Below are 56924 nucleotides of genomic sequence, written 5' to 3' on the forward strand. Positions count from 1 at the left end.
GTCCCCGGCCCCCGGCGCCGCCCCCGATAACACCACGGGCGTGGACCCGCGCGCGCCCCGCCGCTGACCCGGCCCCCGGGGGGGGGGGGGGGGGGGGGGGGCCCCGCGCCCCCCCACCACCCACCCGCTCGCTCGCTCGGCGGCGGCTCCGGGCTCAGGCCCTGATGCGCGCGAGGAGCGCGACCGGGCGGTCCGCGAACAGCTCCGCCAGCTTCAGCTCGCTCTCCGGACCCCCGGTGAACTCCCGCACACCGTCGAGGACATCGGCCCAGCGCCCCTCCGGCAGCACCAGCTCCGTGTCCCGCCAGCCGCCCGCCTCCGCGAGCCGCAGGGACAGCCGGGTCACGGCCGTGACCACCTCGTCCGAGCGGACGAAGGCGAGGCAGTGGGCGGCGGCCGGGCCCTCGGCGGCGAGCGGCAGATGGCCGGCGCCGGGTCCGAAGGCCGCCGGTCGCTCCCGGCGCAGCCGCAGCGCGGCCCGCACCAGCGCCGTCCGCTCGTCGTCGGGACCCGGTGCGAGCGGGGCCCGGTTGTCCGGGTCGACCAGCGCCCGGTACTCCCGCTCGGTGTTCTGGTACAGCTCCGGCACGCCCGGCATGGTCAGCTGGACCAGCGCCGCGCCGTCCCCGTGCGCCCGGATGTGCGGCTCCAGGGCGAACGCGGCCTCGGACGCGGTCCGCAGCGGTACGCGGCCGGGCCCGGCGGCCGTGAACTCGGCCACCGCCCGCTCGTACGCCGGATCCTGCTCGGTCCAGGAGGTCCGCAGCCCCTCCTCCCTCACTGCCTTGAGCACGGCCGGCCCGATCCGCTCCGGGTCGGGGGTGCCGAAGCCGAAGGCGGTCTGCCAGGCCGTCCAGGCGAGGTGCGGGTCCGGTGCCGGGATGCCGGCGACCTCGGCCAGCAACCCGGCCCACACGTCCGGGCACTGGGTGAGCACCGCGATCGCCGCCCGCACGTCGGCGCTGCGCTTGGTGTCGTGTGTGGTGAGGACCGTGCCGCCGGCCGGCCAGTCGCGGGCCAGCCGGGCGCACGCGGCGTGGAACTCGGCGACCGTGACGGCGGGCCGGCCCGGGTCGCCGCCGACCTCGTTCGCGGAGAGCAGCGGCGCGTACCGGTAGAAGGCCGTGTCCTCGGTGGACTTGGCCCGCAGCGCCGAGGAGGTCTGCGCGAACCGGGCCCGGAACGCGCGGTGTTCGGGGGAGTCGCCGTGCTCGCCGAGGAGGAGGCCGCGTACGGCGTCGACGGAGGTCGCCTCCTCCGGCACCGCGAACGCGGCCCGCGCGCACCGGGCGGCCTCGGGCGTGAGCACCCGCCCGGCGTCGCCGGTCCCGTAGGGCCGGTAGACCGGCACCCGGACGAGGAGTTCCTCGATCGCGGTCCGCAGGGCCCAGGGCGCGTGGTCCTGGAGCGCGGGATCGGCGGCGCAGAGCCGGACCGCCGCCCGGGTCAGGACGGCGGTCTCGGCCGCCAGGTCGTGCCGCACCACCTCGTACCCGGCGCGCCGGGCGGTGGCTTCCCAGTCGCCGCCCCGGTCGGCGGAGCGCCCCGTGAACTCCCGGTAGAGAGCGGTGAGTTCGGAGGCTCCTTCGGGGTCGGTGAGGACCCCGTCGACCAGCCGCAGGGCGTCGTAGCCGGTGGTCCCGGCGACCGGCCAGGCGTCCGGGAGGGTCTCGGGCCCGGTGAGGATCTTCTCCACCACCGTCCAGCACCGGCCGCCGGTCGCCGCCGCGAGGCGCTCCAGGTAGCCCTGGGGGTCGGCGAGTCCGTCCGGGTGGTCGATGCGCAGTCCTTCGACCACCCCGTCGGCCACCAGCTCCAGGACCTTCTCGTGGGTCGCCGCGAACACCTCCGGGTCCTCGACACGCACCCCGATGAGGTCCGAGACGGTGAAGAAGCGCCGGTAGTTCAGCTCGGTGCGGGCCAGCCGCCACCAGCCGAGGCGGTACCACTGGGCGGCGAGCAACTCGTCCAGGGGGAGGTGCGCGGTGCCCTCGCGGAGCGGGAACTCCTGCCCGTCGAGGCGGAGCGCGCCGCCCTCGACCCGCAGCCGGTCCCGCACCTCCGACAGGCGCGCGGGCAGCACCGGCAGCAGCAGCCGGCCGTCCCCGGCCGACCGGTCCAGGTCGAACCAGCGGCCGTACGGCGAGTCCGGGCCGTGCCGCAGCACCTCCCGCAGCGCGTGGTTGTGGCTCGGCGAGGCAGCCATGTGGTTGGGCACCAGGTCCACCACCAGGCCGAGGCCGTGGGCGCGGGCGGTGGCGGCGAGCGACCGCAGCCCCGCCTCGCCACCCAGCTCCGCGCGGACCGCGCGGTGGTCGGTGACGTCGTACCCGTGGAGGGAACCGGGCACCGCCTCCAGGACGGGGGAGAGGTGCAGGTGCGAGACGCCGAGCCCGGCGAGGTGCGGCACGGCACGCTCCGCGGAGGCGAACGGGAACGCGGGCTGGAGCTGGATCCGGTAGGTGGCGGTGGGCACGACGGCGGGCGCGTGGCGGAGTGACGTCATGCGAACGTACGTACCCCGTACGGAAGCTTCCGTGTCATCGCCCGATGCACCCGTTCGGGTGTATCGCGTTACTTTCGGCCGATGCTCCGGACGTACCGCGACACCTTCGCCCTGCTCGGCCCCGTCCTCCCGGTCCTCTCCTTCCTCGGTCGGCTGCCGACGGCGATGTGTCAGCTCGGCAGCGTGCTGCTGGTCGCGGAGACCAGCGGCTCCCTCGCCACGGCGGGGCTCGCCGGAGGCGCGCTGGCCGCCGGGCAGACGGTCGCCGGGCCGCTCCTCGGCCGGCTCGCCGACCGGCGCGGCCAGCGCGGTCCCGTCCTCGCCGCCTCCCTCGCCAATGCCGTCGCGGTCGCCGCACTCGTCCTCGCCGCCGTCGCCGACGCCCCCACCGGCCTGCTCGTCCCGCTGGCCCTGCTCGCCGGCGCGACCGTCCCGCAGATCGGGCCGCTCGCCCGGACCCGCTCGGTGGCACTCGCCCGACGGGCCGGCGCCGACGACCGGACCGTGGGCGCCGTCCTCTCCTTCGAGGGCACCCTCGACGAGGTGTCCTTCGTCCTCGGCCCGGCCCTCGTCGGCCTCGCCGCCGCTCTCGCCCACCCGGCCGCCGCCCTGCTCGGCGCGGCCCTGCTGCTCGCGCTCTGCGGCACCGGCTTCGCCCTCCACCCCACGGCCGGCGCCACCGCCACCGGAGCGGACGCGACCGCCACCCGCACGGGCGCCGCCGAACGGACCCGGCTGCCCGGCTCCGCGTACGCCCTCCGGGTGACGATGGTCCTCCAGGGCGCCATGTTCGGCGCCTCGCAGGCCGGGATCACCGCCCTCACCGCCGGTCTCGGCGCCCCCGCCCAGGCCGGGCTCGTCTACGCGGCGATGGGCGTGATGAGCGCGGCCGTCGGCCTCTCGCTCGCCGCCCTGCCCGCCCGGATCGGACTCACCCTCCGCTGGCGGACCGCGACCACCGCCCTCGTCCTGCTCTCCCTCCCGCTGCTCGCCGTCGACTCGCTCCTGGGGCTGTACGCGGTGGTGACCGTGCTCGGCGCCGCCTACGCCCCGCACCTCATCACGGTCTTCGCGCTGACCGAGCGGGCCGTCCCGGCCGGCCGGCTCGCGGAGTCCATGGCCTTCCTGACCAGCGGGATCGTCGGCGGCCAGGCGCTCGCCCTGGCGCTGTCGGGCCGGCTCGCCGAACAGCACGGCGCCCCCGCCGCCTTCGCGGTGGCGGTGGGGGCGGCCGCGGGCTGCGCGGCGCTCTCCTGGACCGTACGGACCGCACGGACCGGAGCGCCGCAAGGATCGCTCACGCCGGACGACGCAGCACCGTCAGGCTCAGCGGCGCGAGGGTGACGCGCTCGCCCGCCACGATCTCCGGGCCCGACAGCGGCGGCATGCCCTCCGGCTCGGAGGTGTCCACCACCGTCCGCCAGCACCGCCCGTGGCTGTCCGGCACGGCGAACTCCAGCTCCTGCGAAGAGGCGTTGAACATCAGGAGGAAGGAGTCGTCGGCGATCCGCTCGCCCTGCGTCCCGGGCTCGGAGATCGCGTTGCCGTTGAGGAAGACGGTGAGCGCCCGGGCGTGCGCCGCCTGCCAGTCGCGGGCCGTCATCTCCTCGCCCTCCGGCGTGAACCAGGCGATGTCGGTGAGCTCGTCGTGGGTGCCCTCCACCGGCCGGCCGTGGAAGAAGCGGCGCCGCCGGAAGACCGGGTGATCACGGCGGAGCCGCACCATCGCCCGGGTGAAGCGCAGCAGCGTCGCCTCCGCCTCGCTGTTCTCCTTCGGCCACCGCACCCAGGACACCTCGCCGTCCTGGCAGTAGGCGTTGTTGTTGCCGCCCTGGGTGCGCCCGAACTCGTCGCCGTGGCTGAGCATCGGCACGCCCTGCGACAGCATCAGCGTGGCGAGGAAGTTCCGCATCTGGCGGGCCCGCAGCTCGGCGATGCCGACGTCGTCGGTGTCCCCCTCCTCCCCGCAGTTCCACGACCGGTTGTGGCTCTCGCCGTCCCGGTTGCCCTCCCCGTTGGCCTCGTTGTGCTTCTCGTTGTACGAGACGAGGTCGCGGAGGGTGAAGCCGTCGTGGCAGGTCACGAAGTTGACCGAGGCGAGCGGGCGCCGCCCGTCGTCCTGGTAGAGGTCGGAGGAGCCGGTCAGCCGGGAGGCGAACTCGGCGAGCGTGCGCGGCTCGCCCCGCCACAGGTCCCGCACGCAGTCCCGGTACTTGCCGTTCCACTCGGTCCACAGCGGCGGGAAGTTGCCCACCTGGTAGCCGCCCTCGCCGACGTCCCACGGTTCCGCGATCAGCTTCACCTGGCTCACCACCGGGTCCTGCTGCACCAGGTCGAAGAAGGACGACAGCCGGTCCACCTCGTGGAACTGCCGGGCCAGGGTGGCCGCCAGGTCGAAGCGGAAGCCGTCCACGTGCATCTCGGTCACCCAGTACCGCAGGCTGTCCATGATCATCTGGAGCACGTGCGGGGAGCGCATCAGGAGCGAGTTCCCGGTGCCGGTGGTGTCCGTGTAGTAGCGGGGATCGTCCGCGAGCCGGTAGTACGAGGGGTTGTCGAGCCCACGGAAGGAGAGCGTCGGGCCCAGGTGGTTGCCCTCCGCCGTGTGGTTGTAGACCACGTCGAGGATGACCTCGATGCCGGCCTGGTGCAGCGCCCGTACCGCCGACTTGAACTCCAGCACCTGCTGCCCGCGGTCGCCCCAGGAGGCGTACGCGTTGTGCGGGGCGAAGAAGCCGATGGTGTTGTAGCCCCAGTAGTTCGACAGGCCCGCGTCGACCAGCCGGTGGTCGTTCACGAACTGGTGCACCGGCATCAGTTCCAGCGCGGTGACGCCGAGTTCCTTGAGGTGACCGATCACCGCCGGGTGCGCGAGCCCCGCGTAGGTGCCGCGCAGCTCCTCCGGGAGATCCGGGTGGAGCATCGTCAGGCCCTTCACATGGGCCTCGTAGATCACCGTGTGGTGGTACTCGGTGCGCGGCCTGCGGTCGTCGCCCCAGTCGAAGTACGGGTTCACCACCACCGAGGTCATGGTGTGCGGCGCCGAGTCGAGGTCGTTGCGCGCGTCGGGCCGCCCGAAGTGGTACCCGTACACCGCCTCGCCCCAGGCGACCGAGCCCGACATCGCCCGCGCGTACGGGTCGAGGAGGAGCTTCGCCGGGTTGCAGCGCAGTCCGCGCTCCGGCGCGTACGGCCCGTGCACCCGGAAGCCGTACCGCTGCCCCGGCATCACGCCGGGCAGGTACGCGTGGCGGACGAAGGCGTCCGTCTCGCGCAGTTCGACGGAGGTCTCCGCTCCGTCGTCGTCGATGAGACACAGTTCCACGCGGTGCGCCGCCTCCGAGAAGACCGCGAAGTTGGTGCCCGCTCCGTCATAGGTGGCGCCCAAGGGGTACGCCTGTCCCGGCCAGACCTGCATGGATACGAATCTTCCTCTTCTGTCCGGGTTCATGCGTGCTCTTCGGCCAGATCCTGCCCGAAAGACGGGCAACCACCCGGGAACTCGCCCCGTCCTCCTGGGTGTCCGCAGGCCAAGCGGGGGATTGAGGGGGAAACGTGTACGAAATAGTGCGCCGCCACCTGGGGAAGGTGGTAGCGGGAGCGGCCATGGCGGTGACGGGGACCGCCGCCGCGGTCGCGATCAGCCTGCCGGGCAGCGCCGGCGCGGAGGACACTCCCGCCGGCCGCGCCGCCCCCGGGGGTACGCCCGGCGCGGCCGCCGCCACCGGCGGCCCGGACGCCCCACGGGACACCGGAACCGCCCCGGGCACGGAGGGCGCGGAGGGCACGGGCGGCCGGGGGGCCGCCGCGCCCGCCCCCGCCACCGTCGTCCCCGCCGCCGCCGAGGGCCCCAGGGGCACCGGCACCGATCCGCTCACCGACGCCGAACTGGCCCGGGCCCGGGCGCTCGCCCTCGCCCCCGCGGACACCGCCGCCCGGCAGGACGTCGACGGCGACCGGGGCCGCCCCCAGCACCTCGGCACCGAACTCGCCGACCCCGTCCCCGGACGCGAGACCGCCCGCCGCGCCCAGGTCCGCTTCTACGACTACGCCCGCGACGAACTCGTCACCCGGACCGTCGACCTGACCACCGGGAAGATCGTGGCCACCGGCACCCGGCGCGGGGTCCAGCCCTCCGCCCACCCCGAGGAACTGCGCACCGCCCTCGCACTCATCCTCGCGAGCCCCCTCGGCAAGGGCGTCGCGGAGGACTACCGGGACGCCACCGGCAAGGAGCTGAAGAGCGCCGACCAGCTCTGGTTCAACGGCGACGTCTACCGCACCTACCGCGAGAAGGACGTCCCCGCGGCGCTCTCCCGCTGCGGCGAGCACCGCTGCGTCCGCCTCGTCACCAAGGTCCGCAACGGCGCCTGGATCGACACCCGGAACCTGATCGTCGACCTCTCCGCGAGGAACGTCGTCCGCGTCGGCTGACCGCCGCCGCCCGCCGTTCCCCACCCGCCCCCGCCCGGCGGGGGCCCGCGCACGAAGGAGCACGCCCGCATGACCGACCGGCACCACCGGCGCACCAGGGGGATCCTCGCCGCCTTCGCGGCCACCGCCTTCCTCGGCACCGCCACCGCCGCCGCGGCCCCCGCCTCGGGGACGCCCGCCTACCCGAACCCGCCCGGCCCCGGAACCACCGCCGCGCCCCCGACGCCCGCCGTGCCGGCCGTGCCCGGCTGCTCGGCCGCGTACCGCATCACCCAGAAGCTCGACGGCGGCGCCTCCTGGGACATGTGCTGGCGCTACAGCACCGACGCCGGCCTGATCCTCGACGGGATCACCTACCGGCCCCCCGGCGGCGCCGCCGTCCGGGTCCTCTCCACCGCCCGGCTCGCCCAGATCCACGTGCCGTACGACGACGGCGGCGCCGAGTACGACGACCTCACCGGAGCCGGCTTCGGCTGGGGCCTCCAGGACCTCAAGCCCGCCGAATGCCCCGGCGGCACCCTCGCCACCGTGAAGGTGCCCGAGGTCGGCACCGTCAAGGGCCTCTGCACCACCACCCGGGCCCGCGGCCACGCCTACCGCATGGCCAGCGACACCGGCGCGGGCGCCTACCAGGCCCAGGCCAAGGACCTGCTCGTCTACACCGTCAACAAGGTCGGCTGGTACGAGTACATCTCCGAGTGGCGCTTCTCCTCCGACGGCACCATCGGCGCCAACGTGGGCGCCACCGGCAGCCTCTCGCCCGTCGACTACAACGCCACCGACGGACGCGGCTGGCCCATCGGCAAGGGCGCCCGCGGCTACGCCACCAGCCACGCCCACAACGTCTTCTGGAAGCTCGACTTCGGCCTCGACGGCGGCAAGGACCGCGTCGAGCAGTACGACTCCACCGTCACCCCGCCCGCCGGCGACGGCGGCCCCACCGTCAAGACCCGGCGCACCGCCGTCACCAAGGAACTCGCCGGCGACGCCAGGAACATGCGCTGGTGGCGCGTGGTCAGCGGCACCGGCAAGAACGCCGACGGCCACGCCCGCAGCTACGAGATCGTCCCCGGCCGCACCGACACCCACGCCGGCCGGGCCTTCACCAAGCACGACGTCTACTTCACCCAGGCCCGCGCCTGCGAGCAGTACGCCAGCAACAACATCGGCAACTGCGCGCCCGGCGCGGGCGACAGCGTGGACAAATGGGTCAACGGGGAGACTCTGACCAAACCGACCGTGTGGGTCAACATCGGGTTCCACCACATCGCCCGGGACGAGGACCAGCAGCCCATGCCCGTCCACTGGCAGGGCTTCCAGCTCGCACCCAGGGACGTAACCGCTATGAATCCCCTCACTCCGCCCGATCTCGCCTCCGGGAACGGGCAGCCGCCGACCGACAGTTGAGCGGCCGGCCGACCGATCCTGCTGCACCGCCCTCCGCTCGCGGAGTACCCTTCCTTGATCTTGTCGGAAGAATCGGGACGGGCGTCCAGAGCAGAAGGCGGTGCGCGGGTGAGCTCGGGAGGTCTTGAGCTGCCCCCAGGTGACGCGGGTCACGAGGGGGGACCGGCCGACCCCGGGGAGGCACCGCCCACGGTGATCCTCCCCACCGGCCCGGCCGCACCGCCCGGAACGGTCCCCGTGGTCCGCCCGGTGGAGATCGGGGCCGAGCTCGACTGGGGCACCGAGGCGTGGAGCGAGGTCCGCACCCGCGCCCAGCGCGCCGGCCGCGCCTACATCTGGCTGAATCTCGTCGAACAGCGGATGCGGGCCGTCGTCGCCGCCGTCCTCCGGCCCGTCTACGAGCCGGTCCACGGCGACGAATGGGTGGTCGCCGCCGCCGGACCGGCCGGCCAGGAATGGGTCCGCCGCGCCGTCGCCGTCCGCGAGGTCTCCCGCCGCAAGGGCTACCTCCTCGACCCCGCCGACGACAACGTCCTCTCCTTCCTCACCTTGCCGCAGCTCCGCGAGCTGATGGTCCAGCACTGGCCCTGCTTCGAGCCCTACTTCGACGACCGGCGCGAGGTCGAGCTCGCCCTCGACGAGCTGGAGGTGACCCGCAACGTCGTCTCCCGCAACCGCGCCCTCTCGCCCACCGTCCTCGCCCAGGCCGAGCGGGCCTCCGCCCGCATCCTGGAGATCCTCGGCAGCGGCGCCGGCGCCCCCTCCGCCGACCGCCTCCCCGTCGACGCCGTCGAGGACCTCGTCGGCGACCGGTACGCCGACGTCGTCTCCGTCCACCCCGACCGCGTCCGCCTCCAGCGCCAGCTCCCCGCCGAGGACCTCTTCGGCGGCGCCCGCCGCCTCGACGCCACCGGCATAGGTCTCAACCTGCTCGTCCAGAACTTCTCCGGCCGCCGCATGGTCCGCCTCGCCGAGTCCGGCTGCCGTATAAGGCTCCTCTTCCTCAACCCCGCCAGCAGCGCCGTCAAGCGCCGCGAGCGGGAGCTCGGCATCCGCAAGGGCGAGCTCAGCCGGTCCGTCGAGATGAACATCCTGCACATGCGCCGGGTCCGCTCCAAGCTCCGCGACCCCGACGCCTTCCAGATCCACGTCTTCGACGAGACCCCCCGTTTCACCGCCTACCTCGTCGACGGCGACGGACCCGACGGCGTCGGCGTCGTCCAGTCCTACCTCCGCCGCGCCCGCGGCATGGAGGCGCCCGTCCTCGTCCTGCGCGGCGGCGGCAGGACCGTCGTCCGGCACGACACCCCCGGACGTGACGCGGACCACGGCCTCTTCGAGACCTACCGGGAGGAGTTCGAGTCCGTCTGGCTCGACTCCCGGCCCGTTTCCTGACCCCCGCCCCCCACCCCGCGGCGGCGTTGTCAGTGCCGCGTGCGAGGGTGTCAGCACCAACGGGGGAGATCACGTAAGGAGGACCCGATGGCCTGGCATGGGGAACCACTGGTCGGCTTCGACCTGGAGACGACGGGGACGGACCCGCTCGAATCCCGCATCGTCACCGCGTCGATCGTCGGGGTCCACCGCGGAGCGGTGGTCCGGCAGCGCGACTGGCTCGCCGACCCCGGCGTCCGCATCCCCGAGCAGGCCGCGGCCATCCACGGCATCAGCAGCGAGCGCGCCGCGGCCGAGGGCCGCCCGGTCCGCGAGGTCGCCGACGAGGTCGCCGAGACCCTCACCGGCTACTGGTCCCAGGGCGTCCCCGTCGTCGCGTACAACGCCTCCTTCGACCTCACCCTGCTCTCCGCCGAGCTGCGCCGGCACGGGCTGCCCTCGCTCGCCGAGCGGATGGGCGGCACCGGGATCGGACCCGTCCTCGACCCGTACACCATCGACCGGGCCGTCGACCGGTACCGGCGCGGCAAGCGCACCCTGGAAGCGGTCTGCGGCGAGTACGGCGTCGAGCTCACCAGCGCCCACCAGGCATCCGCCGACGCCCTCGCCGCCGTCCGGGTCGCCCTCGCGATAGCCGCCCGGCACCCGCAGGTCGCCGCCCTCGACCCGGCCGAACTGCACGAGCGGCAGATCGGCTGGTACCGCGCCTGGGCCGAGAACTTCCAGGACTTCCTGCGCCGCAAGGGCGACGAGCAGGCCGTCATCGACCCGGTGTGGCCGCTGCGCGGCGAGCCGGCGGCCGTCACCTCCTGACGGCGGGGGCGCCGGTCAGGCGTTCTCCTTGAGGAAGGAGAGCAGCAGGTCGTTCACGGTCTCCGGCCGGTCCAGCTGGAGCCAGTGACCCGCCTCCTCCACCCGCTCGTACCGCCAGGACCCGGCGACGTGGTCGCCCGTCCGCTCCATGGAGCGCTCGGTGAGGAACCGGTCCCCGGTCGACCAGACGCCCATCACCGGGACCCGCTCCGGCAGCGGCGCCACCGGCCCGTCCGGAGCGAACTGGACCTCCGCCGGAAGGCCCGCCCGGTAGATGTTGAGCGCCGCCGTCAGCGCCCCCGGGGCCCGCAGCGGCTCGATCACGGACTCCGCCTCCGGGTGCTCGGCCAGCATCTCGCGCAGCTGCGCGTGGTCGTCCCGGGACAGCCACTCCTCCGCGAGACCGGCCAGCTGGAAGAGCAGCATGTACCAGGAGCGCTGCTTCTGTTCCCAGCCCGCGTCCCGGACCGCCGCGATGTGCCCCACCGAGAGCAGGCTCAGGCTCCTCACCCGGTGCGGCACCACCGAGGCGATCCCCTGGGCGACGCCGGACCCCCAGTCGTGCCCGACCAGATGGAAGCGGCGCACCTCCAGCCGGGTCAGCAGCTCCATCAGGTCGCCGATGTGCCTGGCCGGGTGGTACGCCTCCGCGCCGCCCTCCGGACGGCTCGACCCGCCGAAGCCGCGCAGGGTCGGCGCGACCGTCCGGAAGCCGGCCGCGTTCAGCGCCGGGATCTGGTGGCGCCACAGGGCGTGGCTGTCGGGAAAGCCGTGGAGCAGGAGGACCACCGGCCCCTCCCCGCTCACCTCGACGTCCAGCGTCACCTCGGACAGCTCGACCCGCATCACAACACCCCGTCTCCGTCGGCCGGTTCGACGGGAATCATGATGGCAGCCCGGTCAGAACGGATACCAGCGAACCTCCGGATCACCGTCCCGCAGCGACGCCACCCGCCGCTCGAACTCGGCCAGCGCCTTCGGGTTGTGCGGCGCGTGCTGGGCCACCCAGGCGCAACTCGCGGTCTCCCGCGCCCCGCGCAGCACCGCGCAGCCCTCCCACTCCCGCACGTCCCAGCCGTAGGCCCGGGTGAAGGCGTCGTAGGCCGCCGGGTCCAGGCCGTACCGGTCCCGGGAGAGCGCGAGCACCACCAGATCGTGCTCGCGCAGGTCGGACGAGAAGGTCTCCAGGTCCATCAGGACCGGCCCGTCCGGACCCACCTGCACATTGCGCGGCAGGGCGTCGCCGTGGATCGGGCCGGGGGTCAGGTGCGGGACGAGCGCGGCGGCCGCCGGCGCGAAGGCGTCCCGGCGCTCCCGCAGGAAGGCCGCGTCCGCCGGGTCGATCGCGTCCCCGGCGAGCCGCAGCCAGCGCTCCACCCCGCCCAGCAGCTCGCGCCGGGGCAGGGTGAACCCGGCCGGCTCGGGCAGCGCGTGCACGGCCGCGAGCAGCGGCGCCAGGTCCCGGGGCTCGGCCGGGCGGACGGCCTCCGGCAGCGGATGCCAGAAGGTGAGCGGATGTCCCTCGACCAGCCGCGGCTCCTTCTCCGCCGCCCGTACCGCCGGCACCCCCGCGTCGGCGAGCCAGCCGGCCAGCGCCAGCTCCCGCCCGGCCCGCTCGAACAGCTCGGCGGACCGGCCCACCTTGACGACCGCTCCGGCCACGGCGAAGACCGCGTTCTCACCCAGCGCGAGCAGCCGCGCCCCGTCGGCCGGCAGCCCCGCCGCGGCCAGGATCTCCCGGGCCCTCGCCTCGTCCATCGCTTCTCTCCCTACCCGGTGGTACGTCTGCCGGAGCAGTCTCCCATCCCTGGCCGCACCCCCCGGCATTACGAAACCTTGTTCAATAAGTCACAGATCCGTGACGGCCCTTCCCCTGCCCGCCGTCCATCGGGGAGGGTTCGGACCAGCCACCGCGCCACCCCCCACGAGGCGCGGTGGCCTCCTACCCTGGCCGCATGACGACGACGTACGCGCTCCTCCTCCGCGGCATCAACGTGAGCGGCCACCGCAAGCTCCCCATGGCGGAACTGCGCACCCTCCTCGAAGGGCTCGGCCACACCGGCGTGCGCACCTACCTCCAGAGCGGGAACGCGGTCTTCACCACCGGCGCCGACGCCTCCGAGGACGCCCTCGCCGCCGCGGTCGAGGACGCCGTCGAGGAGCGGTTCGGCTTCCGGGCCGACTGCCTCGTCCGCGACGGCGGCTATCTCGCGGCCGTCGCGGAGGCGTGCCCCTACCCCGCCGACGAGCTGGAGGGGAAGCAGCTGCACGCCGTGTACTACTCCGAGCGGGTCACCCCGGACCGCTTCGCCCCGATCGACGCCGAGGCGTTCCTGCCCGAGTCCTTCGCCCTCGGCGACCGGGTGATGTACCTCCACACGCCGGACGGCCTCGGCCGCTCCAGGCTCGCCGAGGCCGTGCTGCGCCCGTCCCTCAACAAGGGCGTGGTGGCCACCGCCCGCAACTGGAACACGGTCCGGAAGCTGGTCGAGATGACCGCCGCGTAGTCCTCGGGCGGTGTCAGCCCGCCGCGACCGCCATCCGCTCCCGGGCCCGGAGCGCCTCCGCGTACCGCAGCACCAGGAGGCGGGCGAGTTCGGGGGAGGGGCCGAGGACGTCGGCCAGGACGTCCGCCTCGCCGGCGCCGGCCGCGATCCGGTCCGGGAGACGGCCCGGCGCGATCACGTACGGGGCCACGGCCACCCGGCGGACGCCGGGTTCGGCGCGCAGCGCCCGTACCGCGTCCTCGGTCCGGGGAAGAGATGCGGAGGCGAACGCGGGCCGCACGGAGCACCAACCGGTGCGCCGCAGCTCCCGCGCCGTTTCTGCGATCGCCGCGATCGCCTCCGGGTCGGAGGAGCCCGCCGAGGCCAGGACGACCCCGGTGGTGCTCTGGTCGCCGGGCGTGAGCCCGGCCTCGTACAGGCGCCGTTCCACCGCCGCGAGCAGCAGCGGGGACGGGCCGAGGACCTCCGCCTGCCGGATCCGCAGCCCGGCCGGCGCCCCGCGCAGGACGGCGGGGATGTCGGCCTTGGCGTGGAAGGCCCGGGTCAGCAGGAGCGGCAGCGCCACCACGTCCCGTACCCCCTCGGCGGCGAGCCGGTCCAGGACGCCCGCCACCGAGGGCAGGTTGAAGTCCAGGAACGCGGTCTCCACCCGCAGCCCCGGCCGCAGCGCGCCGGCCCGGCGCACCAGCGCCTGGACGGTCGCCGCGTGCCGCGGATCGCGGCTGCCGTGGGCGATGACAAGGAGGACGGGGGAGTTCATGGTCGGGCGCTCACTTCACCAGCAGGCCGCGGCTGCGGAGCACCCAGCGCTCCAGCGGGCTGAAGATCAGCAGGTCGATGGCGATGCCGACGATCAGGATCAGCAGGATCGCCAGGAAGACACCGGGCAGGTCGATGTTGTTGCGGCCGTTCTCCAGGAGCTGGCCCAGGCCGAGGCCCAGGTCGGGGGAGGAGGCGATGATCTCCGCGGCCATCAGCGAGCGCCAGGAGAACGCCCAGCCCTGCTTCAGACCGGCCAGGTAGCCCGGCAGCGCGGCCGGGAGCACCACGTGCCAGGTGCCCTTGAGGCCGGTGGCGCCCAGGGTGCGGCCGGCCCGCAGGAAGAGCGGCGGCACCTGGTCCACGCCGGAGACCAGGCCGTTGGCGATGGACGGCACGGCGCCCAGCAGGATCACCGTGTACATCATGGCGTCGTTGAGGCCGAACCAGAGCACGGCCGGCGGCACCCACGCCACCGACGGCAGTGACTGGAGACCGGAGAGGATCGGGCCGATCGCGGCGCGCACGAACTTCACCCGGGCCACCAGCAGACCCAGCGGGGTGCCGATGGCGAGGGCCAGCAGGAAGCCCGAGAGCCCCCGGGAGACGCTGGTCCAGATGACCTCCAGGAGGGTGCCCTGGAGCCACATGTCGGTCAGGCCGTCCCACACCGCGGACGGCGCGGGCAGCTTGGTCTCCTCGGTGATCTTCGCCGAGACGAGGACCTGCCAGACGATCAGGACGAGGGCGACCGCGAGCGTCGGCGGGAGGACCTTCTTGAGCAGGACCTCGCGGACCGGCGTGCGGCGGACCTCGACCGCGTCCAGCGCGTCGAGCCCGGCCTCCAGACCGGCGAGGTCCTCGCTCTTGGCCTTCGGGGCGGTGTCAGTGCTGGCCATGGCGGCGGATCTCCCCACGCAGGTGTTCAGTGATCTCGACGGACAGCTCGGCCACGTCGGCGTCCTCGATGCGGCGCGGCTGCGGGATGTCCACGGTCCACTCCTTGGCCACCCGGCCGGGCCGGGACGAGAGCAGGACGACGCGCTCGGCGAGGCGGACGGCCTCGCGCACGTTGTGCGTGACGAAGAGGACCGAGAGGTTCGTCTCCTCCCAGATGCGGGTGAGCTCGCCGTGCAGCACGTCGCGGGTGATGGCGTCGAGCGCCGCGAAGGGCTCGTCCATCAGCAGCAGCTGGCTGTCCTGGGCCAGGGCCCGGGCGAGCGCCACGCGCTGGCGCATGCCGCCCGACAGCTCGTGCACCCGCTTGCCGTACGAGCCGCCCAGCCGGACGAGTTCGAGCAGCCGCTCGGCCTCCGGCTTGCGCTCGGCCCGCGGCAGCCCGCGCAGCCGCAGCGCCAGTTCGATGTTCTTGCCCGCGGTCAGCCACGGGAAGAGGGCGTGCTCCTGGAACATCAGGGCCGGCCGGCCGCCCGGGGTCTCGATGGACCCCTGGGTCGGCCGGTCCAGTCCCGCGACCAGGTTGAGGAGCGTGGACTTGCCACACCCCGAGGCCCCCAGGATGGTGACGAACTCACCGGGCGCGACGTCGAGACTGACGTCGTCCAGGACGAGCTGGGTACCGGCCGGGCCGGAGAAGGACTTCGAGACGTGCTCGATCCGGGCGGCGTGCGTCTGCTCCGCTACGGTGCCCTCGGCAGCCTTGGCGAACGTCGTGGCCATGGTCGTCACCTCCTGTGGATTCCGTTGGGTTCCGCTACTTGACGCCGAGACCGGCGTCGGAGACCTCGGGCTCGCCGGCCGCCTTCAGCACCTTGTTGAGGAGCGTCAGGTCGTAGATGCCGGCCAGGTCGGGCTGGTCGATGAGCTTCGCCTTGACCGCCCACTCGGACTGCGTCTTCAGCGTCGAGGCCAGCGGGTCGTTCGTGATCGCGATGCTCGGCCACGCCGGGTCGATGACCTTGGCGTCGAGGGCCTTGCCGCTGAGCTCCTCCAGCGCGGCGTTGGCGGCGTCCTTGGCCTTGTCCGGGTTGGCGCCGATCCACGCGTTGGTCTTCACGGTGCCCCGCAGCACGGCCTCGACCACGTCCGGGTGCTCCGCGAGGAAGGTCTGCGACACGATGACGTTCGTGATCACGAACTTCTTGTCGGGCCACAGCGCGGTCTCGTCGAGGAGGACGGAGCCGCCCTGGGAGACCAGCTTGGAGGCGGTCGGCTCGGGCACCCACGCGCCGTCGATGGAGCCCGACTTGAAGGCGTCCGGGGTGACCTTGTTGTCGGTGCGGACGACGGAGACGTCACCCTTGCCCGACTCCGGGTCGACCTTCCAGCCCTTCTCGGAGATCCAGTTGAGCAGCGCGACGTCCTGCGTGTTCCCCTTCTGCGGGGTGGCGATGCGCTTGCCCTTGATGTCGTCCAGGGTCTTGATCTTGTCCGGGTTCACGACCAGCTTCACGCCGCCGGAGGCGGAGCCGGAGATGATCCGCAGGTTCTTGCCCTTGGACTTGACGTAGGCGTTGATGGACGGCGAGGGGCCGATGAAGCCGATGTCGAGAGAGCCGCCGTTGAGCGCCTCGATCTCGGACGGGCCGGCGTTGAAGGTCTGGGGCTTGAGGACCGTGCCCCCCAGCTCCTTCTGGATGTGGCCGTCCTTGACGCCGATCAGCGCGGTGGCGTGCGTCAGGTTGGGGAAGTAGCCGATCCGGACCTCGGAAGCGGACAGCTTCTTCGCGTCGGCCGCGATCGGGGCCTTCTCCGCGGAAGCGTCCTTCGTCGCCTCGGAGCCGTAGCCGCACGAGGCGAGCGCGCCGATCAGCAGGGGCAGGGTGGCGGTGGCGGCCAGGCTGCGGCGCAGGGTGGAACGGTGATGGGCAGGCACGGAAGGTGTTCCCCTCGGGATGTTAGGGACTTCGAAGTCTGTGTCGGTGGAGCGGGTGGAGCCGGGTCGCACTGCTCACGCGGTGCGTCGAGGTCAGCACGCACATCGCGCGACACCTCCCCGGCCCGCGCCGAGGGCGCCGGAGCCGACCCGGCCGCCTTCCTTCGCGAAGGTCCCGTAGAAGTCCTGAGTCATCGTCAGAAATCCCATCCTTCTTCGTCGTCGGTGCTCTTCACGGCCTTGGTCGTGGCGAAGGACTCGCCCGCCATGCCCGCCGCGAGCGTGGTGCCGTCGGCCGGGTCGATCAGCAGGAACGAACCGGTGCGGCGGGAGTCGGCGTACGCGTCCAGCGCGAGCGGCTCCGCGGTGCGGACCTTCACGCGGCCGATGTCGTTGGCGACCAGCTGCCCGGGCTCCGGGTGCTGGGAGAGGTCGTCCAGGGTGAGCCGGGACGGGATCTCCTTGACGATCGCCTTGACCGTACGGGTGGTGTGCTTGAGCAGCACCCGCTGGCCGACGGTGAGCGGCTGGTCCGCCACGTGGCAGACGGTCGCCTCGACGTCCTGGCTGGTGGCCGGGGCGTCGCCGCTCGGGGCGAGCAGGTCGCCGCGCGAGATGTCGATGTCGTCGGCGAGGCGGATGGTGACCGACTGCGGGGCCCAGGCGATGTCCACCGGCTCGCCCAGCGCGTCGATCGCGGTGATCGTGGAGGTCCGCCCCGACGGCAGGACGGTGACCTGCTCGCCGACCCGGAAGGCGCCGGCCGCGATCTGGCCCGCGTAGCCGCGGTAGTCGGGGTGCTCGGCGGTCTGCGGGCGGATCACGTACTGCACCGGGAAGCGGGCGTGGCAGGCGGTCAGGTCGTGGCTGACCGGGACCGTCTCCAGGTGCTCCAGGACGGTCGGGCCGCCGTACCAGTCCATGTTGGCGGACGGCTCCACGACGTTGTCGCCGGCGAGCGCCGAGATCGGGATCGCGGTGATCTCCGGGACGCCGAGCTCGGAGGCGTACGTGGTGAACTCCTCGGCGATCGAGGCGAAGACGGACTCCCGGTACTCGACCAGGTCCATCTTGTTCACGGCCAGCACCACGTGCGGGACGCGGAGCAGGGCGGCGACGGCGGCGTGCCGGCGGGTCTGCTCGACGACGCCGTTGCGGGCGTCGACGAGGACCACGGCGAGCTCGGCCGTCGAGGCGCCCGTCACCATGTTCCGGGTGTACTGCACGTGCCCCGGGGTGTCGGCGAGGATGAACCGGCGGCGCGGGGTCGCGAAGTAGCGGTACGCCACGTCGATGGTGATGCCCTGCTCCCGCTCGGCCCGCAGGCCGTCGGTGAGCAGCGCCAGGTCGGGGGCCTCCTGGCCGCGCGAGCGCGAGGCGTGCTCCACGGCCTCCAGCTGGTCCGCGAGGACCGACTTGGAGTCGTGCAGGAGCCGGCCCACCAGGGTGGACTTGCCGTCGTCGACGGAGCCGGCGGTGGCGAAGCGCAGCAGGGTGGTGGCGGCCAGCTCGGCGGCCGGCTGCTCGATGGACGTGCTCATGGTTAGAAGTACCCTTCGCGCTTGCGGTCTTCCATCGCGGCCTCGGACAGCTTGTCGTCGGCCCGGGTGGCACCGCGCTCGGTGAGCCGGGAGGCGGCGATCTCGGCGATGACGGCGTCGAGCGTGGTGGCGTCGGAGTCGACGGCACCGGTGCAGGACATGTCGCCGACCGTGCGGTAGCGGATCAGCCGCGTCTCGACCTGCTCGGTCTCCTTCGGGCCGCCCCACTCGCCGGCCGTCAGCCACATGCCGTTGCGGGCGAACACCTCGCGCTCGTGGGCGAAGTAGATCTGCGGGAGCTCGATCTTCTCGCGCTGGATGTACTGCCAGACGTCCAGCTCGGTCCAGTTGGAGAGCGGGAAGACCCGGACGTGCTCGCCGGGGGCGTGCCGGCCGTTGTAGAGCTGCCACAGCTCGGGGCGCTGGCGGCGCGGGTCCCACTGGGAGAACTCGTCGCGCAGGGAGAACACCCGCTCCTTGGCGCGGGCCTTCTCCTCGTCGCGCCGGCCGCCGCCGAAGACCGCGTCGAAGCGGTGCTGCTGGATCGCCTCGGTGAGCGGCACCGTCTGGAGCGGGTTGCGGGTGCCGTCCGGGCGCTCCTTGAGGGCGCCGCGGTCGATGTACTCCTGCACAGAGGCGACGTGCAGCCGCAGTCCGTGCTCGGCGACCACGCGGTCGCGGTACTCGATGACCTCGGGGAAGTTGTGGCCCGTGTCGACGTGCAGCAGCGTGAAGGGGACCGGCGCCGGGGCGAAGGCCTTCAGCGCCAGGTGCAGCATGACGATGGAGTCCTTGCCGCCGGAGAAGAGGATCACCGGCCGCTCGAACTCACCCGCCACCTCACGGAAGATGTGGACGGCCTCGGACTCCAGGGAGTCGAGGTGCGACAGCGCGAACGGGCTGTCGGTGGTGTCGTGGGTGTGCGCGACGGTCGTCATGCGAGACCCCTCTCGGTGAGCAGCGCGTGGAGCTGCGCCGCGGACTCCTGCACGGTCTGGTTCTGGGACTCGATCCGGAGATCGGGCGTCTCGGGGGCCTCGTACGGGTCGTCGACGCCGGTCAGGCCGGAGAGCTCGCCCGCGGCCTGCTTGGCGTAGAGCCCCTTGACGTCACGGACCGAGCAGACCTCGACCGGGGTGGCCACGTGGACCTCGACGAAGGCGGTGCCCTCGGCCCGGTGCCGCGTGCGGACCGCCTCGCGGCTGTCGGCGTACGGGGCGATGACCGGGACCAGCGCGGTCACGCCCTGCGAGGCGAGCAGCTCGGCGACGAAGCCGATCCGCTGCACGTTGGTGAACCGGTCCTCGCGGGAGAAGCCGAGGCCCGCGGAGAGGAACTCGCGGATCTCGTCGCCGTCGAGGATCTCGACGCGGCGGCCCTCCTCGCGCAGCCGGCCGGCCAGCTCGTAGGCGATCGTGGTCTTGCCGGCGCTCGGCAGGCCGGTGAGCCAGACGGTGGCACCGGTCACGTGGGTCTCCAGGGGGGTGTCGGGGGTGGTCATCAGCCGTGCAGTCCGCATTCGGTCTTGGCGCGGCCGGCCCAGCGGCCGGCCCGGGCGTCCTCGCCGGCCTCGACCCGGCGGGTGCAGGGGGCGCAGCCGACGGAGGCGTACCCGTCCATGAGGAGCGGATTGGTCAGGACGCCGTGCTCGGTGACGTAGGCGTCGACGTCGTCCTGGGTCCAGCGGGCGATGGGGGAGATCTTCACCTTGCGCCGCTTCTCGTCCCAGCCGACGACCGGGGTGTTGGCCCGGGTCGGGGACTCGTCGCGGCGCAGTCCGGTCGCCCACGCGGTGTACGCGGTCAGACCGTCCTGGAGCGGCTTGATCTTGCGCAGCGCGCAGCACAGGTCGGGGTCGCGGTCGTGCAGCTTCGGCCCGTGCTCGGCGTCCTGCTCGGCCACGGTCTGCCGCGGGGTCAGGGTGATGACCTTGACGTCCATGACGGCCTCGACGGCGTCACGGGTGCCGATGGTCTCCTCGAAGTGGTAGCCGGTGTCGAGGAAGACCACGTCCACGCCGGGCATGGCGCGGGAGGCGAGGTGGGCGACGACCGCGTCCTCCATGGAGGAGGTGACGCAGAAGCGGGGGCCGAAGACGGCGGCGGCCCACTGGAGGATCTCCAGCGCGGAGGCGTCCTCCAGGTCCCGGCCGGCCCGCTCGGCGAGCGCCTTCAGCTCGGCGTCGGTGGTCGCGTCGGTGACCCGGGTGACATCGGTGGCGCCGGTGACCTGAGTGTCCGTCATATCGAATCCCCTCCAGTGGTGTTGCCGGAAGTCCCGGGGGCGAGGAGCCCCAGGAACTTCAGCTGGAAGGCTCGACTGCACGCTGCGCATTCCCAGGCGCCGTGGCCCTGCTCGCTGGGACGCAGGTCCTCGTCCCCGCAGTAGGGGCAGAAGAACGGTGCGGCGCGCTCGCTCATGAGAGGGCCTCCTCGGAGGCGCGGGCCGCCCAGGTGGCGAAGCGCTCGCCGTCCTCGCGCTCCGCCTGGTAGCGGGTGAGGACGCGCTCGACGTAGTCGGGCAGCTCGGCGGAGGTGACCTTGAGGCCGCGGACCTTGCGGCCGAAGCCGGCCTCCAGGCCGAGGGCGCCGCCCAGGTGGACCTGGTAGCCCTCGACGCGGTTGCCCTCGTCGTCCAGGACCAGCTGGCCCTTGAGGCCGATGTCCGCGACCTGGATGCGGGCGCAGGCGTTCGGGCAGCCGTTGATGTTGATGGTCAGCGGCTCGTCGAACTCCGGCAGGCGGCGCTCCAGTTCGTCGATGAGCGAGGAACCGCGGCCCTTCGTCTCGACGATCGCGAGCTTGCAGAACTCGATGCCGGTGCAGGCCATCGTGCCGCGCCGGAAGGGGGACGGGGTGACCCGCAGGTCCAGCGCCTCCAGGGCGGAGACCAGCGACTCGACCTGGGACTCCACGACGTCGAGGACGAGCATCTTCTGCTCGGCCGTGGTGCGGACCCGGCCGGAGCCGTGCGCCTCGGCGATCTCCGCGATCTTGGTGAGGGTGGGGCCGTCCACGCGGCCGACGCGCGGGGCGAAGCCGACGTAGAAGTTTCCGTCCTTCTGCCGGTGCACGCCGACGTGGTCGCGCCAGCGGCCGGCCGGCTGCTCGGGGGCCGGGCCGTCGGCGAGCTTGCGCTTCAGGTACTCGTCCTCCAGGACCTGGCGGAACTTCTCCGGGCCCCAGTCGGCGACGAGGAACTTCAGGCGGGCGCGGTTGCGCAGCCGGCGGTAGCCGTAGTCGCGGAAGATCGAGATGACGCCCTCGTAGACGTCGGGGACCTCGTCCAGGGAGACCCAGGTGCCCAGGCGGACGCCGAGCTTGGGGTTGGTGGAGAGACCGCCGCCGACCCAGACGTCGAAGCCCGGGCCGTGCTCGGGGTGGACGACGCCGACGAAGGAGATGTCGTTGATCTCGTGCGCCACGTCGAGCAGGGGCGAGCCGGAGACGGCGGACTTGAACTTGCGGGGCAGGTTGGAGAAGTCCTTGTTGCCGACGATCCGGCGGTAGATCTCGTCGATGGCGGGGGTGCCGTCGATGATCTCCTCGGCGGCGATGCCGGCCACCGGCGAGCCGAGGACGACGCGCGGGGTGTCGCCGCACGCCTCGGTGGTGGACAGGCCGACCGCCTCCAGGCGGTTCCAGATCTCCGGGACGTCCTCGATGCGGATCCAGTGGTACTGGACGTTCTGCCGGTCCGTGATGTCGGCGGTGCCGCGGGCGAACTCCTCGGAGATCTCGCCGATCACCCGGAGCTGCTGGGTGGTCAGCCGGCCGCCGTCGATGCGGACGCGGAGCATGAAGTACTCGTCGTCCAGCTCCTCCGGCTCCAGGACGCCGGTCTTGGTGCCGTCCAGGCCCTGCTTGCGCTGGGTGTACAGACCCCACCAGCGCATGCGGCCGCGCAGGTCGTTGGGGTCGATCGAGTCGAAACCGCGCTTCGAGTAGACCGTCTCAATACGTGTCCGCACATTGAGACCGTCGTCGTCCTTCTTGAACTGCTCATTGCCGTTCAGCGGGGTGAAGTGCCCCACGGCCCACTGACCCTCGCCACGGTGGCGCCCGGTCTTGCGGCGGGCGGTGGCGGGAGTGGGGTTTTCCGGGGTGGCGGCCATGGCGTCTTGTCCTTCGGGACTGCGGGAGGGCGGCTCTGACCTGCACACTCGCGCGCAGAACAGAGAGTGGCGCGGCGGTGCGCAGCAGGGTCGGGCAGAGAGGAGGGTGCGGCGGTGCTGGCTTGCTCAGCGCGCCGGACAGATGGCGCTGGACATGCGGCCGAGGTCGACGTGCCGCCGACTCACCAAGGCAGTTCCAGTTCCAGGCATGGCGGAAGCGTGTCACGGGACTTTGGACCCAGTCCAGCATCGTCCGTTATGTGGACTTGAACGTCTCACTTCGCGAGACTGTGTGGCCTGGGTCACGTGAAAGGGGCCCTGAGCAGGGCCCCTTTCACGGCGAACTGGCGGAGGCTCAGGCCTGCGCACCGGGCCACGGGCCGGGCGTCACGGCCTCCTCGGCCTCCTCGGTCCTGGTGTCGAAGAGCCGGAAGCCGCGGCGCTCGTAGTTGGCCATGGCGTGCGGGCCGTCCAGCGAGCAGGTGTGCAGCCACACCCGCTTGGTCGGCTCCCGGTCGGGCCAGCGCTGGGCCAGGTCCCAGGCGCGGCGGATCCCCTCGGTGAGCAGGTGGCCGCCGATGCGGCGGCCCCGGAAGGCCGGGATCAGGCCGAAGTAGACGATCTCGACGACCCCGTCGTCCTGCGGGTCGAACTCCACGTACCCGGCCGGCGTCCCCCGGTCGTACGCCACCCAGATCTCGGCGCCCGGCTTCTCCGCGATCTCCTTCCACTGCGCGTACGTCAGCGGGAGGCGGTCGGCCCAGTGGATGTCGCCGCCGACCGCGGTGTAGAGGTAGCGGCTGAACTCGGGGGACGGGACCTCGGCCCGGCGGACGGTGATGCCGTCCCCCTCCGGGACCCGCGCCGGACGCAGGTCGTCGGGCGAGGTCTGTTCCAGGGACCAGGTGGTGAGAGTGATGCTCATGTTCTTATCGCATCATGCGGAGCCCCGGATTCCCAGGCCGGAGGGGGGTGGGCCCCGTCTCCCCGGCTCCGCCGGACGCGCTGTCCGGCATGTGGACGGATCCGGGTTCCCGTGGTGGCTTTCCGGCCATGGAAGAGGACGGCGGTACGGCCCCGGGCCGGGCGCGGGGCCGGGAGTGCCCGGTTCAGACGTGGGTGGCCGCGCGGATCGCCGGGGACGTCGAGTGGGGCAGCAGGTCCGCCGGGTGCCCGGGGCGCCGCACCTCCACCGCGATCTCCTCGCGGAAGCGGTACGGGCGGTGCGCGAGGACGCCGGCCAGGGTGCGGCGTACCCGGGACATCTCGGCCCGGACCGTCACCGTCCTCGTCCGGTCGCCGAACACGTCCTGAGCCAGATCGGCCGCCGTCCGCCCGTCCGGATGCAGCGCCAGGAGGTAGAGGAGCTCAGCGTGGCGCGGGCTCAGCTCCTGCTGCCAGCTCCCCGCCGCCCCGGAGACCGCCACCGTCCAGCGGCGCGGCCGGCTCAGGTCGAGCACCACCCGGCTCGCCGCGCCCGACTCCGTACCGGCCGGAACGGTGTCCTCCTCGACCCGCAGCAGCCAGCCGCCGGGCAGCGGCTCCACCGTGCACCGGCCCAGCGACGGCAGCCAGACCCGCCCGGCGCCGAAGGACTTCGGCAGCGTGATCCGGTCCACCGGGGCGAGCCCGGTCACCGCGGCCGTCCAGCCGTGCGGATCGACCGCGACGGCCCGGCCGCCCACCCGGCACAGGATCGGCGCGGCCACCGCCCGCAGCCGCTCGACCGTGGACCGGTGCCGCTCGCGCATCTCCGCCTCCGCGAGCCGGGCGACCGACCCCACCAGGGCCAGCATCGAGGGGTGGAAGGTGGAGGCCGGACCACTCACGTCCACGACGCCGAGCAGCCGCTGGTCGCGCGGGTCGTGCACGGGCGCGGCCGCGCAGGTCCAGTTGTGCAGCGCCTGCACGTAGTGCTCGGCGGAGTGGACCTGCACCGCCCGGTCGGTGGCGAGCGCGGTGCCGACCGCGTTGGTGCCGGTGGTGTGCTCCGTCCAGGCCGCCCCTTCCTCCAGACAGATCCCGTTCGCCTGCCGCATCACCGAGGGGTGGCCCTCCCGCCACAGCACCCGGCCGTGCTCGTCGGTGACCACCATGATCTGGAGCGAGGCGTCGGCGATCCCGGCCAGGCCGGAGCTGAGCGTCTGCATCACCTCGGCGAGGAGGGTGCTCCGCCGCCGCTGCTCCAGCTCGTCGCGGCGCAGCAGCACACTGGCGGTGCCATGGTCGGGGTCGAGGCCGAGCCGGGCCATCCGCTGCCAGGAGGCGTCGATCTCCGGCCGGGGGGCGATCGGCGGCGTGCGCCCGGCCAGGGTCTCCTCGCGGACGCGGTGGAGCAGCCGGGCCGCCCGGGCGGCGTCCATGGCGGCCAGCCGCTTCATGTCGAGCCGCGTGTTGTTCATCGGTCCCTCCCCGCCACCCGGTGTGCTGTATCGGTTCTGCAGTGTCCGGGCGGATGACCGGAGTGTCGTGAGCGCTCTGGGGCCCGACCGCGGGGTCGACCCGGGCCGGGCTCGCAGTGTCGCGGTCCATCGTGCCGTCCGGAAGCCCTCCGTGGAGCCCGGTTCGGGTAATCCTGCAACCCTTTGCAACTCTGGCCCCGCCCCGCCCCCCTGCGTGAGGGTGGTGGACGGCGGGCGGTGGTGCCGTGTCGGCGCAGCACCACCCCCGCCTTCCGCGCGTGCCGACCCCGCGCCCCGCCCGACAGGGCCGCGCCGGGTCCACCCCTGGTACGCGCGGCAGACTCCCCCGAGGCACGGCCGGCCCGTGCCGAGGTCCACGGAGCGGCTCCCGGGGTACGCCCGGTGCCTGCCGTCCCTCACCCGGCCGGCCGGGCCCGCTCCACCACCGCGCGCAGGTCCAGGGTGTGCGGCAGGGTGCCGAAGCCCGCGCCCCCGTCGCCGCCGAGGCGCCCCGCGCAGAACGCGTCCGCCACCTCCGGCGGGGCCCAGCGGACGAGGAGCGCACCCTGGAGGACCAGCGCCATCCGCTCCGCCAGCCGGCGGGCCCGCGCCTCGGCGCCCTCCAGATCGGCCAGCTCCGTGAGCAGCCCGCGGATCGCCCGGTCGAGCCGGGGGTCCGCGCCCCGCGCCTCCCCGACCTCCCGCAGATACGCGTCCAGCGCACCCGGCTCCGTCCGCAGCGCCCGCAGCACGTCCAGCGCCTGGATGTTCCCCGCGCCCTCCCACACCGAGTTCAGCGGGGACTCGCGCAGCAGCCGCGGCAGCCCGGACTCCTCCACGTACCCGTTCCCGCCCAGGCACTCCAGCGCCTCGGCCACCACCGGCACGCACCGCTTCGTCACCCAGTACTTGGCCGCCGGCACCGCGATCCGCAGCAGCGCCAGATCCCGCTCCGTACCGGAGTCGTACGCCGCCGCGAGCCGCATCCCGAGGACGGTCGCCGCCTCCGACTCCACGGCCAGGTCCGCCAGCACGTTCCGCATCAGCGGCTTGTCGACGAGAAGGCCGCCGAAGGCCGAGCGGTACGAGGCGTGGTGCACGGCCTGCGCCACCGCCTGCCGCATCAGCGCCGCCGACCCCAGCACGCAGTCCAGCCGGGTCGCCGCCACCATCCCCATCACGGTCCGGAGCCCGCGCCCCTCCTCGCCGACCCGGCGCGCCCACGTCGTCCCGTCGAACTCCACCTCCGCCGAGGCGTTCGAGCGGTTCCCGAGCTTGTCCTTGAGCCGCTGGAGCGCGAACGCGTTCCGCGAGCCGTCGTCGAGGACCCGCGGCACCAGGAAGCAGGTCAGCCCCCCGGGCGCCCGCGCGAGCACCAGGAACGCGTCCGACATCGGTGCCGAACAGAACCACTTGTGCCCGCTCAGGACGTACTCGCCGGACGCCGCCAGCGGCCGCGCGGACGTCGTGTTCGCCCGTACGTCGCTGCCGCCCTGCTTCTCCGTCAGCCCCATCCCCAGCAGCACCCCGGCCTTCGACGCGACCGGTGCGAGCTCCCGCTCGTACACCCGCGAGGCGGCCAGGGGCTCCCACACCGCCGCCAGCTCCGGCTCGGCCCGCAGCGCGGGCACCGCCGCGTGCGTCATCGACAGCGGACAGCCGTGCCCGGCCTCCGCCTGCGTGGCCACCAGGAACGCGGCCGCCCGCCGCACGTGCCCGCCCGGCCGCCCCCACGCGTCCGTCAGCCCCGCCGCCACCCCCTTGCCGAGCAGCCGGTGCCAGGCCGGATGGAACTCCACCTCGTCGATCCGGCGCCCGTACCTGTCGTGCGTCCGCAGCCTCGGCGGGAAGGCGTTCGCCAGCTCCCCCCACTCCCTGACCTGCTCCGAACCGGAAGCCCGGCCGAGCGCGCGCAGCTCCTCCCGGGCCCCGTCCACGAGCTCCGCGGGCAGGTGCCGGTCGACCGCCTCCGCGAGGGCCCGGTCGCACGTGTAGACGTCGTACCCCACCAGGGGCGGAGCCTGGTTGGTCACTGTGTGGGAGGCCGCTTCCATGCCGATACGGTAAGCAGGTGCAGGCAGCAAGCGAAACACCCGAACGGCCGGAGCGGCGCCCCTGGAGCAGGATCCACCGGGCCCGTGTCCTCTACCGCAACGTCTCGAAGCGGAAGATGGTCTGGCTGCTCCTCAAGGACACCGTCAACTCGTGCATCGAGTACCGGATCCTCGGCCTCGCCGCCGAGGCCGCCTTCTTCACCCTGCTGTCCCTGCCACCCCTGCTGCTCGGACTGATCGCCCTCCTCGGCTACGCCGACGACTGGACCAACACCGACACCGTCGCCAGCATCCAGGAGAACATCCTCCGGGCGGCCGGCACGGTCCTCTCCGACCGGGGCGTCGAGGAGATCGCGCAGCCCGTCCTCGACGACATCACCCGGGCCAAACGCCCCGAACTCATCTCCCTGGGCTTCGCCATCGCCCTCTGGTCGGGCTCCCGCGCGGTGAACGTCTTCATCGACACCATCACCGTCATGTACGGCCTGGACGGGCACCGGGGCATCGTGAAGACCCGGCTGCTCGCCTTCCTCCTCTACATCGTGGCGCTGCTCATCGGGGCGGTGGTGCTGCCCCTCGCGGTCGTCGGCCCCGACCGGGTCGTCGAACTCGTCGCCTGGGGCACCAACGTCGTCGCCGTCCTCTACTGGCCGGCCGTCATCCTGCTCTCCATCGCCTTCCTGACCACGCTCTACCACGTCTCCGTCCCCGTCCGCTCGCCGTGGATCGAGGACATCCCGGGCGCGCTCGTCGCCCTCGCGATGTGGGCACTGGGCAGCTTCCTGCTGCGGATCTACCTGACGAGCCAGGTCGAGGGCCCCACCATCTACGGTTCCCTCGCCGCGCCCATCGCCATCCTGCTCTGGATCGGCGTCTCCGCCTTCGCCGTGCTGGTCGGCGCGGCCGTGAACGCGGCCATCGACCGCGTCTGGCCGTCCGTCGCCACCGCCGCCGCCCGCGAGGCCAACGAGCGCGCCCGCGCCGTCCAGGCCGCCGAGCTCGTCGCCCGGATCCGCGCGGAGGCCGACGAGGTCGACGAGGACGACCCGGACATGCCGTCCGAGTTCCCCGAGCGCTGGTCCAAGTTCCTCCCGCCCGACGACGTGAAGTCCCGACTCCACACGGGCTGGGAGAAGGAATGAAGCATGTCCAGGCCCTGCCGCCGGACTCCCGTCGTCGCCCGGCCGGGCGGACGGAGGCCTGACGACAGGGCCTAGCCTGGAAGGGTGTACGAGGAGCGCCCCGCCCGGCTCGACGGCGCCGTCCTGTGGACCCGGACGGCGTCCGGCCCCGTCGGCTCCGGCGCCGCCGTCGTCCCCGACGGGTGCATGGACCTGATCTGGGCCGACGGACGGCTCCTCGTCGCGGGCCCCGACACGCGCGCGTACCGCTCCACCGAGGCGGTCGACCTGTACGCCGGGCTCCGTTTCGCCCCCGGTGACGCCCCGCGCGTCCTCGGCGTCCCGGCCCGCGAGCTCCGCGACCGCCGGGTGGACCTCGCCGACCTGTGGGGCGGCACGGAGCCCCGCCGCCTCGCCGACCTGATCGGCCGGGCGCCCGACCGGGCCGCCGCCCTGGAGGCGTACGCGCTCCGCCGCGCCGCCGGCACCGGGCCGCCGGATCCGCTGCTCCGGGCGATCACCGCCCGGCTCGGCGCGGGCCGCCCGGTCGGCGAGACGGCCGACGCGCTCGGCCTCGGAGCCCGCCGGCTCCACCGGCTCTCCCTGGACGCCTTCGGCTACGGCCCCCAGACCCTGGCCCGCGTCCTCCGCCTCCAGCGCGCCCTCGCCCTCCTCCGGGCCGGCCTCCCGCCCGCGGAGGCGGCCGCGCGCGCGGGGTTCACGGACCAGGCCCATCTGACCCGCGACACCCGCGCCCTGGCGGACACGACACCGGGGGTCTACGCGCGCGTGGCCGCCGATCAGGCGTCGCCCGGGGCCCGGGAGTCGATCGAGGTGTCGGCGAAGAGCGAGATCCCGTAGCCGTCCGGGTCGAGCACGACGGCGTACCGCTGCCCCCAGACCGCGTCCCAGGGCTTCATGTGCCCCGCGTACCCGGCCTCCGTGAGCTCCGCGTACGCCGCGTCCACCTCCTCCGCGGAGTCGCAGCGGAACGCCAGCTCCCCACGGCTCCCCTCGGTCCGCCGGTACGACGGATCGAAGGAGCGGACGGACTCCTCCGTGTCCCACGCGAGCCGCAGCCCCCCGGGCAGCACCGCCTCCACGTGCGGCGCCCCCTCCGAACCCTCCGGGAAGCCGAAGCCCAGCCGGCGGTAGAAGGCGAGCGAGGCGGCCATGTCGGCGACCACCAGTCCGATGAGGTCGAGTCGAGGTGTCTTCATGCCCCCGACGCTAGGCGCTCAGGAGAACCGGGTCTTGTACGGATCGGACACCGGCGGCACCGGGGGAGCGCCGGAGAGGGACGTGCGGGCCGGACGCTGTATCGGGAGGGACTGGAGGTGGAGCAGGAGCAGGGGATGGAAGCGGAACGAGGAGACGGGCGGAGCGGGGTGCGCCTCCAGGAGACAGGAGTCGGCCAGCCGTTCGACCAGGTCCTCGGCCCGGTCGACGGACAGGCCGAGCGCGGCCGCGGCGGAGTCCGGGGTGAAGGGGCGCGGGCCGAGAGCCGTGAGGCGGGTCAGCACCTCACGGCTCTCGGTGTCGGTGCGCCGCAACAGCCGCGTCAGGGTTCCGGCCACGTCCAGGCGGCCGAAGGAGAGTTCGGCGAGCCGGGTCGGCTCGGCCGCGAGCCGCTGCGCGAGGCGCCCCACCGACCAGTGCGGGCGCGCGACGAGCCGGGCCCCGGCGATCCGCAGCGCCAGCGGCAGCCCGGCGCAGCACTCCACGATCCGCTCCGCGGCGGCCGGCTCGGCGGCGGTGCGGGCCCTGCCCGCCGTCGCGGTGAGCAGCGCGAGCGACTCGGCGCGGTTCATGGGGGAGAGGGCCAGGACCGTCGGGCCCGTCTCGGCGGCGACGTGGACGTGGCCGGTGACCAGCACCGCGCAGTGCGGCCCGGCCGGCAGGAGCGGGGCGAGGGCGGCACGCTCGGAGGCGTTGTCCAGCAGGACCAGGAGCCGGCGCTCCGCCGTCCGGGTGCGGTAGATCCGCACCAGCTCGTCCAGATCGCCGGCGACGGAGCGGGGCGGCTCGGCGCCGAGGGCGCGCAGGAACCGTACGAGCACCTCGCGCGGATCCTCGGGGATGCCGTACGGACCGGTCAGGTCGGCGTACAACTGCCCGTCGGGGAAGGCATCCCTGGCCGCGTGCACGGCGTGCACGGCGAGGGCCGTCTTGCCGACGCCCGCCATGCCGGTGATCAGACAGCGGCGCGGTCCTGCGGCCACGCCCGGGCGGGCGGCGAGCAGACGCCCCAGCACGGCGCGCTCGCGAGCGCGCCCGGTGAAGCACGGGGTGTCGGGCGGCGGCATGAACGGCGCGGCGGTCGCCGGCCCCGGAACGGCTGAGGGAGAGGGCGAGGGCGAGGCGGGGCGCGGCCGCGGCGCCCGGGCGGCAGCGCCGCCCGGAGGCGCGGTGGACGGGGACGGGCTCACCGGGGCGCCTTCCGCGGACGGCGGGGCGAGGTCGAGGGTGGCGCACAGCAGGGCCTGGTGCGCGGCCCTCAGCCCGTGGCCGGGGTCGACCCCCAGCTCGTCGGCGAGCACCGCCCGGCCCTCGTCGAAGACCTGGAGCGCCTCGGCCTGCCGCCCGCACCGGTACAGCGCGGTCATCAACTGGGCCCGCATCCGCTCGCGCAGCGGGAAGTCGGCCACCAGCCGGGTCAGTTCGGCGACGATCCGCTGGTGCCGGCCCAGGGCGAGGTCCGCCTCCATCCGGTTCTCCAGGGTCGCGGCGCGCTCCTCCTCCCAGTGCGGGACCTCCTCCTCGGCCAGGAACTCGGTGACGTTCACCAGCACGGGGCCCCGCCACAGGTCCAGCGCTTCACGCAGGAGAGTGGCGGCCTCCGCGTGCCGGTGCTCCTGGAGCGCCTGCCGGCCCAGCCGGTCGAGGCGCTCGTACTCCAGGACGTCGACCCGGCTCTCCCCGGTCCTGATGGCGTAACCCGGCGCCCGGCGCTCCAGGGTGACCTCGGGGTCCAGCAGCTTGCGCAGCCGGGAGACGTACGTGTAGATCTGCGCGCTCATCGTGGCCGGCGGGTCCGCCCCCCAGAGCAGCCGGCTCAGCCGGGCGTCCGGGACGACCTGCCCGCGGGCCAGCAGGAGGGCGGCGAGGAGGGTGTGCGTCTTCGTCCCCGACAGGGCCACGCGCCGGCCGTCCCGGGTGGCCTCGACCGGGCCGAGCAGCTGGAAGTCCATGGTGTCTGCGGGTCCTCTCGACGACCGACGCGCGGGCTGCGCAACCACCTTGGCCGAACACCCGCCGCCGCGCCGCCGATCCGATCGGCATCCTCCCGGCAACCGGACCCCCGACCGGAACGGCACCGGCAACGGGGACCGGCACCGGGCACCCGTACCGGCACCGGCGGCGAGCGGCCCCGCGCCGAGTGGAGATTCCGTACAGCTGCGTCAGGGATCCGCTATATCCCGGCCCTCCACGCTCGGGGCAACGGCGCCGGGAGATCCCCGGTCCGCTCCCCGGGGAGGACCCCTGATGCGCAGTCGACTCGCCGCAGTGACGGCCACCGCAGTAGCCGGAATCATCGCCCTCGCCACCCCCGCCTCGGCGGCGCCCGCCGACAAGCCGCAGGTGCTGAGCGGCTGGACCCAGACGAGCGCCGCCAGCTACAACTCCTGGGTGGCCGCCCGCGCCAACCAGGGCAACTGGTCCGCCTACGGGTTCGACTGGTCGACCGACTACTGCTCGTCCTCCCCGGACAACCCCTTCGGATTCCCCTTCCAGACGTCCTGCGCCCGCCACGACTTCGGCTACCGCAACTACAAGAAGGCCGGCACCTTCAGCGCCAACAAGGCCCGCCTCGACGACGCCTTCTACGCCGACCTCAAGCGCGTCTGCACCCGCTACTCCGGCGCGACCCGCACCGCGTGCGACTCCACCGCCTGGACCTACTACCAGGCCGTGAAGGCCTTCGGCAGCAGCCCGGCCGTCCGTTAATCCGGTGGTGCGCTGACGCAGGACGGGGCTAGAGTGCCGTTCATCCGCTCCCGAGGGGCGGATGTCGGCACGTCGAGAAGAGAAGCAGGAGGTGAGGACAGTGATGACTGTCACGGTGACGGGCTCTGCCCGCATTCAGGAGTTCATCGTTCCCACCCCCGTGGTCTCCGGCTGACACCTTCCACCCTCGCGCGCGGTGCGCGCGCGGCCGGGGCCACCCTGTGAAGGGTCCCCCTTGTCTTCCTCGCTCTCCACCGCTTCCTCCTCCGTCTCCACCCCCTCCGCCCCCTCCGTCCTCGACGCCCACGGCTGGGACGCCGACTGGGCCGAGGACTTCTCCCCGTACGCCGCCCAGGGCCTCGTCCCGGGGCGGGTCGTCCGGGTCGACCGCGGGCAGTGCGACGTGGCGACGCCCGCCGGCGTCGTCCGCGCCGACACCGCGTTCGTGACCCCGCACGACCCGCTGCGGGTCGTCTGCACCGGCGACTGGGTCGCCGTCGACCCCGAGGGCGCGGGCGACCCCCGGTACGTACGGACGCTCCTGCCGCGGCGCACGGTCTTCGCCCGGTCCACCTCCTCCAAGCGGTCCGAGGGCCAGGTCCTCGCGGCCAACGTCGACCACGCCGTGATCACCGTCTCGCTCGCCGTCGAGCTGGACCTCGGCCGGATCGAGCGGTTCCTCGCCCTCGCCTGGGAATCCGGCGCGCGGCCCACCGTCGTCCTGTCCAAGGCCGATCTGGTGCCCGACCCGGTCGTCCTCTCCCACCTCGTGGAGGACGTCGAGGGCGTCGCCCCCGGCGTCGAGGTGCTCCCGATCAGCTCGGCCAGCGGAGACGGCGTCGACGTCCTGCGGGCCGTCGTCTCCGGCGGCACCACCGTCCTGCTCGGCGTCTCCGGCGCCGGGAAGTCCACCCTCGCCAACGCCCTCGTCGGCGACGACGTCATGACCGTGCAGGCGGCCCGTGACGTGGACGGCAAGGGCCGGCACACCACCACCACCCGCAACCTCTTCGTGCTGCCCGGCGGCGGTGTCCTCATCGACACCCCCGGCCTGCGCGGCGTCGGCCTGTGGGACGCGGAGGCCGGCGTCGGCCAGACCTTCGCGGAGATCGAGGACCTGGCCGCCGAGTGCCGCTTCCACGACTGCTCCCACGAGTCCGAGCCGGGATGCGCCGTCCTGGCCGCCCTCGACGACGGCAGCCTCCCGGTGCGGCGGCTGGAGAGCTACCGCAAGCTCGTCCGCGAGAACCAGCGCCTGGTCGCCAAGACCGACGCCCGGCTGCGCAACGAGATCCGCAAGGACTGGAAGCGCAAGGGCGCCGAGGGCCGGGCCGCCATGGCCTTCAAGCGCGAGGGCCGGCTGCGGTAGCGCCACCGGCAGCGCCATGTCCGAATCCCGCGCGTGTGCGGCGGTCCGCCGCCGCACACTGGACCCATGACGCACGACGAGGGCGACACCCTCTACCAGGCGGTGAGCAGCAGGGACGCGCGGTTCGACGGCGAGTTCTTCTTCGCCGTGCGGACCACCGGCATCTACTGCCGGCCCAGCTGCCCCGCCGTCACCCCCAAGCGGCGGAACGTCGCCTTCTTCCCGACGGCCGCCGCGGCCCAGGGGCACGGCTTCCGGGCCTGCCGCCGCTGCCGGCCCGACGCGGTGCCCGGCTCCGCCGAGTGGAACGTCCGGGCCGACGTCGTCGGACGGGCGGTCCGCATGATCGGCGACGGCGTCGTGGACCGCGAGGGCGTGCCGGGACTCGCCGTCCGGCTCGGCTACAGCACCCGCCAGGTCCAGCGCCAGCTCACCGCCGAGCTGGGCGCCGGACCGGTGGCGCTGGCCCGCGCCCAGCGGGCGCACACCGCCCGCGTCCTCCTCCAGACCACCGCGCTGCCGGTCACGGAGATCGCCTTCGCCGCGGGCTTCGCCTCGGTCCGCCAGTTCAACGACACCATCCGGGCCGTCTACGCCCGCACCCCGTCCGAGCTGCGCGCCGAGACCCCGGGCGCGCCCGGGCCCGGGGCCGCCCCGGCCACCGGCGTACCGCTGCGGCTCGCGTACCGGGGGCCGTACGCCGCGGGCGAGGTCTTCGACCTGCTGGCCGCCGAGGCCCTGCCGGGCGTCGAGGAGGTCACCGGGCCGCCCGGCGGCCGCACCTACCGGCGCACCCTGCGGCTGCCGTACGGCCCCGGGACCGTCGCCGTCGACGAGCGGGCGCCCGGCGGCTGGCTGGAGGCCCGGCTGCACCTCGCCGAACTGCGCGACCTGACCACCGCCGTGCACCGGCTGCGCCGCCTCCTCGACCTCGACGCCGACCCGTACGCGGTCGCGGAGCGGCTCGGCGCCGACCCGCGCCTCGCAGGACCGGTCGCGGCCCGGCCGGGCATCCGCTCTCCTGGGGCCGCCGAACCGGAGGAGTACGCCCTGCGGACCGTGCTCGGCCCCGAGGAGTCGGCCCGCGTCCTGGCGGCCACCGGGACCCCGCTGACCGCCCCCGACGGCACGCTCCGCGCGCTCTTCCCGGCCCCGGCCGACCTCACCGGCCACGCCCTCGCCGGGCCGCTGGCCCGTGCCCTCGCCGACGGCGCCCTCCGGCTCGACCCGGGCGCCGACCGCGACGAGGCCGCCCGCGTCCTCGCGGCCGTTCCCGGCGTCTCCCCCCGCGCCGCCGCCCGCATCCGGGTGCGCTCCCTCGGCGACCCGGACGTGCCGGACCCGGCCGGCCCGGACGTCCCGGAGTGGGCGCCCTGGCGGTCGTACGCCGCGCGGTACCTGGAGGTCACCCCGCGATGACGGCGCCCACCCACGCGCCCACGATCAGCAGGCAGGCGAAGAGCTCCACCAGGAGGCTCGTGCCGGCCGCGCGCATCAGGGCGCGGGTGGCGGCGCGGGCCTGGCCGTGGCCGCCCAGACGGAGGCGCTCGGAGACGTAGACGCCGCCGACGAAGCCGGGGACGGCGCCCACCACCGGGAGCAGGACGAAGCCGAGGAGGGCCCCGCCGCCCGCACAGCCGAGGGTGCGGCGGGTCAGGCCCACGCCCCGGAAGCGGCGCGGCGGCAGCTGCCAGACCACCACCTGGGTGAGTAGCATCAGGGCGGTCGAGGAGACGAGCAGGATCCACGCGAGGCCGGTCTGCTCGTTCAGCGACCACCACAGCATGGCGGCCCACACCAGCCAACTGCCCGGCACGCCGGGGGTGAGGACCCCGAACAGGCCGAGGAGCATGACCGCCGCGACCATCAGGAGCTGCCACACACCCACGCGCCCAGCCTCCCCCAGACCGGACGTTCCCGCAGGTCGCGAGGACCGAACGAGCGGGCCTACGGCGCCACCCAGCCCCTACGGCGCCACCCAGCCCCTACGGCGCCACCCAGCCCCTACGGCGCCACCCAGCCCCTACGGCGCCTCCCAGCCTCTACCGCGCCACCCAGCCCTTCTCGTACGCGTGCCAGCCCAGCTGGAGGCGGGTCGTGACGGCGGCCAGCTCCATCAGGCCCTTCACCCGGCGCTGGACCGTGCGCAGCCCCAGGTCCAGCTGCTTGGCCACGCTCGCGTCGGTCATGCCGGCGAGCAGCAGGGAGAGGATCTCCAGATCGGTGGTGTCCGGGCCCGGGGCCTGCTCCTCGGTGACCTGGGCACCCGCGCCCAGGCGCAGCGGCAGCGCCTCCCGCCAGACCGCCTCGAAGAGGCCCATCAGCGACTCCAGGAGGCCGCTCGCGTGCACCACGAGCGCGGCCGGCTCCGCGCCGCGGCCGGTCAGCGGGACCATCGCGAGACTGCGGTCGGCCACCACCAGCTTGGTCGGCACCCGGTCCACCACCCGGATCTGCTCCTCGCGGCCGAGCGCCGCCGACAGCTCCAGGAGGCCGCTGGGGAGGGTCAGCACCTCCCGCTCGACCACCACGCGGTAGCGCACTCCCCGCCCGGCGGCCAGCTCCTCGGCGTCGTTCTCCATGCCCGAGACGGCGATCGGCTTGCCGGTGACGAGGGCGCAGACCTCCTCGGCGGCGCCGAGCTGGAGCTGGAGGAAGCGGTGGGTGACGGCGCTTGCGCCGGTCACCACCTCGACCAGGTCGTGCACGGCCGGCTCGGTCGCCTCGGCGCGGTACTCCTCCGCGAGCAGCGCCGCCGCCAGCTCGGCCTGCTCCAGTTCGTGCCGCTGCTGGGTGAGGAGCGCGCCGAGCGCGACCCCGGGCGGTGCCGCCACCCAGCGGCCGGTGCGCGCCGACGACTGGGCGGCGAGGCCCTGGGCCTCCAGGCGGCGCAGCGCCCGCTCGGTGTCGTGCTCGGGCAGCGAGAGCCGGTGCGCCAGGTCCGTGACCTCGGCCGCGCCGAGCGCGATCAGCGCCCGGTAGGCGGACTCCTGCCGCTCGTCCAGTCCTATCGCTCCCAGCATCGGTTCCCGCCCCTCGCCGTGCTTCCGGAGGGCCGTGCGCGAGGTTCCGCGCACGTTCTCCGGAGGCATTCGTTCCGTTGGTGACCTGGCGGGAATCGGCCACGGCGTATTCCCGCCTCGCCCATCATCCCTGTACCGCCCCCACCTCTGCCAATGTGGCGCCACCGCAGCACCAACCGCCTCCGGATACAGGTGACTTGCGCCTGTTGTCCGGATTCTGATGGGGAGAGCGATGCGCCCGATTTCGCGTACGGCCCTGGGGGCGGCGACCGCCGCCGTCCTGGCCGTCACCGCGGCCCTGCCGTCCGTCGCGGCCCAGCCGCCGGCCGGCGGATCCGCCGAACGCCCGCCGGTCGGCAGCGAGGCCCAGGCCCGCGCCGGGGAGCGGAGCGGGACGGGGGTCTCCCCGGTCGAAGGCCGGGGGAGGCCCGCCACGGTGACCCTCGTCACCGGCGACCGCGTCCTGGTCAGCCGCGACGAGCGGGGCAACCCGGCCGCCACCGTCCTGCCCCGCGAGGACGGCACCGTGCCGCTCGTCCAGACCCGCCGCTCCGGCCAGGACCTCTACGTCTACCCCGAGGGCGCCACCGAGGCGCTCGCCGCCGACCGGGTCGACGAGGAGCTGTTCAACGTCACCGGCCTGGTCCGCCAGGGATACGACGACGCCTCCACCACCACGCTGCCGCTGATCGCCGTCTACGGCTCCGACCTCGGCCGCTCCGCCTTCGCCGCCCCGCGCGGCGCCCGCGGCGGAAAGGTCCTCAAGACCATCGGCGGCGTCGCCCTCACCGCCGAGAAGAAGCAGGCCGCGACCTTCTGGGCCGAGGTCTCCGCCCCCACGGCCCGCGCCTTCACCGCCGGCCTCGACAAGCTGTGGCTGGACCGCAAGGTCGAGGCCACCCTGGAGCGCTCCACCGCGCAGGTGCACGCCCCCGAGGCATGGGCCGCCGGCTACGACGGCACCGGCACCAAGGTCGCCGTCCTCGACACCGGCGCCGACGCCGAACACCCCGACCTCAAGGGCCGGATCGTCGCCTCGGAGAACTTCACCGACTCCGACACCGCCGACGACCGCCAGGGCCACGGCACCCACACCCTCTCCACCGTCGGCGGCTCCGGCGCCGCGAGCGGCGGCAAGAAGAAGGGCGTCGCCCCCGGCGCCCGGCTCCTCAACGGAAAGGTCCTCGACGACTCCGGCTCCGGCGCCACCTCGTGGATCATCGCCGGCATGGAGTGGGCCGTCGCCCAGGGCGCCGACGTCGTCTCGATGAGCCTCGGCAACCCCTCCGAGACCGACTGCGACGACCCGATGTCCGCCGCCGCCGAACAACTCGCCCAGAACAAGGGCACCTTGTTCGTCGTCGCCGCGGGGAACACCGGCCCGACCCTCAACTCCGTCTCCTCGCCCGGCTGCGCGCCCGGCGTCCTCACCGTCGGCGCCACCGACCGCGACGACTCCACCGCCTGGTTCTCCAGCCGCAGCCCGATCGCCAACGAGGCCCACACCCTCAAGCCGGAGATCGCCGCCCCCGGCGTCGGCATCTCCGCCGCCGCGGCCGGCGGCCGGGGCATCTACGCGTACCAGGCGATGTCCGGTACGTCGATGGCCGCCCCGCACGTCGCCGGCGCCGCCGCGATACTGAAGCAGCGTCACCCCGACTGGACCGCACAGCAGTTGAAGGCGGCCCTCGTCTCCTCCGCCGAGACCGACGTCCCCGGAGACGTCCGCGAGACCGGCGGCGGCCGGCTCGACGTCAAGGCCGCGATCGACCAGACGGTGCTCTCCGCCCCGGCCGTCCAGGGCGGCACCTTCCACTGGCCGCAGGACAGGAGCGACCGCACCACCGTCACCGTCCCCTACACCAACACCTCCAAGGCCCCGGTCACCCTCGACCTGGCCGTCGAGAAGGTCACGGGCAACGACGGCTCCGCCGTCCGGACCTCCGTGGCCCGCCTCGGCAAGCGCAAGGTCGAGGTCCCGGCCGGCGCGACCGTCGAGGTCCCGCTGGCCCTCGACCCCACCGCCCGCCTGGAGCGCGCGCAGTACGGCGACGTCACGGGCAGGGTCGTCGCCACCGCCCGCGGCGGCGTCCACGTCTCCACCCCCTTCTCCCTCTACGTCGAGCCCGAGACGGTCACCCTCCGCGTCAAGCTGATCGACCGCCTGGGCAAGCCGGCCGGCGGCCCCTCCTCGCTCGACGTCATCGGCACCGACACCGCCTCCGGCGAGCGCCGCTTCAACGAGGGCGCCGCCGACCAGGTCTTCCGGGTCCGCCCCGGCAGCTACTTCCTCACCTCCTTCGTCGCCACCCCCGACGCCGGCGAGGGCGCCACGCTGACCGACTCGCTCACCCACCTGGCCCGCCCGCAGCTGGAGGTCAGGAAGGACACCACCGTCGTCCTGGACGCCCGCGAGGCCGCCCGCCTCTCGGTCCGCACCGACCGCCCGTCCGAGGTCCGCGGCACCACCCTCGCGTTCGCCCGCTCCTGGGACGACGTCTGGATGCACGCCGGCACCGCCATCGGACCGCGCACCATCCGCTCCTACTTCGCCTCCGTCGAGGGCGAGGCCCGCGACGGCTCCTTCGAGTCCGGCAGCTACTGGCGCGCCGCCGCCCCGCAGCTCTCCTCGCTGCGCACCGGCGACGGCCTGGACCTCCACGCGGTGACCGCCTCCACCGGCTCCGACAACCTCGACGGCACCGGCTCCGCGCGGCTCGTCGACGCCGGCACCGGCACCCCGGACGAGCTGAAGGCCGCCGGGGTCCAGGGCCGCCTCGCCCTGGTCCGCGTCCCCGACGACACCACCGGCGTCGCCACCCTGGCCAGGGACGCCAAGGCCGCCGGCGCGATCGGCGTCGTCGTCCACCGCGCCTCGCCGCACCGCTGGTACCCGGCCGGCGGCTTCACCGGCGCCGGCCTGCCGGTCCTCGCGGTCCCGGCCGCCGAGGCGGGCGCCCTCCTCGGCAAGCTCGCCGCCGGCGAGGTCACCCTGCGCTGGAAGGCCGCCGCCAAGCCCTCGTACGTCTACAGCCTCGCCTTCCCCGAGACCGGCGAGGTCGAGCGCGACCGCGAGTACCGGGTCCGCGACTCCCGGCTCGGCCGCTCGGAGGTGTCCTACGGTTCGGCCGGCGTCGCCGCGGACTTCATGAACTTCCCCGCCGCGTACCGCCCGAACGGCACCTCCGCCGGCTTCGCCGGCCTGGAGACCGTCCCCGCCCCGGGCAGCCGCACCGAGTACTACACGCCCGGCGACACCGCCTGGCGGCAGATGACCGGCAGCAGCTTCCCCTACGGCGAGCTGATGGTCGGCGACCGGCACGCGTACACCGCGGGCGAGCGCCGCACCGAGCGCTGGTACGACGGCGTCGTCGTCCCGACCGCCCCGCGCGACGACTCCGGCGCCCCCGTCCTCGTCTCCGAGCGCCAGGGCGACCTCATCGGCTTCGCCGCCGCGATGTGGGGCGACGGCGTCCACCACGCCGAGCCGGGCTCCTTCGGCGACCTCGGCAACCTGCGGCTGCGCCGCGACGGCGAGCTGATCGGCGAGAACTCCTGGCCCTTCGGAGTCTTCCGGGTGCCCGCCGAGCGCGGCACGTACGAGCTGGAACAGAACACCATGAAGATCGGCAACCGGAACTGGGCCCGCTCCACCTCCGTACAGTCGATCTGGAAATTCACCTCCCAGCTCGACGAGACGGTCTATTCTCAGGGCATCCCGATTCTCTTCCCCCGGTACGACCTGCCGGTGGACGGACTCAAGACCCTCGCCGCCACCGACGGCCAGCGGATCCGCCTCTCCGTGACCGGTCACGCCGGGTACCGGCCGGGCGCTCTCACCTCGGCCTCCCTCTCGTACTCCTACGACGGGGGCACCACCTGGACCGAGGCACCGGTCACCAAGTCGGGCGGTGAGTGGATCGCGACCGTGAACCACACGGGCGCGACGGGCAAGCCGGTCACCCTGAAGACCGAACTGACGGACGCCAAGGGCAACTCCGTCACCCAGACCGTGGTCCGCGCTTACGACGTGCGCTGACCACGACGGTCCGCCGGACGTCCTTCCCGTGGGGGGTGGGGTCGTCCGGCGGACCACCCATTCGCAGCAACGGTTTTTCTCGTGTCCCGTTTTCCCGGGCCGCCCGCGGTGGACAATAAGGGCATGACTCAGCAGGGGGACAACTGGTGGGACGCGCTCTACGACGAAGCGGCGGAGGAGGTCGCCCCGGCACCACCGGGTGACACCCTCGACGCCCGCTTCGCCTCCGCCACCCGGGCCACCGCGTCCGAACCCACCACCCCACCGCCGCCGCCACCCCCTCCCGCGCCCCAGGAGCCCCCGGCCCCTCCGGCCCGCCCCGCGGCCCACCCGGCCGCGCCGCGCGCCGAGGCACCCGCGGCGGATGTGCCCCCGGCGCCCGCGCCGCCCCGGCCGACCGACCCCGCGCCGCCCCGGCCGGCCGACCCCGCACCGGTCCCGCCGGCCCGCCCCGTCGCGCCGCCCGTGCCGTCCGCCCCGCCCGCGCCCGCCGTGTTCGGGCCGGCGCCCTGGGAGGCGCCCGCCGGCGGGCCCCGCACCTTCCCCTCGCCGCACACCTCCCCGCCGGCCCCGGAACCCGAGCCCGGACCGGCTCCCGCGCCCCGGGCGGGACGGCCCCCGGCCGACGACGCCACCGTGCGGGTGCACCTGCCCGTCGGCCACGAGCCGACGGTCCAGGTGCCGGTGGCCGCGCCGGTCCCCCGGCCGCGTACCGGCTTCGTCGGCAGCAGGCCGCCCACCTACGAGGCCGAGCCGACCGCGCTGCCCACCGCGCGGCCCGGAGAGCTCGGCGACCTGGTCGCCGACACCGTCCTCGACGGCGCCCGCTACGGCACCGCCACCCTCCGCGCCGCCTCCGTGCGCGGCGACTCCGCCCGCTACCGGGGCGAGCCCCGCCGGGACGCCCTGCTCACCGCCCGCTTCGGGCACGACGAGACGGCCCTGGTCCTCGTCGCCGTCGCCGCCGGCTCCCGCGCCGCCGACGAGGCCCACCTCGCCGCCGCCGACGCCTGCCGCTGGATCGGCGAGGCCGTCGGCCGCAGCCACGCCCGGCTCGCCGAGGACATCCGCTCCGGCCGCCGCGGCGACCTCAAGTCGGGGCTGCACCGGCTCACCGACCGCACCTACGGACGGCTCCGCGCCCGCGCCGCCGAGCGGGGCATAGCACCCGACCTGTACACCGCGACCCTGCGCTGCCTGCTGATCCCCGCCGACCCCGACTGCCGCACCCGGGTCTTCTTCGGGGTCGGCGGCGGCGGGCTCTTCCGGCTCCGCGACGGCGCCTGGCAGGACATCGAGCCACTGCTGCCCGATCCGGCGTCGGTCACCGGCGCGCCGGTCGTCGGCTTCGGCTCGACCCCGCCGCACGGGACGCCCGAGGCCACCGAGGAGGGCGACCGGCTCACCATGGACCTCGGCATCACCACCGCGCCGGGGCCGCTCGTGGAGGAGCCCGTGCCGCCGCCGGCCGAACCCTTCCGCTTCCGCGCCTCGGTGGCCCGCCCCGGCGACACCCTCCTCCTCGCCTCGCCCGGGCTCGCCGAGCCGATGCGCGGCGAGCCCGAGCTCGCCCGCGAGCTGGCGGCCCGCTGGACCGGCGCCGAACCGCCCGGTCTCGCCGCCTTCCTCGCCGACACCCAGCTGCGGGTGACCGGCTACGCCGACGACCGCACGGGGGCCGCCGTCTGGGAGGCGTGACGGGCCGGGCCGTGTGTTGATGGACCCATGGCCAAACAGAACGTAGCGGAACAATTCGTGGACATCCTCGTCCGCGCCGGCGTGCAGCGGCTGTACGGCGTCGTCGGCGACAGCCTGAACCCGGTCGTCGACGCCATCCGGCGCAACCCCGCCATCGACTGGATCCAGGTGCGCCACGAGGAGACCGCCGCGTTCGCCGCGGGCGCCGAGGCGCAGATCACCGGCCGCCTCGCCGCCTGCGCGGGCTCCTGCGGCCCGGGCAATCTCCACCTCATCAACGGCCTGTACGACGCCCACCGCTCGATGGCCCCCGTGCTCGCCCTCGCCTCCCACATCCCGTCCAGCGAGATCGGGCTCGGCTTCTTCCAGGAGACCCACCCCGACCAGCTGTTCCGCGAGTGCAGCCACTACAGCGAACTCATCTCCCACCCGAAGCAGATGCCCCGGCTGCTGCACACCGCCGTCCAGCACGCCGTCGGCCGCGGCGGCGTCTCGGTGGTCGCGCTCCCCGGCGACATCGCCGACCAGCCCGCCCCCGAGAAGACCACCGGATCGGCGCTCGTCACCGCGCGCCCCACCGTCCGCCCCGGCGACTCCGAGATCGACGCCCTGGTCCGGATGATCGACGCGGCCGAACGGGTGACCCTCTTCTGCGGCAGCGGCACCGCGGGCGCGCACGCCGAGGTGATGCAGTTCGCCGAGCGGCTGGCGGCCCCCGTCGGGCACGCCCTGCGGGGCAAGGAGTGGATCCAGTACGACAACCCCTTCGACGTCGGCATGAGCGGACTCCTCGGCTACGGCGCCGCCTACGAGGCCACCCACGAGTGCGACCTGCTGATCCTGCTCGGCACCGACTTCCCGTACAACGCCTTCCTCCCCGACGACGTCCGGATCGTGCAGGTCGACGTCCGCCCCGAACACCTCGGCCGCCGCTCCCGGCTCGACCTCGCGGTCTGGGGCGACGTCCGGGAGACCCTGAGGTGCGTGATCCCCCGGATCCGGGCCCGCACCGACCGCCGCTTCCTCGACAAGATGCTGAAGAAGCACGCCGACGCCCTGGAGGGCGTGGTGAAGGCGTACACCCGCAAGGTGGAGAAGCACACCCCGATCCACCCCGAGTACGTCGCCTCCGTCCTCGACGAACTCGCCGACGACGACGCCGTCTTCACCGTCGACACCGGCATGTGCAACGTCTGGGCGGCCCGCTACCTCACCCCCAACGGGCGTCGCAGGATCATCGGTTCCTTCAGTCACGGCTCGATGGCCAACGCGCTGCCGCAGGCGATCGGCGCCCAGTTCACCGACCGGGGCCGGCAGGTCGTCACGCTCTCCGGCGACGGCGGCTTCACCATGCTCATGGGCGACTTCCTCACCCTCGTCCAGTACGAACTCCCGGTGAAGATCGTGCTGTTCAACAACTCCGCGCTCGGCATGGTCGAACTGGAGATGCTGGTCGCGGGGCTGCCCTCGTACGGCACGGGCTACCGCAACCCGGACTTCGCCGCCCTCGCCCGCGCGGCCGGCGCCTACGGGGTGCGCGTCGAGAAGCCCAAGCACCTGGCGGGTGCCCTCAAGGACGCCTTCCGGCACAAGGGCCCCGCCCTCGTCGACGTCGTCACCGACCCCAACGCCCTCTCCATCCCGCCGAAGATCAGCACCGAGATGGTCACCGGCTTCGCCCTCTCCGCCGGAAAGATCGTCCTCGACGGGGGAGTGGGCCGGATGCTCCAGATGGCCCGGTCCAACCTGCGCAACGTGCCGCGCCCCTGAGCCGCCCGGAGCTCCGCGCATGCGGCCAGGCTCGCGGGGCAGGCTTCTCCGTGAGCCTGTTCGACACGATCGTGGGTGGGGGGCTATGGCCGGGAAGGCGCGACAGCCGACTCAGATGCTCAGAAAGGTGGGGGGAGCGGACCTGACCGCGGTGCCGGAGCTCCGGCACGCGTTACGTGAACTCCTCGGCGCCTGGGGCGGTCCCGGTGCCGGCGACGTCGCCGAACTGCTCACCAGCGAACTGGTCACCAACGCGCTCGTCCACACCGCGTACGGAGCGGTGGTGAGCGCCACGCTCGACCCGGTCCAGCTCCGGGTCGAGGTCCGTGACTTCGAGCGCGGACTCACCGGTCCGCTCGTACCGCCCGCCGACGACGGTACGCACGGCCGGGGGCTCTTCCTCGTCAGAGAACTCGCCGACTCCTGGGGCATAGAGGAGCGCGGCACCGGAAAGGTCGTCTGGTTCGAACTGAACGGCGGGGCCGCCTGAGAGGCGGCCCCGCCGTCCGGTCCGCTAACCGAGCTTGCGCTTCATCTCGGAGAGTTCGCGCTCCAGGTTGTCGAACTCCGCGATCCGGGGGAGCGACTGGGTGTCGTCCTCCGCGGTGAGGTCCACCGTGCGGGCGTCGCCGCGGGCGTCACTCCGCCCGACGGCTTGCAGGGAGGGCCGGGGCCGTAGCGGCAGTTGTCCCGGGTCGGGTATGGCGGGTTCCGCGACGGCGGCGGAGACCGCCGGCGTCGCGGAACCCGGCCCGGACCCGGGGGCCTGGCCCCCGCCGGTCCCGGTGGCGGCGCCGAGCGCCGCCACCTCCACCTGACGTCCGCCGCCGCGCCCGAAGGCCCGGTGCTGGCGGTTGAGCGCCTTGATCTGCGCCCGGTCGAGCTTGGCCTGCTCGCGCCGGCGGATCCGGTTCTGCTCCTTCTCCCGCCGGTCCTCGCGGACCTCGTCCACCGCCTCGTCCAGGGTCCGTACGCCCTCCAGGAGCATCAGCGACCAGGCCGCGAAGGTCTCGCGCGGAGCCCTTATCCACCGCACGATGCGGATCTGCGGCAGCGGGCGGGGCACCAGGCCCTGCTCGCGGAGCGCCGCCCGCCGGGTCTGCTTCAGCGCGCGGTCGAAGAGGACCGCCGCCGACAGCGACATCCCCGCGAAGAACTGCGGGGCCCCGTCGTGGCCCAGGCCGCGCGGCGCGTGCACCCAGTTGAACCAGGCCGCCGCGCCCGCGAAGAGCCAGACCAGGAGACGGGAGCCGAGGGCCGCGTCGCCGTGGCTGGCCTCGCGGACGGCGAGCACCGAGCAGAACATCGCGGCGCCGTCGAGGCCGAACGGCACCAGGTACTCCCAGCCGCCGGTCAGGTTGAGGTTCTGCCGGCCGAAGCCGACGAGCCCGTGGAAGGAGAGCGCCGCCGCGACCGCGGCACAGCAGAACAGCAGCCCGTACGAGGCGAAGCCGTAGATGGCCTCCTTGCGTCTGCGCCGCTCCTCGCTGCGTTCCCAGGAGTCCTCGGCCGCGGCCTGGTCACCGGCGCGCTTCCCGCGCGCGAGCACCGCAACCGCCGTCAGGACTCCGGCCACCAGCACGCCGCCCGGAAGCAGCCAGTCCAGCGATATGTCGGTCAGTCTCATGCGGTGTCCCTCGCATCGCAGTGGGGCGTTTGGCCGCCCATACTGTCCGACCGATCGGTGGGCACACGGTGTTTCGGGGCAAGAGCACGCCAACGGGGGCTCAGGGCATACGAATAGGTACCTTCTGGTCGAACGACCGCCCGTGGGGCTGGAGTTGCGTTCGATTCACGTCACTCGCGAGGGTGGTGTGAGCCGCAGGGGGTGGCGGGCGGCTCAGGCGGTCGCGGCGAGGCGGCGGACCCGGTCCGCGTCACAGGTGCGGGGGCACGTGATGCAGGTGTCCTCGGGGCGCAGCGTGTAGAAGAAGCAGCAGGTGGCCCGGTCCCGGGTGGCGCGCGGCGTCCCGTCCGGCGCCTCGGCCCCCGGCAGCGGACGGAACGCCGCCCCGCCCGCGTACGGCTTCTCCGGCCTGCCCGTCGTCCCCGGCAGCAGCTCCTCCAGCTCGGCCATGGCCCGCTCCTCCTCGCCGAGCAGGGCGCCGATGTACCAGAGGCTCTCCACGATCTCGTCCGTGACCATCCCCCACAGGGCGCGCCGGCCGCGCCGCATCCGGGGGCCGAAGCCAGTCAGGAGGGCCTCGAAGTGCTCGGCGAGCGAGGCGCGCACCTCCGCGCGCAGCGCGTCCTCGTCGGGGACGACCCGGGCGCCGGGGAGGGCGGCGGCGGGATCGTCCGGCAGGCAGGCGAACTCCTCGACGCGGACCGTCATCCGGCCCAGGGCCCGCTGGAAGGAGACGGAGTCGACGGGGAGGCGGGGCACCCGGCGGTGCAGGAACCAGGGGACGGTGACCAGGAGGCAGGCGGGCCAGGCGTAGCGGTGGAGCCCGAAGCTGGCGACGACGTCCGGGCGGGCCTGCTGCCCGTAGTCGCGGAGCACCTGCGCGTTGTCCCAGGCGAGGAAGGCGTCGAGGGCGGCTCCGCCGGCCGCGAGCTCCGCGGCGCCGACCCAGCCGGCACCGCGCGGCAGCCGTTCGTCCCCGGCCGACTCCTCGATCCGCAGGCCGGAGAAGACCTCGGCGAGTCGGGCGTACGAGGCCGCGACGGGCGAGGCGAGGGGCGAGGACAGCAGGGCGTGGACGGTCATGCGGACCACCGAATCGCGATCGTTAGCAGGTTAGCCTTACCTTACCCGAAACGTCATCGCCTCTCACCACCGGCGCCCCGCGCCCTGCCCGCACCCCCTGGGCGCGATCCCACGGAACGGTCATTTCGCCTATGGTGCACAGGGGACCCCGGTATCGCGAGCCGGGCCCGGCACGAGGCCGCAGGAGGACCCGGGTGGAGCAGGGCGCAGCGCGCGAGCGGGCTACGGGGGGACCGTCCGTGCGATTCGGCGACCCCGGGAACGGACCGCGGGACGACACCCGCGAGGCCGCCCCCGGCGCCTCGTCCCGGGAGCGGTGCGGACCGCCCGACGACGCTCCCGGCGCCGTGCGCGTCCCCGAGCAGGCCCGCGGCGAGCACACCCACGCGGAGACCCCCCTCCCCTTCCCCGGCGACGGCCCCCGCGCCGTGCGCCGGCACTCGGTCCGCGGCCAGATCCTCGACGCCCTGCGCACCGCCCTCGTCTCCGGCGAGCTGCGGCCCGGCGAGGTGTACTCCGCCCCCGCCCTCGGCGAGCGCTTCGGCGTCTCCGCCACCCCCGTCCGCGAGGCCATGCAGCGCCTCGCCGTCGAGGGCGCCGTCGAGGTCGTCCCCAACCGGGGCTTCCGCGTCGTCGTCCGCACCCCCCGCGAGCTCGCCGAGCTGGCCGAGGTGCGGGCGCTGATCGAGGTCCCCGTCATGCTCCGGCTGGCCCGCACCGTCCCGGCGGCCCGCTGGGCCGGACTCCGCCCGCTCGCCGAGGCCACCGGCGCCGCCGCCGCCCGCGGCGACCGGGCCCACTACGCCGAGACCGACCGCGCCTTCCACCGGGCGGTCCTCGCCCTCGCCGGCAACGAACAGCTCCTGGCCATCGCCGACGACCTCCACCGCCGCTCCCAGTGGCCCCTCCTCAGCGCCCCGGTCCCGCGCCACGCCGACCTCGTCGCGGACGCCGCCGAGCACAGCGCCCTCCTGGACGCCCTCGCCGCACAGGACCTCCCGGTCGTCGAGGCCCTGGTGCGCGAGCACTTCACGGGAGCCGACGGGTGGGCGTGAGCCTCCGCTAGGGTGGGGTGATCATGTCAATCGACCGAGTCACAGGGGGACTTCGGATGAGGACGGGTTTACGCGCCACCGCCGTCGCGGCGACGCTTCTGATCAGCCTGACGGGATGCGCGGGCGATGCCCTCGACGCCCTCGACGAGGCCACGGGCGAGGGCGACAACATCTCGCTCGACGCCACCGGAGTGGGCCGGGCGCTGCCGCGGGACACCGATGTCGTCGACCCCTTCCAGGGCAGCGAGCCGGTCACGGCCGAGGGCGCCGGGGCGGTCGAGCTCTGCACCCAGCGGACGGACGCGCCCTGCGAGGGCGTCACGCTCAGCGGGCTGAGGGAGACCGTGGCGGGCGGGGCGCGGGTCGACTACCTGCTCTTCGTCTTCGGCTCGCAGGAGCAGGCCACCACCCACGTGGAGAAGATGACGGCCGGCTGGAAGAAGGCGGACGTCCAGAAGAAGCGCTCCGTGAAGCCGCTGACCTTCGACAGCGGCGCCGACACCACCGAGGCGTTCACCTACAGCGACCCGGAGGGGGCCAACGTCTACATGCGCGTCGGCTCGGTCGTCTCCTACGTCGCGGGCAGCGGCGTCCCCGCCGAGAAGGCGCAGGAGTCGGCGAAGATGCAGGCCGACCGGATCAGGACCATCGCGGCGGGCCACGACCCGAAGAAGTGACCGCACCCCGGGGGGACCGGACCCGTGACGGGACGGTCTCCCCGGGCCCCGCGCCCACTAAGGTCGTGGTCGACAGCCGCCCGTACCGCGCCGCCCGTGAGGTTGCCCCATGCCGTCCGCGACCCCGTCCCCGGCGGACGGACGCCGACCCTCCCCCACTGGTACGCACCCCGGGGCCGCCGCCCTGCTCGGCTGGCTCACCGACCCCGACGCCCCCCGCCTGTGCGTGGTCACCGGCGCCCCCGGCAGCGGCAAGACCGCCCTCCTCGGCTGGCTCGCCGCCCACGAGACCCGGGCCCGGCGCGGCCGGAGGCGCACCGACCGGATCCTCGTCCCGCTCGCCGGACAGAGCGCCCTCGGCGTGGCCTGGACGCTGGCGAACCGGCTGGGCGTGGTGGCCAGGACACCGGCCGACCTCGGCCACGCGCTCGCCACCAGCGAGGCCCGCCGCACCGGCCGGACCGTGCTGCTCCTCACCGATCTGCACGCCGCCGCCGAACCGGACGCCGTCGCCGAGCTGCTCGCGGGACTCGCCGAGGCCGGGCGGATCCGGCTCGTCGTGGAGACCCGCACCGGCACCCGGCCGCCCCGGGCCGCCCGTACCACCGTGGTCGACCTCGACGGGGAGGGGAGCCCGGAGCCGGCGCGGCCGGTCCAGCCGCTTCCCGACCTCTCCGATCCCGTCGCCGTCTGCGCCGCCGACCCGCTCCACGTCACCACCGGCTACACCACCGCGTCCGCCGACGACCACGGCGGGCTGCGCGACGCCTGGCTGCGGGCCGGGCAGGCACTGTGCGCGGCGGACGGACCGGCCGGCCGGGCGCTGGTGCTGCTCACCGCCCTCGGCGACGGCGCCGACCCCCGGCTGCGGCCGGCCCTCACCGAGCGGGCGGAGGCCGCGCCGTGGCGGGTGCGGTGGGCCCGGCACCGGGGCGACGTCTCCCCGCCGTGGCCCGGTCCGGTCGCCGTGCTCGGCGCGACGGCCGGCGGGCCCTCCGCCGATCTGGTGCTCGTCGGCGACCGCACGGGCACGGTCCGGCTGCTGCGGGAGGCGGACGCCTCCGGCGAGGGGCGGCTGGCCCACCGGGTCGGCGGCCGGATCACCGCGCTCGCGCCCACCGCCGACGGGACCGTGCTGCTGCTCGACGAGCGTGGCCGGCTGCACACCGTACGGGGCACGGCGCCCCGCCCGCCCTATCTGGAGCGGCTCACCGAGGCCGTCTCCACCACCCTCTCCCGGCACCCCGGTACGGCGCTCGCGGCCATCGCGGGCTCCGTGGTGGTGGGGGACCGGCTCGGCTCGGTCCACGCCTTCGGCGTCAACGGCCTCCACCAGGCCGCCTCGCACAGCGGCCGGGTCACCGCCGTGACCGCCGTCGAGTCGGAGACGCCCTTCGTCTGCTCGGGCGGCGCCGACGGGACCGTACGGCTCTGGACGCCGGGGCGGGCGCCGGTCCCCGAACCACTCGCGGAGCGTCCGGCGCCGGTCGTCGCCCTGCACGCCGCCCCGGCCCCCGACGGCCCGCTGGTCGCGGCCGCCTGGGCCGACGGGCGGGTCGAACTGATCCCGGCCGAGGGCGGCCGGCGGCTCGCCTTCCGGCCGGGCCCGGCGGTCCGCGCCGTCGCGGTCACGGCCACCGGGGCGCTCCTCGTCGGAACCGACGAAAGCCTCATCTGCCTGGAACCGAGCGGCAAGTGACAGAGCGTCACCTGATGTCGGCGAGGGCGCTTCGCGGTGTCACATGGCCGTCCGGGGCGTCAACTGCCCCGCCAGCCAGGTCGGTACGCCACCGAGGAGGCGGAAGAGGCGCCGGGCCTCGGCGCGCAGCCGTCCCGCCTCCGGCTCCGTCTCCGTGTCGGCCAGCGCCGTGAGCGCCGGGGCCGTCCCCACCAGATAGCCCAACTCCTCCCGGATCCTCAGCGATTCGGCGAAGCCGTGCCGGGCCTCCGCCAGCTCGCCCTCGCGCAGCGCGAGACCGGCGAGGTGGCGCCAGGTGGAGGAGAGCAGCAGCGAGTCGCCCTGAGCGGTGGCGCCGGCGTGCGCGCGGCGGTACGCGGCCCGGGCCGCCTGCGGGGAGTCGCCCAGGTTCTGGGCGATCAGCCCGCGCCGGTAGTCCAGGAGCGGCCGGCCCGCCTCCGAGGGGGCGATCAGGGCCGCCGCGCGGCCCAGCGCCATCCGGGCCTCGTCGGCCCGGTCCCTGACCCCCAACAGGGTGGAGGCGTAGGCGAGATAGCCGCGTTCGCAGGCCGCCGCCCCGCGCTCCTCGTCGCTGCCCGCGACCGCCTCGGCGGCGCGCAGCGCCTCCTCGGCCTCGGCCCAGCCCTGTTCCGTGTAGAGGCAGCGCTCGATCAGCAGCGCGGCCCGTTCGAGCGCGGCGGCCGGTTCGTGGGCCCGGGGGGCGAGCAGCGCCGCCGCGTCGGCCCAGCAGCCGCGGGAGCGGAGCCGCCATATGGCGGTCTCCACCGGAGTCTCCTTGCCGTAGGCGAGGGACGGACCTCCGCCGCCCCCTGATTCGGAACCAGACATGGCGGTGTCCGCCACATTGCCCTCCCCGAGCGCGCCGTCGAGCTGTTGAGTAGGACGGCATCTCAGCACGAACGCCCGCACCCGGCCAAGGGGTCGGGTGAAAAATTTCACAAAGCCGCGTGACATGCGTGACGCCCCGCCGGGAACGGGTCCGGCGGGGCGTCAGGGGGTGCTGAGGCCCGTGATCACGGGGGTGATCAGGGAGGGGGGTGGTGCGGCCGCCCCCGCCCGAGGGGCGCGGACGGAGGCCCTCCGTCACTCCTCCGGACTCAACCGAACGAGTGAATTCCGCATCCGGCGGACCGGCTCCGTCAGCTCATCCGCAGGGCCAGGAAGAAGTCGAGCTTGTCCTCCAGGCGGGACAGGTCGCGGCCCGTCAGCTGCTCGATCCGGCCGACCCGGTAGCGCAGCGTGTTCACGTGCAGGTGCAGCCGGGTCGCGCAGCGCGTCCAGGAGCCGTCGCAGTCCAGGAACGCCTCCAGGGTCGGGATCAGCTCCGCCCGGTGGCGCCGGTCGTAGTCCCGCAGCGGGTCGAGCAGCCGGGCCGTGAAGGCGCGCCGCACGTCGTCCGGGACGAAGGGCAGCAGCAGGACGTGCGAGGCCAGCTCGTGGTGCCCGGCCGCGCAGACCCGGCCCGGGCGGGCGGCGGCGACCCGGCGGGCGTGCCGGGCCTCCTCCAGGGCGCCGCGCAGCCCCTCGGCCGAGTGCACGGCGGCGCTGACGCCCAGCGTGAGCCGCCCGTCGTCGGCGAGGCCGGCCGAGAGCGGAGCGCGTACCGCCGCGAGCAGGGCGTCGGCGTGCAGGCCCAGGGCGGTCGCCGGACCGTCGTCCTCGCTCTCCGGCAGCGGCCCGGCCGCCAGCGGGACGAGGGCGATGGCCTCGTCGCCGGTGTGGGCGACGGCGATGCGGTCGGCGGACTCGGCGCCGACGGTCGACGGGTCGACCAGGACCTCCTCCAGGAGCGCCTGGGTGACCGGCCCGGGCTCCACGGGGGACTGCCCGCCCTCCTGGTCCCACTCGACGCGCGCGACGACGACCTGCCAGTGCGGGGCGGCCCCGAGGCCGGGCAGCAGCACCGGGGCGGCGACCCGGAGCCGGGCCGCGATCTCGGCGGGAGCCGCGCCCGTCTGCACCAGCTCCAGGACCTCCTGGGCGAGCCGGCGGCGGACCGTGCGGGCCGCGTCGCGCCGGTCGCGCTCGACGGAGATCAGCTGGGTCACGCCCTGGAGCAGGTCGAGACGGGCGGCCGGCCAGTCCCCGGCGTCCGCCTCGACGGCGAGCAGCCAGTCGGACAGGACGCTCTCGCGGACGTCCCGGGAGGCGGGGGCCGCGGCCCGGCCGGTGTTCCGGATCGGGAAGAGCGAGTACGCGGTGCCCTGCACGGTCAGCCGGTGCGGGCCGCGCCGGCCGGTCCGGGTGGCCGCAAGGTGCTCGCCCGCCAGGCCGGCCGCGAGGGCCGGGTCCAGCGGCTCGCCGGCGCCCGCGATCTGCCGCCCGGTGGGGGAGAGGACCCAGGCGCGCAGGTCCAGGTCCGAGCCGAGCAGGTCGAGCACGGCCTCCGGGCCGCCACCCGCCGGACCGGAGGTCATCAGACGCCTGTGGCGGTCCACGACGGCGGCCAGGTCGCCCGCCCGCTCGCCGGAGACCTGTCGAACGACATGCTCGGTGATCGTCGCGAACGCAACGGATTCGTTGACCGCGAACAGCGGCAGCCGATGGCGTGAACACGCCTGTACGAGAGCGTCGGGGATGTCGCCCAGCTCGGCCTCGCCCGCCGCGAGCGCGGCGACGCCCGCCTGGCTGAGGATCCGGACGAAGGGTTCGGCCTCGGCCGGCTCCCCGAGCCAGGCCAGCCCGGTGAGGACCAGCTCGCCGCCGGAGAGGTACCGGCTGGGATCCTTGAGGTCCGTGGTCATCACGCCACGGACCGTACGGTCCAGCTCGTCCTCGCCGCCCAGCAGGCGCAGCCCGAGCGCGTCGTTCTCCAGCAGTGCGCGCAGCCGCATGGTGTCGCCGCCGTTCCTTCGAGTGGGTTGTCGCGTATTCGACGGGTGGGGGTCGGCCAGGTGGTGCCGCCGTTTCCAGGGGGAAACGGTGAGGTGTCCGTTCACCGTCTTTCGTTCGAATCTACAAGACGTGCATGGGCACCGGCCAACTCCTTCATGTTTTCGGTTACTGCACACGGGGCGGGCTGGCTTGTGTACTAGGCCACACACCGCGTGAACAGGACATGAACACCGAAGTCGAGGGCCGAACGTCCCCCAGGGCCCAGACGTCCGACCCCCGATCACCAGAATCACTAGAAGAGAGCCACCATGGACTTCCTTCGCCCCGCCAGCTGGGAGGAGGCGCTCGCCGCCAAGGCAGAGCACCCCACGGCCGTGCCCATCGCCGGCGGTACCGACGTCATGGTCGAGATCAACTTCGACCACCGGCGCCCCGAGTACCTGCTGGACCTGAACCGCATCGAGCTGCTGCGCGAGTGGGAGGTCGGCGAGGAGAACGTCCGACTCGGCGCTTCCGTTCCGTACACGCAGATCATGGAGAACCTGCGGACCGAGCTGCCCGGCCTGGCGCTCGCGTCCCACACGGTCGCCTCCCCCCAGATCCGCAACCGGGGCGGCGTCGGCGGCAACCTCGGCACCGCCTCCCCGGCCGGTGACGCCCACCCCGCCCTCCTCGCCGCCGGCGCCGAGGTCGAGGTCGAGTCGGTCCGCGGCAGCCGCCTCATCCCGATCGACGAGTTCTACACCGGCGTGAAGCGCAACGCGCTCCAGCCCGACGAGCTCATCAAGACCGTCCACGTCAAGAAGGCGGACGGCCCCCAGCAGTACTCCAAGGTCGGCACCCGCAACGCGATGGTCATCGCCGTCTGCGCCTTCGGCCTGGCGCTCCACCCGGAGACCCGGACCGTGCGCACCGGCATCGGCTCGGCCGCGCCGACCCCGATCCGCGCCAAGGAGGCCGAGGCCTTCCTGAACGCGGCTCTGGAGGAGGGCGGCTTCTGGGACAACGGGAAGATCATCACCCCCGCGATCGCCAAGCAGTTCGCCGACCTCTGCTCGGCAGCCGCCAACCCGATCGACGACGTCCGAGGCACCGCCAAGTACCGGCGCCACGCCGTCGGCATCATGGCTCGCCGCCAGCTCGGCTGGACGTGGGAGCAGTACCGCGGCGCCGGCCGCACGCTTGAGGGAGCTGCATAACCATGCGCGTGAATTTCACGGTCAACGGTCGTCCGCAGGAAGCCGACGACGTCTGGGAGGGCGAGTCGCTCCTCTACGTTCTGCGTGAGCGCCTGGGCCTGCCCGGCTCCAAGAACGCCTGTGAGCAGGGCGAGTGCGGCTCCTGCACGGTCCGTCTCGACGGCGTGCCGGTCTGCTCCTGTCTGGTCGCCGCCGGCCAGGTCGAGGGCCGCGAGGTCGTCACCGTCGAGGGCCTGGCCGAGTTCGCCAAGGACCGCGCCGAGCACGGCGGTTGCGCCTCCGGAGCCTGCGGCACCACGCTCGACCAGGCCAAGCGCTGGGAGGCGAAGCCCACCCAGGACTCGCAGACCGGCGAGGGCGTCGAACTGAGCCCCATCCAGCAGGCGTTCATCGACGCCGGCGCCGTCCAGTGCGGCTTCTGCACCCCGGGTCTGCTGATCGCCGCGGACGAGCTCCTGGAGCGCCAGAGCGACCCGTCCGACCAGGACATCCGTGAGGCCCTCTCCGGCAACCTGTGCCGCTGCACGGGCTACGAGAAGATCCTCGACGCGGTCCGCCTCGCGGCCGCCCGTCAGGGAGAGGCGGTCTGACCATGGCTCAGAACACGCGCACCGCTCCGGCGGGCACGCCGACCAACGTCACCCAGAAGCACACCAAGGGCGGCATCGGCGAGTCCACCCTGCGTCCCGACGGCACCCTCAAGGTCACCGGCGAGTTCGCGTACTCCTCGGACATGTGGCACGAGGACATGCTCTGGGGCCAGACGCTCCGCTCCACCGTCGCGCACGCCGAGATCGTCTCCATCGACATCTCCGAGGCGCTCGCGATGTCCGGCGTGTACGCCGTCCTCACGTACGACGACCTGCCGACCGAGATGAAGAACTACGGTCTGGAGATCCAGGACACCCCCGTCCTGGCGCACGGCCGGGTCCGCCACCACGGCGAGCCGGTGGCCCTGATCGCCGCCGACCACCCGGAGACCGCCCGCCGGGCGGCCGCCAAGGTCAAGATCGAGTACAGGGAACTGCCGGTCGTCACCGACGAGGCCTCCGCCCTCGCCCCCGACGCCCCGCTGATCCACGAGGGCCGCGACGACCACCACTCCGGTCACGTCCCGCACCCGAACATCGTGCACCGTCAGCCGATCATCCGCGGCAACGTGGAGGAGGCCCGCAAGCGCGCCGACGTCATCGTCGAGGGCGAGTACGTCTTCGGCATGCAGGACCAGGCCTTCCTCGGCCCGGAGTCCGGCCTCGCCGTGCCGTCCGAGGACGGCGGTGTCGACCTGTACGTCGCCACCCAGTGGCTGCACTCGGACCTCAAGCAGATCGCCCCGGTCCTCGGCCTGCCCGAGGAGAAGGTCCGCATGACGCTCTCCGGCGTCGGCGGTGCCTTCGGTGGCCGCGAGGACCTGTCGATGCAGATCCACGCCTGCCTCCTGGCGCTCCGCACCGGCAAGCCGGTCAAGATCGTCTACAACCGCTTCGAGTCCTTCTTCGGCCACGTGCACCGCCACCCGGCGAAGCTGCACTACGAGCACGGCGCCACCAAGGACGGCAAGCTCACCCACCTCAAGGCCCGGATCGTCCTCGACGGCGGGGCCTACGCCTCGGCCTCCCCGGCCGTCGTCGGCAACGCCTCCTCGCTCGGCGCCGGCCCGTACGTGGTCGACGACGTCGAGATCGAGGCCGTCGCGCTGTACACCAACAACCCGCCCTGCGGCGCCATGCGCGGCTTCGGCGCGGTCCAGGCGTGCTTCGCCTACGAGGCCCAGATGGACAAGCTCGCGGCCAAGCTCGGCATGGACCCGGTGGAGTTCCGCCGGCTCAACGCCATGGAGCAGGGCACGATCATGCCGACCGGCCAGGTCGTGGACTCCCCGGCCCCGGTCTCCGAGCTGCTGCGCCGGGTCAAGGCCCGTCCGCTCCCGCCGGAGCAGCAGTGGCTCGCCGCGGGTGAGCAGGCGGACGTCCGGGCGCTCCCGGGCGGTCTGTCCAACACCACGCACGGCGAGGGCGTCGTCCGCGGTGTCGGCTACGCCGTCGGCATCAAGAACGTCGGCTTCTCCGAGGGCTTCGACGACTACTCCACCGCCCGCGTGCGCCTGGAGGTCATCAACGGCGAGGCCGTCGCGATGGTCCACACGGCCATGGCCGAGGTCGGCCAGGGCGGTGTCACCGTCCACGCCCAGATCGCCCGTACGGAGCTGGGCGTCACCCAGGTGACCATCCACCCGGCCGACACCCAGGTCGGCTCCGCCGGCTCGACGTCCGCCTCCCGGCAGACGTACATGACCGGTGGCGCGGTGAAGAACACCTGCGAGAAGGTGCGCGAGGCCGTCCTGGAGATCGGCCGCCGCAAGTTCGGCTCCTACCACCCCGCGTGGGCCACCGCCGAACTGCTCCTGGAGAACGGCAAGGTCGTCACCGACGGCGGCGAGGTCCTCGCGGACCTGGCCGACGTCCTGGAGGGCGAGGCCGTGGACCAGGAGCACGAGTTCAGGCACCGCCCGACCGTCCCGTTCGACCTGGTCACCGGCCAGGGCGACGGCCACGTCCAGTACACCTTCGCCGCGCACCGCGCGGTGGTGGAGGTGGACACCGAGCTCGGCCTCGTGAAGGTCATCGAGCTCGCGACCGCCCAGGACGTGGGCAAGGCGCTCAACATGCTCTCCGTCGTCGGCCAGATCCAGGGTGGCACCACCCAGGGCCTGGGCGTCGCGGTGATGGAAGAGATCATCGTGGACCCGAAGACCGCGAAGGTGCGCAACCCCTCCTTCACGGACTACCTGATCCCGACGATCCTCGACACGCCGACCATCCCGGTCGACGTACTCGAACTGGCCGACCCCAACGCGCCGTACGGCCTGCGGGGACTCGGCGAGGCTCCGACCCTGTCGTCCACCCCGGCCGTCCTCGCGGCGATCCGGAACGCGACCGGCCTGGAGCTGAACAAGACGCCGGTCCGCCCCGAGGCGCTCACCGGCACCCTGTAGGACCCTCCGGGCGGTGTG

At 74.0% G+C, this 56924-nt stretch carries 47 protein-coding genes; 21 read left to right on the top strand and 26 right to left on the bottom strand.

Features of this window, described 5'->3' with window-relative positions; all coding sequences use genetic code 11:
• Positions 1–154: 154 nt before the first annotated feature.
• Positions 155–2506 (bottom strand): malto-oligosyltrehalose synthase, encoded by a 2352-nt coding sequence (gene treY, locus ACFYT9_RS13715; RefSeq protein ID WP_389163248.1) that lies wholly within the window; start codon positions 2504–2506, stop codon positions 155–157.
• Between the two features lie 81 nt (positions 2507–2587).
• Here treY and ACFYT9_RS13720 point away from each other — a divergent pair, with 81 nt between their 5' ends.
• Entirely contained in the window at positions 2588–3850 is a 1263-nt protein-coding gene (locus ACFYT9_RS13720) for an MFS transporter (RefSeq protein WP_389163251.1), read from the top strand.
• Here the strand turns inward: ACFYT9_RS13720 and glgX are convergent.
• Positions 3804–5924: a glycogen debranching protein GlgX gene (glgX, locus tag ACFYT9_RS13725; protein ID WP_389163254.1), complete on the bottom strand. Its 2121-nt coding sequence runs from the start codon at positions 5922–5924 to the stop codon at positions 3804–3806. The two genes, ACFYT9_RS13720 and glgX, sit on opposite strands and share 47 nt — an antisense overlap.
• Positions 5925–6112: 188 nt before the next feature.
• Here glgX and ACFYT9_RS13730 point away from each other — a divergent pair, with 188 nt between their 5' ends.
• The 4 genes from ACFYT9_RS13730 to ACFYT9_RS13745 all read left to right on the top strand — a co-directional run bounded on the left by ACFYT9_RS13730 (position 6113) and on the right by ACFYT9_RS13745 (position 10555).
• Positions 6113–6940, top strand: a complete 828-nt coding sequence (locus ACFYT9_RS13730) for a Tat pathway signal sequence domain protein (protein WP_389163257.1) — start codon at positions 6113–6115, stop codon at positions 6938–6940.
• A gap of 69 nt (positions 6941–7009) precedes the next feature.
• Positions 7010–8347, top strand: a complete 1338-nt coding sequence (locus tag ACFYT9_RS13735; RefSeq protein WP_389163260.1) for a copper amine oxidase — start codon at positions 7010–7012, stop codon at positions 8345–8347.
• A 108-nt stretch (positions 8348–8455) separates the two neighbouring features.
• Complete coding sequence (locus tag ACFYT9_RS13740) at positions 8456–9742, top strand: SAV2148 family HEPN domain-containing protein (RefSeq protein WP_389163262.1); 1287 nt, start codon at positions 8456–8458, stop codon at positions 9740–9742.
• An 87-nt stretch (positions 9743–9829) separates the two neighbouring features.
• A complete protein-coding gene (locus ACFYT9_RS13745; protein WP_376596151.1) occupies positions 9830–10555 on the top strand; it encodes a 3'-5' exonuclease in 726 nt (241 codons plus the stop codon).
• 15 nt (positions 10556–10570) lie between these two features.
• On the opposite strand, the gene ACFYT9_RS13750 is transcribed toward ACFYT9_RS13745, so the two are convergent.
• Positions 10571–11401 (bottom strand): alpha/beta fold hydrolase, encoded by an 831-nt coding sequence (locus ACFYT9_RS13750; RefSeq protein ID WP_389163264.1) that lies wholly within the window; start codon positions 11399–11401, stop codon positions 10571–10573.
• A 54-nt stretch (positions 11402–11455) separates the two neighbouring features.
• Positions 11456–12313 (bottom strand): phosphotransferase, encoded by an 858-nt coding sequence (locus ACFYT9_RS13755; RefSeq protein WP_389163267.1) that lies wholly within the window; start codon positions 12311–12313, stop codon positions 11456–11458.
• Between the two features lie 197 nt (positions 12314–12510).
• On the opposite strand from ACFYT9_RS13755, the gene ACFYT9_RS13760 reads away from it, so the two are divergent.
• Positions 12511–13062 (top strand): DUF1697 domain-containing protein, encoded by a 552-nt coding sequence (locus tag ACFYT9_RS13760; protein WP_387277053.1) that lies wholly within the window; start codon positions 12511–12513, stop codon positions 13060–13062.
• 13 nt (positions 13063–13075) lie between these two features.
• Here ACFYT9_RS13760 and ACFYT9_RS13765 read toward each other — a convergent pair whose 3' ends face one another.
• From ACFYT9_RS13765 to ACFYT9_RS13830, 14 genes are all read right to left on the bottom strand, one after another.
• Positions 13076–13822 carry a sirohydrochlorin chelatase gene (locus tag ACFYT9_RS13765; RefSeq protein ID WP_387277055.1) on the bottom strand — a complete coding sequence of 249 codons (747 nt, stop codon included), beginning with the start codon at positions 13820–13822 and terminating at the stop codon, positions 13076–13078.
• 10 nt (positions 13823–13832) lie between these two features.
• Positions 13833–14720, bottom strand: a complete 888-nt coding sequence (locus ACFYT9_RS13770) for an ABC transporter permease (protein WP_376596144.1) — start codon at positions 14718–14720, stop codon at positions 13833–13835.
• On the bottom strand, positions 14707–15501 hold the full coding sequence (locus ACFYT9_RS13775) for an ABC transporter ATP-binding protein (protein WP_376596142.1): 795 nt from the start codon (positions 15499–15501) through the stop codon (positions 14707–14709). The genes ACFYT9_RS13770 and ACFYT9_RS13775 overlap by 14 nt, the downstream gene beginning before the upstream one ends.
• 34 nt (positions 15502–15535) lie before the next feature.
• Positions 15536–16657 carry an ABC transporter substrate-binding protein gene (locus ACFYT9_RS13780; protein ID WP_389163271.1) on the bottom strand — a complete coding sequence of 374 codons (1122 nt, stop codon included), beginning with the start codon at positions 16655–16657 and terminating at the stop codon, positions 15536–15538.
• A 197-nt stretch (positions 16658–16854) separates the two neighbouring features.
• Positions 16855–18198 carry a sulfate adenylyltransferase subunit 1 gene (locus ACFYT9_RS13785; RefSeq protein WP_389163273.1) on the bottom strand — a complete coding sequence of 448 codons (1344 nt, stop codon included), beginning with the start codon at positions 18196–18198 and terminating at the stop codon, positions 16855–16857.
• Positions 18199–18200: 2 nt separating this feature from the next.
• Positions 18201–19136, bottom strand: a complete 936-nt coding sequence (gene cysD, locus ACFYT9_RS13790; protein ID WP_376596136.1) for a sulfate adenylyltransferase subunit CysD — start codon at positions 19134–19136, stop codon at positions 18201–18203.
• Positions 19133–19699: an adenylyl-sulfate kinase gene (gene cysC, locus ACFYT9_RS13795; RefSeq protein WP_376596135.1), complete on the bottom strand. Its 567-nt coding sequence runs from the start codon at positions 19697–19699 to the stop codon at positions 19133–19135. The genes cysD and cysC overlap by 4 nt, the downstream gene beginning before the upstream one ends.
• Positions 19699–20442, bottom strand: a complete 744-nt coding sequence (locus ACFYT9_RS13800; protein WP_389163276.1) for a phosphoadenylyl-sulfate reductase — start codon at positions 20440–20442, stop codon at positions 19699–19701. Before ACFYT9_RS13800 ends, cysC begins: the two co-directional genes overlap by 1 nt.
• Positions 20439–20618 (bottom strand): hypothetical protein, encoded by a 180-nt coding sequence (locus ACFYT9_RS13805; protein WP_389163278.1) that lies wholly within the window; start codon positions 20616–20618, stop codon positions 20439–20441. Before ACFYT9_RS13805 ends, ACFYT9_RS13800 begins: the two co-directional genes overlap by 4 nt.
• On the bottom strand, positions 20615–22312 hold the full coding sequence (locus tag ACFYT9_RS13810) for a nitrite/sulfite reductase (protein ID WP_376596130.1): 1698 nt from the start codon (positions 22310–22312) through the stop codon (positions 20615–20617). The genes ACFYT9_RS13805 and ACFYT9_RS13810 overlap by 4 nt, the downstream gene beginning before the upstream one ends.
• A gap of 126 nt (positions 22313–22438) precedes the next feature.
• A complete protein-coding gene (locus ACFYT9_RS13815) occupies positions 22439–22522 on the bottom strand; it encodes a putative leader peptide (RefSeq protein ID WP_311136957.1) in 84 nt (27 codons plus the stop codon).
• A 145-nt stretch (positions 22523–22667) separates the two neighbouring features.
• Positions 22668–23237, bottom strand: coding sequence for a GNAT family N-acetyltransferase (locus ACFYT9_RS13820; protein ID WP_389163281.1), 570 nt, complete (start codon positions 23235–23237; stop codon positions 22668–22670).
• Between the two features lie 184 nt (positions 23238–23421).
• A complete protein-coding gene (locus ACFYT9_RS13825) occupies positions 23422–24714 on the bottom strand; it encodes a GAF domain-containing protein (protein WP_387277067.1) in 1293 nt (430 codons plus the stop codon).
• A 416-nt stretch (positions 24715–25130) separates the two neighbouring features.
• Positions 25131–26768 (bottom strand): acyl-CoA dehydrogenase family protein, encoded by a 1638-nt coding sequence (locus ACFYT9_RS13830; RefSeq protein ID WP_389163284.1) that lies wholly within the window; start codon positions 26766–26768, stop codon positions 25131–25133.
• Positions 26769–26785: 17 nt separating this feature from the next.
• Here ACFYT9_RS13830 and ACFYT9_RS13835 point away from each other — a divergent pair, with 17 nt between their 5' ends.
• Both ACFYT9_RS13835 and ACFYT9_RS13840 read left to right on the top strand, forming a co-directional pair.
• Entirely contained in the window at positions 26786–27910 is a 1125-nt protein-coding gene (locus tag ACFYT9_RS13835; protein WP_376596124.1) for a YihY/virulence factor BrkB family protein, read from the top strand.
• A gap of 84 nt (positions 27911–27994) precedes the next feature.
• Positions 27995–28750: a helix-turn-helix domain-containing protein gene (locus ACFYT9_RS13840; RefSeq protein ID WP_389163287.1), complete on the top strand. Its 756-nt coding sequence runs from the start codon at positions 27995–27997 to the stop codon at positions 28748–28750.
• On the opposite strand, the gene ACFYT9_RS13845 is transcribed toward ACFYT9_RS13840, so the two are convergent.
• A complete protein-coding gene (locus ACFYT9_RS13845; protein WP_387277072.1) occupies positions 28690–29109 on the bottom strand; it encodes a VOC family protein in 420 nt (139 codons plus the stop codon). The genes ACFYT9_RS13840 and ACFYT9_RS13845 overlap by 61 nt on opposite strands.
• A gap of 18 nt (positions 29110–29127) precedes the next feature.
• The gene (locus tag ACFYT9_RS13850; protein WP_389163290.1) at positions 29128–31080 is read right to left on the bottom strand and encodes a BTAD domain-containing putative transcriptional regulator; all 1953 of its coding nucleotides are present in this window, start codon (positions 31078–31080) and stop codon (positions 29128–29130) included.
• A 295-nt stretch (positions 31081–31375) separates the two neighbouring features.
• Between ACFYT9_RS13850 and ACFYT9_RS13855 the strand changes: the two genes are divergently transcribed.
• From ACFYT9_RS13855 to ACFYT9_RS13865, 3 genes are all read left to right on the top strand, one after another.
• Positions 31376–31837: a phospholipase gene (locus tag ACFYT9_RS13855; protein WP_376596117.1), complete on the top strand. Its 462-nt coding sequence runs from the start codon at positions 31376–31378 to the stop codon at positions 31835–31837.
• Positions 31838–32072: 235 nt separating this feature from the next.
• Positions 32073–33206: a ribosome small subunit-dependent GTPase A gene (gene rsgA, locus ACFYT9_RS13860; protein ID WP_389163293.1), complete on the top strand. Its 1134-nt coding sequence runs from the start codon at positions 32073–32075 to the stop codon at positions 33204–33206.
• 66 nt (positions 33207–33272) lie between these two features.
• Positions 33273–34625 carry a DNA-3-methyladenine glycosylase 2 family protein gene (locus tag ACFYT9_RS13865; RefSeq protein ID WP_389163296.1) on the top strand — a complete coding sequence of 451 codons (1353 nt, stop codon included), beginning with the start codon at positions 33273–33275 and terminating at the stop codon, positions 34623–34625.
• Here the strand turns inward: ACFYT9_RS13865 and ACFYT9_RS13870 are convergent.
• On the bottom strand, positions 34612–35094 hold the full coding sequence (locus tag ACFYT9_RS13870) for a DUF456 domain-containing protein (protein WP_376596114.1): 483 nt from the start codon (positions 35092–35094) through the stop codon (positions 34612–34614). The two genes, ACFYT9_RS13865 and ACFYT9_RS13870, sit on opposite strands and share 14 nt — an antisense overlap.
• A 154-nt stretch (positions 35095–35248) precedes the next feature.
• Positions 35249–36229, bottom strand: a complete 981-nt coding sequence (locus ACFYT9_RS13875; protein ID WP_387277082.1) for a helix-turn-helix domain-containing protein — start codon at positions 36227–36229, stop codon at positions 35249–35251.
• Between the two features lie 232 nt (positions 36230–36461).
• On the opposite strand from ACFYT9_RS13875, the gene ACFYT9_RS13880 reads away from it, so the two are divergent.
• From ACFYT9_RS13880 to ACFYT9_RS13895, 4 genes are all read left to right on the top strand, one after another.
• The gene (locus tag ACFYT9_RS13880; protein WP_389163299.1) at positions 36462–40268 is read left to right on the top strand and encodes a S8 family serine peptidase; all 3807 of its coding nucleotides are present in this window, start codon (positions 36462–36464) and stop codon (positions 40266–40268) included.
• Between the two features lie 123 nt (positions 40269–40391).
• Positions 40392–41966, top strand: coding sequence for a protein phosphatase 2C domain-containing protein (locus tag ACFYT9_RS13885; RefSeq protein ID WP_389163302.1), 1575 nt, complete (start codon positions 40392–40394; stop codon positions 41964–41966).
• Positions 41967–41993: 27 nt separating this feature from the next.
• On the top strand, positions 41994–43736 hold the full coding sequence (locus ACFYT9_RS13890) for a pyruvate dehydrogenase (protein ID WP_389163305.1): 1743 nt from the start codon (positions 41994–41996) through the stop codon (positions 43734–43736).
• 127 nt (positions 43737–43863) lie between these two features.
• A complete protein-coding gene (locus ACFYT9_RS13895) occupies positions 43864–44226 on the top strand; it encodes an ATP-binding protein (protein ID WP_376605223.1) in 363 nt (120 codons plus the stop codon).
• A 24-nt stretch (positions 44227–44250) separates the two neighbouring features.
• On the opposite strand, the gene ACFYT9_RS13900 is transcribed toward ACFYT9_RS13895, so the two are convergent.
• Together ACFYT9_RS13900 and ACFYT9_RS13905 are read right to left on the bottom strand one after the other, a co-directional pair.
• Positions 44251–45363 carry a DUF2637 domain-containing protein gene (locus tag ACFYT9_RS13900; protein ID WP_389163308.1) on the bottom strand — a complete coding sequence of 371 codons (1113 nt, stop codon included), beginning with the start codon at positions 45361–45363 and terminating at the stop codon, positions 44251–44253.
• 213 nt (positions 45364–45576) lie between these two features.
• Positions 45577–46446, bottom strand: a complete 870-nt coding sequence (locus ACFYT9_RS13905; RefSeq protein WP_376604304.1) for a (2Fe-2S)-binding protein — start codon at positions 46444–46446, stop codon at positions 45577–45579.
• A 194-nt stretch (positions 46447–46640) separates the two neighbouring features.
• Between ACFYT9_RS13905 and ACFYT9_RS13910 the strand changes: the two genes are divergently transcribed.
• The 3 genes from ACFYT9_RS13910 (at position 46641) to ACFYT9_RS13920 (ending at position 49877) form a co-directional block, all read left to right on the top strand.
• Entirely contained in the window at positions 46641–47501 is an 861-nt protein-coding gene (locus tag ACFYT9_RS13910) for a GntR family transcriptional regulator (RefSeq protein WP_389163311.1), read from the top strand.
• A gap of 56 nt (positions 47502–47557) precedes the next feature.
• A complete protein-coding gene (locus ACFYT9_RS13915) occupies positions 47558–48178 on the top strand; it encodes a hypothetical protein (protein WP_376604308.1) in 621 nt (206 codons plus the stop codon).
• A 109-nt stretch (positions 48179–48287) separates the two neighbouring features.
• Positions 48288–49877: a hypothetical protein gene (locus tag ACFYT9_RS13920; RefSeq protein WP_389163314.1), complete on the top strand. Its 1590-nt coding sequence runs from the start codon at positions 48288–48290 to the stop codon at positions 49875–49877.
• 39 nt (positions 49878–49916) lie between these two features.
• On the opposite strand, the gene ACFYT9_RS13925 is transcribed toward ACFYT9_RS13920, so the two are convergent.
• Positions 49917–50720, bottom strand: coding sequence for a hypothetical protein (locus ACFYT9_RS13925; protein WP_387279765.1), 804 nt, complete (start codon positions 50718–50720; stop codon positions 49917–49919).
• 296 nt (positions 50721–51016) lie between these two features.
• Positions 51017–52711: a PucR family transcriptional regulator gene (locus tag ACFYT9_RS13930; RefSeq protein ID WP_389163317.1), complete on the bottom strand. Its 1695-nt coding sequence runs from the start codon at positions 52709–52711 to the stop codon at positions 51017–51019.
• Positions 52712–53020: 309 nt separating this feature from the next.
• On the opposite strand from ACFYT9_RS13930, the gene ACFYT9_RS13935 reads away from it, so the two are divergent.
• From ACFYT9_RS13935 to pucD, 3 genes are read left to right on the top strand one after another with little or no spacing between them, the layout of a single operon-like run.
• Positions 53021–53911, top strand: coding sequence for an FAD binding domain-containing protein (locus ACFYT9_RS13935; RefSeq protein WP_376602446.1), 891 nt, complete (start codon positions 53021–53023; stop codon positions 53909–53911).
• A gap of 2 nt (positions 53912–53913) precedes the next feature.
• The gene (locus ACFYT9_RS13940; RefSeq protein ID WP_387279768.1) at positions 53914–54501 is read left to right on the top strand and encodes a (2Fe-2S)-binding protein; all 588 of its coding nucleotides are present in this window, start codon (positions 53914–53916) and stop codon (positions 54499–54501) included.
• A 2-nt stretch (positions 54502–54503) separates the two neighbouring features.
• Positions 54504–56906, top strand: coding sequence for a xanthine dehydrogenase subunit D (gene pucD / locus ACFYT9_RS13945; protein WP_389163321.1), 2403 nt, complete (start codon positions 54504–54506; stop codon positions 56904–56906).
• Positions 56907–56924: the final 18 nt, after the last annotated feature.

Origin of the sequence: Streptomyces sp. NPDC004435 (assembly GCF_042873895.1) — a bacterium.
Taxonomy (GTDB): Bacteria; Actinomycetota; Actinomycetes; order Streptomycetales; family Streptomycetaceae; genus Streptomyces.

Bases quoted from the DNA above. Each gene is read 5' to 3' on its own strand.
- ACFYT9_RS13745 (WP_376596151.1), top strand. From the start codon at position 9,830: ATGGCCTGGCATGGGGAACCACTGGTCGGCTTCGACCTGGAGACGACG.
- ACFYT9_RS13890 (WP_389163305.1), top strand. From the start codon at position 41,994: ATGGCCAAACAGAACGTAGCGGAACAATTCGTGGACATCCTCGTCCGC.
- ACFYT9_RS13865 (WP_389163296.1), top strand. From the start codon at position 33,273: ATGACGCACGACGAGGGCGACACCCTCTACCAGGCGGTGAGCAGCAGG.
- glgX (WP_389163254.1), bottom strand. From the start codon at position 5,924: ATGCAGGTCTGGCCGGGACAGGCGTACCCCTTGGGCGCCACCTATGAC.
- ACFYT9_RS13770 (WP_376596144.1), bottom strand. From the start codon at position 14,720: ATGGCCAGCACTGACACCGCCCCGAAGGCCAAGAGCGAGGACCTCGCC.
- pucD (WP_389163321.1), top strand. From the start codon at position 54,504: ATGGCTCAGAACACGCGCACCGCTCCGGCGGGCACGCCGACCAACGTC.
- cysC (WP_376596135.1), bottom strand. From the start codon at position 19,699: ATGACCACCCCCGACACCCCCCTGGAGACCCACGTGACCGGTGCCACC.
- cysD (WP_376596136.1), bottom strand. From the start codon at position 19,136: ATGACGACCGTCGCGCACACCCACGACACCACCGACAGCCCGTTCGCG.
- ACFYT9_RS13820 (WP_389163281.1), bottom strand. From the start codon at position 23,237: ATGAGCATCACTCTCACCACCTGGTCCCTGGAACAGACCTCGCCCGAC.
- ACFYT9_RS13815 (WP_311136957.1), bottom strand. From the start codon at position 22,522: ATGCCTGGAACTGGAACTGCCTTGGTGAGTCGGCGGCACGTCGACCTC.
- ACFYT9_RS13845 (WP_387277072.1), bottom strand. From the start codon at position 29,109: ATGAAGACACCTCGACTCGACCTCATCGGACTGGTGGTCGCCGACATG.
- ACFYT9_RS13855 (WP_376596117.1), top strand. From the start codon at position 31,376: ATGCGCAGTCGACTCGCCGCAGTGACGGCCACCGCAGTAGCCGGAATC.
- ACFYT9_RS13935 (WP_376602446.1), top strand. From the start codon at position 53,021: ATGGACTTCCTTCGCCCCGCCAGCTGGGAGGAGGCGCTCGCCGCCAAG.
- ACFYT9_RS13720 (WP_389163251.1), top strand. From the start codon at position 2,588: ATGCTCCGGACGTACCGCGACACCTTCGCCCTGCTCGGCCCCGTCCTC.
- ACFYT9_RS13805 (WP_389163278.1), bottom strand. From the start codon at position 20,618: ATGAGCGAGCGCGCCGCACCGTTCTTCTGCCCCTACTGCGGGGACGAG.
- ACFYT9_RS13735 (WP_389163260.1), top strand. From the start codon at position 7,010: ATGACCGACCGGCACCACCGGCGCACCAGGGGGATCCTCGCCGCCTTC.
- ACFYT9_RS13765 (WP_387277055.1), bottom strand. From the start codon at position 13,822: ATGAACTCCCCCGTCCTCCTTGTCATCGCCCACGGCAGCCGCGATCCG.
- ACFYT9_RS13880 (WP_389163299.1), top strand. From the start codon at position 36,462: ATGCGCCCGATTTCGCGTACGGCCCTGGGGGCGGCGACCGCCGCCGTC.
- ACFYT9_RS13750 (WP_389163264.1), bottom strand. From the start codon at position 11,401: ATGCGGGTCGAGCTGTCCGAGGTGACGCTGGACGTCGAGGTGAGCGGG.
- ACFYT9_RS13905 (WP_376604304.1), bottom strand. From the start codon at position 46,446: ATGACCGTCCACGCCCTGCTGTCCTCGCCCCTCGCCTCGCCCGTCGCG.
- ACFYT9_RS13775 (WP_376596142.1), bottom strand. From the start codon at position 15,501: ATGGCCACGACGTTCGCCAAGGCTGCCGAGGGCACCGTAGCGGAGCAG.
- ACFYT9_RS13785 (WP_389163273.1), bottom strand. From the start codon at position 18,198: ATGAGCACGTCCATCGAGCAGCCGGCCGCCGAGCTGGCCGCCACCACC.
- ACFYT9_RS13915 (WP_376604308.1), top strand. From the start codon at position 47,558: ATGAGGACGGGTTTACGCGCCACCGCCGTCGCGGCGACGCTTCTGATC.
- ACFYT9_RS13830 (WP_389163284.1), bottom strand. From the start codon at position 26,768: ATGGAAGCGGCCTCCCACACAGTGACCAACCAGGCTCCGCCCCTGGTG.
- ACFYT9_RS13825 (WP_387277067.1), bottom strand. From the start codon at position 24,714: ATGAACAACACGCGGCTCGACATGAAGCGGCTGGCCGCCATGGACGCC.
- treY (WP_389163248.1), bottom strand. From the start codon at position 2,506: ATGACGTCACTCCGCCACGCGCCCGCCGTCGTGCCCACCGCCACCTAC.
- ACFYT9_RS13875 (WP_387277082.1), bottom strand. From the start codon at position 36,229: ATGCTGGGAGCGATAGGACTGGACGAGCGGCAGGAGTCCGCCTACCGG.
- ACFYT9_RS13930 (WP_389163317.1), bottom strand. From the start codon at position 52,711: ATGCGGCTGCGCGCACTGCTGGAGAACGACGCGCTCGGGCTGCGCCTG.
- ACFYT9_RS13810 (WP_376596130.1), bottom strand. From the start codon at position 22,312: ATGGCCGCCACCCCGGAAAACCCCACTCCCGCCACCGCCCGCCGCAAG.
- ACFYT9_RS13760 (WP_387277053.1), top strand. From the start codon at position 12,511: ATGACGACGACGTACGCGCTCCTCCTCCGCGGCATCAACGTGAGCGGC.
- ACFYT9_RS13850 (WP_389163290.1), bottom strand. From the start codon at position 31,080: ATGGACTTCCAGCTGCTCGGCCCGGTCGAGGCCACCCGGGACGGCCGG.
- ACFYT9_RS13900 (WP_389163308.1), bottom strand. From the start codon at position 45,363: ATGAGACTGACCGACATATCGCTGGACTGGCTGCTTCCGGGCGGCGTG.
- ACFYT9_RS13885 (WP_389163302.1), top strand. From the start codon at position 40,392: ATGACTCAGCAGGGGGACAACTGGTGGGACGCGCTCTACGACGAAGCG.
- ACFYT9_RS13940 (WP_387279768.1), top strand. From the start codon at position 53,914: ATGCGCGTGAATTTCACGGTCAACGGTCGTCCGCAGGAAGCCGACGAC.
- ACFYT9_RS13920 (WP_389163314.1), top strand. From the start codon at position 48,288: ATGCCGTCCGCGACCCCGTCCCCGGCGGACGGACGCCGACCCTCCCCC.
- ACFYT9_RS13755 (WP_389163267.1), bottom strand. From the start codon at position 12,313: ATGGACGAGGCGAGGGCCCGGGAGATCCTGGCCGCGGCGGGGCTGCCG.
- ACFYT9_RS13800 (WP_389163276.1), bottom strand. From the start codon at position 20,442: ATGACGGACACTCAGGTCACCGGCGCCACCGATGTCACCCGGGTCACC.
- ACFYT9_RS13730 (WP_389163257.1), top strand. From the start codon at position 6,113: ATGGCGGTGACGGGGACCGCCGCCGCGGTCGCGATCAGCCTGCCGGGC.